The 55,684-nt window shown below is 63.4% G+C and carries 58 protein-coding genes, 1 tRNA gene and 1 pseudogene (1 of these 60 cut by a window edge); 7 read left to right on the top strand and 53 right to left on the bottom strand.

Annotated features, from left to right (window positions below):
* Together AC630_RS45145 and AC630_RS01380 are read right to left on the bottom strand one after the other, a co-directional pair.
* The coding region (locus AC630_RS45145; protein WP_502691496.1) for a TP0910 N-terminal domain-containing protein at positions 1-753 on the bottom strand (753 nt) is incomplete at its 3' end.
* A gap of 32 nt (positions 754-785) precedes the next feature.
* Complete coding sequence (locus AC630_RS01380) at positions 786-1,607, bottom strand: ATP12 family chaperone protein (RefSeq protein WP_074116719.1); 822 nt, start codon at positions 1,605-1,607, stop codon at positions 786-788.
* 76 nt (positions 1,608-1,683) lie between these two features.
* On the opposite strand from AC630_RS01380, the gene AC630_RS01385 reads away from it, so the two are divergent.
* Positions 1,684-2,130, top strand: a complete 447-nt coding sequence (locus AC630_RS01385; RefSeq protein ID WP_074116720.1) for a hypothetical protein — start codon at positions 1,684-1,686, stop codon at positions 2,128-2,130.
* 169 nt (positions 2,131-2,299) lie between these two features.
* Here AC630_RS01385 and AC630_RS01390 read toward each other — a convergent pair whose 3' ends face one another.
* From AC630_RS01390 to AC630_RS01400, 3 genes are read right to left on the bottom strand one after another with little or no spacing between them, the layout of a single operon-like run.
* Positions 2,300-3,514, bottom strand: a complete 1,215-nt coding sequence (locus tag AC630_RS01390) for an RluA family pseudouridine synthase (protein WP_074116721.1) — start codon at positions 3,512-3,514, stop codon at positions 2,300-2,302.
* A 52-nt stretch (positions 3,515-3,566) separates the two neighbouring features.
* Positions 3,567-4,898 (bottom strand): replication-associated recombination protein A, encoded by a 1,332-nt coding sequence (locus tag AC630_RS01395; protein ID WP_074116722.1) that lies wholly within the window; start codon positions 4,896-4,898, stop codon positions 3,567-3,569.
* Entirely contained in the window at positions 4,895-6,304 is a 1,410-nt protein-coding gene (locus tag AC630_RS01400) for a DegQ family serine endoprotease (RefSeq protein WP_074116723.1), read from the bottom strand. Before AC630_RS01400 ends, AC630_RS01395 begins: the two co-directional genes overlap by 4 nt.
* A gap of 313 nt (positions 6,305-6,617) precedes the next feature.
* On the opposite strand from AC630_RS01400, the gene AC630_RS01405 reads away from it, so the two are divergent.
* Positions 6,618-8,231 (top strand): OprO/OprP family phosphate-selective porin, encoded by a 1,614-nt coding sequence (locus AC630_RS01405; protein WP_074116724.1) that lies wholly within the window; start codon positions 6,618-6,620, stop codon positions 8,229-8,231.
* 244 nt (positions 8,232-8,475) lie between these two features.
* Positions 8,476-9,489, top strand: a complete 1,014-nt coding sequence (locus AC630_RS01410) for a zinc-binding alcohol dehydrogenase family protein (protein ID WP_074116725.1) — start codon at positions 8,476-8,478, stop codon at positions 9,487-9,489.
* Positions 9,490-9,597: 108 nt separating this feature from the next.
* On the opposite strand, the gene AC630_RS01415 is transcribed toward AC630_RS01410, so the two are convergent.
* The 34 genes from AC630_RS01415 to rpsL form a co-directional block, all read right to left on the bottom strand.
* On the bottom strand, positions 9,598-9,894 hold the full coding sequence (locus AC630_RS01415) for a DUF1330 domain-containing protein (protein ID WP_074116726.1): 297 nt from the start codon (positions 9,892-9,894) through the stop codon (positions 9,598-9,600).
* Positions 9,895-9,903: 9 nt separating this feature from the next.
* Positions 9,904-10,692, bottom strand: coding sequence for an SDR family NAD(P)-dependent oxidoreductase (locus AC630_RS01420; protein ID WP_074116727.1), 789 nt, complete (start codon positions 10,690-10,692; stop codon positions 9,904-9,906).
* Positions 10,693-10,853: 161 nt separating this feature from the next.
* A complete protein-coding gene (locus AC630_RS01425) occupies positions 10,854-11,360 on the bottom strand; it encodes a hypothetical protein (protein ID WP_245330220.1) in 507 nt (168 codons plus the stop codon).
* A 298-nt stretch (positions 11,361-11,658) separates the two neighbouring features.
* Complete coding sequence (gene rplQ, locus AC630_RS01430) at positions 11,659-12,075, bottom strand: 50S ribosomal protein L17 (RefSeq protein ID WP_074116728.1); 417 nt, start codon at positions 12,073-12,075, stop codon at positions 11,659-11,661.
* A 186-nt stretch (positions 12,076-12,261) separates the two neighbouring features.
* Positions 12,262-13,293, bottom strand: a complete 1,032-nt coding sequence (locus tag AC630_RS01435; protein ID WP_074116729.1) for a DNA-directed RNA polymerase subunit alpha — start codon at positions 13,291-13,293, stop codon at positions 12,262-12,264.
* A gap of 112 nt (positions 13,294-13,405) precedes the next feature.
* The gene (gene rpsK, locus AC630_RS01440) at positions 13,406-13,795 is read right to left on the bottom strand and encodes a 30S ribosomal protein S11 (RefSeq protein WP_012045029.1); all 390 of its coding nucleotides are present in this window, start codon (positions 13,793-13,795) and stop codon (positions 13,406-13,408) included.
* A gap of 122 nt (positions 13,796-13,917) precedes the next feature.
* The gene (gene rpsM / locus AC630_RS01445) at positions 13,918-14,286 is read right to left on the bottom strand and encodes a 30S ribosomal protein S13 (RefSeq protein ID WP_074116730.1); all 369 of its coding nucleotides are present in this window, start codon (positions 14,284-14,286) and stop codon (positions 13,918-13,920) included.
* Positions 14,287-14,474: 188 nt separating this feature from the next.
* On the bottom strand, positions 14,475-15,356 hold the full coding sequence (locus tag AC630_RS01450; protein ID WP_074116731.1) for an adenylate kinase: 882 nt from the start codon (positions 15,354-15,356) through the stop codon (positions 14,475-14,477).
* Positions 15,357-15,632: 276 nt separating this feature from the next.
* Positions 15,633-16,964, bottom strand: coding sequence for a preprotein translocase subunit SecY (gene secY / locus AC630_RS01455; protein ID WP_074116732.1), 1,332 nt, complete (start codon positions 16,962-16,964; stop codon positions 15,633-15,635).
* A 148-nt stretch (positions 16,965-17,112) separates the two neighbouring features.
* Entirely contained in the window at positions 17,113-17,598 is a 486-nt protein-coding gene (gene rplO / locus AC630_RS01460; RefSeq protein WP_074116733.1) for a 50S ribosomal protein L15, read from the bottom strand.
* Between the two features lie 75 nt (positions 17,599-17,673).
* On the bottom strand, positions 17,674-17,868 hold the full coding sequence (gene rpmD, locus AC630_RS01465) for a 50S ribosomal protein L30 (protein WP_074116734.1): 195 nt from the start codon (positions 17,866-17,868) through the stop codon (positions 17,674-17,676).
* Positions 17,869-17,891: 23 nt separating this feature from the next.
* Positions 17,892-18,488 (bottom strand): 30S ribosomal protein S5, encoded by a 597-nt coding sequence (gene rpsE / locus AC630_RS01470; RefSeq protein WP_014494507.1) that lies wholly within the window; start codon positions 18,486-18,488, stop codon positions 17,892-17,894.
* Between the two features lie 47 nt (positions 18,489-18,535).
* Positions 18,536-18,898, bottom strand: a complete 363-nt coding sequence (gene rplR, locus AC630_RS01475; RefSeq protein ID WP_008549238.1) for a 50S ribosomal protein L18 — start codon at positions 18,896-18,898, stop codon at positions 18,536-18,538.
* A gap of 11 nt (positions 18,899-18,909) precedes the next feature.
* Positions 18,910-19,443 (bottom strand): 50S ribosomal protein L6, encoded by a 534-nt coding sequence (gene rplF, locus AC630_RS01480; protein WP_074116735.1) that lies wholly within the window; start codon positions 19,441-19,443, stop codon positions 18,910-18,912.
* A 16-nt stretch (positions 19,444-19,459) separates the two neighbouring features.
* Positions 19,460-19,858: a 30S ribosomal protein S8 gene (rpsH, locus tag AC630_RS01485; RefSeq protein ID WP_027554158.1), complete on the bottom strand. Its 399-nt coding sequence runs from the start codon at positions 19,856-19,858 to the stop codon at positions 19,460-19,462.
* A 14-nt stretch (positions 19,859-19,872) separates the two neighbouring features.
* Entirely contained in the window at positions 19,873-20,178 is a 306-nt protein-coding gene (gene rpsN / locus AC630_RS01490) for a 30S ribosomal protein S14 (RefSeq protein ID WP_074116736.1), read from the bottom strand.
* 46 nt (positions 20,179-20,224) lie between these two features.
* Positions 20,225-20,782, bottom strand: coding sequence for a 50S ribosomal protein L5 (rplE, locus tag AC630_RS01495; RefSeq protein ID WP_011088141.1), 558 nt, complete (start codon positions 20,780-20,782; stop codon positions 20,225-20,227).
* Positions 20,775-21,089, bottom strand: a complete 315-nt coding sequence (gene rplX / locus AC630_RS01500; protein WP_007603031.1) for a 50S ribosomal protein L24 — start codon at positions 21,087-21,089, stop codon at positions 20,775-20,777. Before rplX ends, rplE begins: the two co-directional genes overlap by 8 nt.
* Entirely contained in the window at positions 21,089-21,457 is a 369-nt protein-coding gene (rplN, locus tag AC630_RS01505; RefSeq protein ID WP_074116737.1) for a 50S ribosomal protein L14, read from the bottom strand. Before rplN ends, rplX begins: the two co-directional genes overlap by 1 nt.
* A gap of 84 nt (positions 21,458-21,541) precedes the next feature.
* Complete coding sequence (gene rpsQ, locus AC630_RS01510) at positions 21,542-21,790, bottom strand: 30S ribosomal protein S17 (protein WP_007603028.1); 249 nt, start codon at positions 21,788-21,790, stop codon at positions 21,542-21,544.
* Between the two features lie 13 nt (positions 21,791-21,803).
* Complete coding sequence (gene rpmC / locus AC630_RS01515) at positions 21,804-22,010, bottom strand: 50S ribosomal protein L29 (protein ID WP_011088144.1); 207 nt, start codon at positions 22,008-22,010, stop codon at positions 21,804-21,806.
* A 5-nt stretch (positions 22,011-22,015) separates the two neighbouring features.
* The gene (rplP, locus tag AC630_RS01520) at positions 22,016-22,429 is read right to left on the bottom strand and encodes a 50S ribosomal protein L16 (protein ID WP_027535296.1); all 414 of its coding nucleotides are present in this window, start codon (positions 22,427-22,429) and stop codon (positions 22,016-22,018) included.
* A gap of 32 nt (positions 22,430-22,461) precedes the next feature.
* Positions 22,462-23,181: a 30S ribosomal protein S3 gene (gene rpsC / locus AC630_RS01525; RefSeq protein WP_074116738.1), complete on the bottom strand. Its 720-nt coding sequence runs from the start codon at positions 23,179-23,181 to the stop codon at positions 22,462-22,464.
* An 18-nt stretch (positions 23,182-23,199) separates the two neighbouring features.
* Positions 23,200-23,586 carry a 50S ribosomal protein L22 gene (gene rplV / locus AC630_RS01530; RefSeq protein WP_035972800.1) on the bottom strand — a complete coding sequence of 129 codons (387 nt, stop codon included), beginning with the start codon at positions 23,584-23,586 and terminating at the stop codon, positions 23,200-23,202.
* 3 nt (positions 23,587-23,589) lie between these two features.
* Positions 23,590-23,868: a 30S ribosomal protein S19 gene (rpsS, locus tag AC630_RS01535; protein ID WP_074116739.1), complete on the bottom strand. Its 279-nt coding sequence runs from the start codon at positions 23,866-23,868 to the stop codon at positions 23,590-23,592.
* A gap of 12 nt (positions 23,869-23,880) precedes the next feature.
* Positions 23,881-24,714 carry a 50S ribosomal protein L2 gene (rplB, locus tag AC630_RS01540; protein WP_074116740.1) on the bottom strand — a complete coding sequence of 278 codons (834 nt, stop codon included), beginning with the start codon at positions 24,712-24,714 and terminating at the stop codon, positions 23,881-23,883.
* Between the two features lie 12 nt (positions 24,715-24,726).
* Entirely contained in the window at positions 24,727-25,029 is a 303-nt protein-coding gene (locus AC630_RS01545) for a 50S ribosomal protein L23 (RefSeq protein WP_008136362.1), read from the bottom strand.
* Positions 25,026-25,646, bottom strand: coding sequence for a 50S ribosomal protein L4 (gene rplD / locus AC630_RS01550; protein ID WP_074116741.1), 621 nt, complete (start codon positions 25,644-25,646; stop codon positions 25,026-25,028). Before rplD ends, AC630_RS01545 begins: the two co-directional genes overlap by 4 nt.
* A gap of 1 nt (position 25,647) precedes the next feature.
* Positions 25,648-26,364: a 50S ribosomal protein L3 gene (gene rplC / locus AC630_RS01555; RefSeq protein WP_074116742.1), complete on the bottom strand. Its 717-nt coding sequence runs from the start codon at positions 26,362-26,364 to the stop codon at positions 25,648-25,650.
* 52 nt (positions 26,365-26,416) lie between these two features.
* Positions 26,417-26,725, bottom strand: coding sequence for a 30S ribosomal protein S10 (rpsJ, locus tag AC630_RS01560; protein ID WP_002712302.1), 309 nt, complete (start codon positions 26,723-26,725; stop codon positions 26,417-26,419).
* A gap of 82 nt (positions 26,726-26,807) precedes the next feature.
* On the bottom strand, positions 26,808-27,998 hold the full coding sequence (gene tuf, locus AC630_RS01565) for an elongation factor Tu (RefSeq protein WP_074116743.1): 1,191 nt from the start codon (positions 27,996-27,998) through the stop codon (positions 26,808-26,810).
* Between the two features lie 40 nt (positions 27,999-28,038).
* Positions 28,039-30,111, bottom strand: coding sequence for an elongation factor G (gene fusA, locus AC630_RS01570; RefSeq protein ID WP_074116744.1), 2,073 nt, complete (start codon positions 30,109-30,111; stop codon positions 28,039-28,041).
* Between the two features lie 33 nt (positions 30,112-30,144).
* Positions 30,145-30,615: a 30S ribosomal protein S7 gene (gene rpsG / locus AC630_RS01575; protein WP_008136420.1), complete on the bottom strand. Its 471-nt coding sequence runs from the start codon at positions 30,613-30,615 to the stop codon at positions 30,145-30,147.
* Positions 30,616-30,630: 15 nt separating this feature from the next.
* On the bottom strand, positions 30,631-31,002 hold the full coding sequence (gene rpsL, locus AC630_RS01580; protein WP_007603006.1) for a 30S ribosomal protein S12: 372 nt from the start codon (positions 31,000-31,002) through the stop codon (positions 30,631-30,633).
* A 381-nt stretch (positions 31,003-31,383) separates the two neighbouring features.
* Between rpsL and AC630_RS43290 the strand changes: the two genes are divergently transcribed.
* Complete coding sequence (locus AC630_RS43290) at positions 31,384-31,650, top strand: hypothetical protein (protein WP_143197733.1); 267 nt, start codon at positions 31,384-31,386, stop codon at positions 31,648-31,650.
* 23 nt (positions 31,651-31,673) lie between these two features.
* Positions 31,674-32,924, top strand: a complete 1,251-nt coding sequence (locus AC630_RS01585) for an FAD-dependent oxidoreductase (protein ID WP_074116745.1) — start codon at positions 31,674-31,676, stop codon at positions 32,922-32,924.
* On the opposite strand, the gene AC630_RS01590 is transcribed toward AC630_RS01585, so the two are convergent.
* The 7 genes and pseudogenes from AC630_RS01590 to AC630_RS01620 form a co-directional block, all read right to left on the bottom strand.
* A complete protein-coding gene (locus AC630_RS01590) occupies positions 32,840-34,873 on the bottom strand; it encodes an ABC transporter ATP-binding protein (RefSeq protein ID WP_074116746.1) in 2,034 nt (677 codons plus the stop codon). The genes AC630_RS01585 and AC630_RS01590 overlap by 85 nt on opposite strands.
* Positions 34,874-35,005: 132 nt before the next feature.
* Positions 35,006-37,070 (bottom strand): annotated as a pseudogene (locus AC630_RS01595) (FAD-dependent oxidoreductase).
* Between the two features lie 193 nt (positions 37,071-37,263).
* Positions 37,264-41,463 carry a DNA-directed RNA polymerase subunit beta' gene (gene rpoC, locus AC630_RS01600; RefSeq protein ID WP_074116747.1) on the bottom strand — a complete coding sequence of 1,400 codons (4,200 nt, stop codon included), beginning with the start codon at positions 41,461-41,463 and terminating at the stop codon, positions 37,264-37,266.
* Between the two features lie 129 nt (positions 41,464-41,592).
* Positions 41,593-45,711, bottom strand: a complete 4,119-nt coding sequence (rpoB, locus tag AC630_RS01605) for a DNA-directed RNA polymerase subunit beta (RefSeq protein ID WP_074116748.1) — start codon at positions 45,709-45,711, stop codon at positions 41,593-41,595.
* 478 nt (positions 45,712-46,189) lie between these two features.
* Positions 46,190-46,567, bottom strand: a complete 378-nt coding sequence (gene rplL / locus AC630_RS01610; protein ID WP_074116749.1) for a 50S ribosomal protein L7/L12 — start codon at positions 46,565-46,567, stop codon at positions 46,190-46,192.
* 54 nt (positions 46,568-46,621) lie between these two features.
* Entirely contained in the window at positions 46,622-47,143 is a 522-nt protein-coding gene (gene rplJ, locus AC630_RS01615) for a 50S ribosomal protein L10 (protein ID WP_074116758.1), read from the bottom strand.
* A gap of 611 nt (positions 47,144-47,754) precedes the next feature.
* The gene (locus tag AC630_RS01620) at positions 47,755-48,735 is read right to left on the bottom strand and encodes a helix-turn-helix domain-containing protein (RefSeq protein WP_074116750.1); all 981 of its coding nucleotides are present in this window, start codon (positions 48,733-48,735) and stop codon (positions 47,755-47,757) included.
* Positions 48,736-49,059: 324 nt separating this feature from the next.
* Here AC630_RS01620 and AC630_RS01625 point away from each other — a divergent pair, with 324 nt between their 5' ends.
* Complete coding sequence (locus AC630_RS01625) at positions 49,060-49,908, top strand: OmpA family protein (protein WP_167561110.1); 849 nt, start codon at positions 49,060-49,062, stop codon at positions 49,906-49,908.
* Between the two features lie 142 nt (positions 49,909-50,050).
* Here the strand turns inward: AC630_RS01625 and AC630_RS01630 are convergent, their stop codons facing one another.
* The 6 genes from AC630_RS01630 to AC630_RS01655 form a co-directional block, all read right to left on the bottom strand.
* On the bottom strand, positions 50,051-51,004 hold the full coding sequence (locus AC630_RS01630; RefSeq protein ID WP_074116752.1) for a 2-hydroxyacid dehydrogenase: 954 nt from the start codon (positions 51,002-51,004) through the stop codon (positions 50,051-50,053).
* Between the two features lie 90 nt (positions 51,005-51,094).
* Complete coding sequence (gene rplA / locus AC630_RS01635) at positions 51,095-51,787, bottom strand: 50S ribosomal protein L1 (RefSeq protein ID WP_014494487.1); 693 nt, start codon at positions 51,785-51,787, stop codon at positions 51,095-51,097.
* Between the two features lie 6 nt (positions 51,788-51,793).
* A complete protein-coding gene (gene rplK / locus AC630_RS01640; protein ID WP_057745528.1) occupies positions 51,794-52,222 on the bottom strand; it encodes a 50S ribosomal protein L11 in 429 nt (142 codons plus the stop codon).
* A gap of 133 nt (positions 52,223-52,355) precedes the next feature.
* Positions 52,356-52,910, bottom strand: a complete 555-nt coding sequence (gene nusG, locus AC630_RS01645; RefSeq protein ID WP_007602985.1) for a transcription termination/antitermination protein NusG — start codon at positions 52,908-52,910, stop codon at positions 52,356-52,358.
* Positions 52,910-53,101: a preprotein translocase subunit SecE gene (gene secE / locus AC630_RS01650; RefSeq protein ID WP_074116753.1), complete on the bottom strand. Its 192-nt coding sequence runs from the start codon at positions 53,099-53,101 to the stop codon at positions 52,910-52,912. The genes nusG and secE overlap by 1 nt, the downstream gene beginning before the upstream one ends.
* A 334-nt stretch (positions 53,102-53,435) precedes the next feature.
* Positions 53,436-53,511 (bottom strand) — tRNA-Trp (locus AC630_RS01655).
* A gap of 149 nt (positions 53,512-53,660) precedes the next feature.
* Between AC630_RS01655 and AC630_RS01660 the strand changes: the two genes are divergently transcribed.
* On the top strand, positions 53,661-54,896 hold the full coding sequence (locus AC630_RS01660; protein ID WP_074116754.1) for a serine hydrolase domain-containing protein: 1,236 nt from the start codon (positions 53,661-53,663) through the stop codon (positions 54,894-54,896).
* Between the two features lie 185 nt (positions 54,897-55,081).
* Here AC630_RS01660 and AC630_RS01665 read toward each other — a convergent pair whose 3' ends face one another.
* Positions 55,082-55,684: the 3' portion of an SDR family NAD(P)-dependent oxidoreductase gene (locus AC630_RS01665; protein WP_074116755.1), read on the bottom strand. The gene runs 165 nt beyond the window's last position; only the last 603 of its 768 coding nucleotides appear in the window; its start codon lies beyond the right edge, outside the window — the gene reads right to left on this strand; the stop codon is at positions 55,082-55,084.

The raw sequence follows: 55,684 nt of genomic DNA on the forward strand, positions 1-55,684 counted from the left end.
TGTCGCGTTGGCGCTCGCAGGAGGCGCAGCACCCTGCGCCGGCGCTTGCGAAGCCGCGGTGTCGAGCGTGGCCAGCGTCTGACGCAGCACCAGCAGCGCTGCCTTCAGGTCCGGCGTCGAGCCGGACGACTGAGCTGCGCCCGCGGCGAGCGAGGCCTCGAGGAACAGCCCGGATTTCTGGAAGGCGGATTCGATGTCGGGTCCATCGAGCCCGACATTGAGCGGCGTTTGCTGCGCCAGCACGTCCAGCACCGCCTGCTTCAGTCCCGCCGGTAGATCGCTGCCGGTCACGACGGAGGCCAGATTGGCGAACAGCGGCGCCTGGCTGCCCTGCTTGGCCGCGGCCTCGGCCGAGGCCACGGTTACGGCGACCTGCTCCGATGGGGTCAGCGTGTTGCGTGGCACATCGACCGATGGCGCAAGCGGCGGGCTCTCCACCAGCGAGGCTGCACGCGGCGTCAGCGTGACCTGATCGGCCGCCGCCTCGCCTGCCCCGTTGACGACGGCGAGCCGGATCGTGCCGTCATTCTGCGACACCGCGAGCTGGAGGTTCTGGCCCGGCGACAGCGCCACTTCCGACATCACGTCGAGGGAGAGGTTTGCGATCGCGATCCGCACCAGATTGTCGGCGAGCACGCTGACGACCTTGGCGTCGACGACGCCGCCGGCCTGAAGCACAAGATCAGGCGTCGCCGCATCAGCCACAGGGCTGGCGGCACTGACCGGAACGATCGAGCTTATCGGCGTCGGCATCTCAGGAGGGCCCGCGGAATGCTGGCCCTACCCTAAGGCCGCCGTCGTAAACCTCTCGTTAAGGACCCTTTGGCCGCGGGCGGCTTCACGGCGGCCAACACCGCCACGGCGGCCTCGAAATCCCTCAGGCGAGTGGCCCGGCGCACTGCCGCTTCCTCGTCCACGCCCCATTGGTCGGCGTTCCAGTCCTCATCGACATGGGCGGCGGCCCAGACCTGGCCGGCATCGCGCACGCCGTGGGCCAGCGCCAGCGCCAGCAGCGCCGAGCCGGTCAAGGTCGTGACCATGTGGAGCGCCGCAACCGACCAGGCATCCCCGGGCAGCGCGGCGCGCGCGGTCTGGATCGCCTCGTCCGGCTGCTTCACATGCATGATGCCCTCGGACAGGATGAAATGCGCCCCCAGCGTCTCCGCCGCCCAGAACAGCACGGGATCCCAATGCGCGGCCTCGCGCGCGACCAGAGCCTGGGGATGGCCGGCGCGGTAGAACAAAAGATCGGTCTGGAAGTATTTTGCGAGATCGTCGCTGACGAGCTCGACGCGATCGACCACGCCCTCGACCACGCTGTTGGCGATCCGTGTCAGCGGCATGGTCACGGGATCGATCGTCTCGCCCTGGGTGGCCCATTCGGAGGCTACCGCATCAGCGAGCGCGCGCGAGGGGATCACCACCTGGCGGCCGGAGGGCGTGCGGATCGGCTTGCCATCGAGCGTGATGGCGAAGCCGCCCTCGGCCTCGGCGAGGCCGGCCTCCTTGTAGAAGCGCTTGCGCTGCGGCGTGCGCGCAGACTGGCGGGCCGCCTCACGCGGATCGAGCGGAGACTGCCCCGCGGCTTCATCGAACAATTCGCGCATCTTGAGTTTCCGGTCTCCGCCGCTGAATGCTAGGCTTTTAAGATAAGACCGGCGGCCGATAAAGCGAGCGGCGGGCATGAGGGAACTTGCGGGCATCGTGGCCCTGTTCACCGGGTTTGGGCTGGCCGCGGCGGAGGCCGGCTTCCGCACCCCGGAATCGCTCGTGCGCAACGTCTATGCCTATTACGGCGAGGGCGCGCCGGAGCTGTCGAAAGGCCTTCCGAGGGATGATGCCACCGCCCGGCAATTCTTCGATCCCAGCCTGCGCAAGGCCTGGAGCGCGCCGAAGGTCGAGCCCTATGATTTCCTGGTGCAGAGCCCGAGCTGGAAGCTCGGCCCAATCGCGATCACCGTTATCAGCAGGCAATACGACAAGACCTATGTCGCGGCGAATTTCGACAATGACGGCCGCCGGGTGACGCTGAACTTCATCCTGGTCAACGGGCCGGAAGGCTGGCTGATCACTGACGTCGAGACCCCGCACGACTCCCTGCGGATGTTTCTCGAGCAGTTCCGGAATTGAGGGGGCCTCTCCTCCGTCATAGCGAGCGTAGCGAAGCAATCCAGAATGCATCCACGGCGGCATTCTGGATTGCTTCGTCGCTCAGTGCAAAATTGCTTTGCAATTTTGTCACGAGCTCCTCGCAATGACGGGGACTAATTTGCGCAACTACGCGGAGAACTGCCCAGTCCTACTCTTCAGGCGCGTTCTCGATCGGATCAAATCTGGATGCGTCGAGCCCGAGCAGATTCCATGACTGCAGCATGTGCGGCGGCAGCGGCGCGGTGGCGTCGATCACGCCGCCGCGCGGGTGCGGAATGACGATGCGGCGCGCGAGCAGATGCAGCCGGTTTTGCAGGCCGCCCGGCAATTGCCAATTCTCGATGTTGAAATATTTGGGATCGCCGACGATGGGATGGCCGATATGTTCCATGTGGGCACGGAGCTGGTGGGTGCGGCCCGTCACCGGCTTCAGCGACACCCAGGTCAGCTTGTTGCCGGCGGTCTCGACCACCGCATAATAGGTCACCGCGTGGCTCGCGCCCTCGTCGCCGTGCTGCGCGACGCGCATGATGGTGTCGTCCTCGCTCTCCTCCTTCGCGAGGAAGGTCGAGATGCGGCCCTGTTTGGGCTTCGGCAGACCCGGCACCAGCGCCCAATAGACCTTTCGCGCCGACCGCGAGCGGAACGCGCCGGTGAGGTGCGAGGCGGCAAAGCGCGTCTTTGCGATCAGCAGACAGCCCGACGTTTCCCTGTCGATGCGGTGCACGAGGCGCGGCTTCTGGCCCTTGGAATCGCGCATCACCTCCAGCATCTGGTCGATGTGCCGCGTCATGCCCGACCCGCCCTGCACGGCGAGGCCGGCGGGCTTGTTGAGGACGAGAACGTCGTCGTCCTCGTAGATCGTCATCTCCTTCAGCGCGGCGAGCGTCTTTTGCGCGGCCTCCGACAGCGGGCCGGCTGCCTTCGGCGTGTCGAGCTTGAGCGGCGGAATGCGGACGCTCTGGCCCTCCTCCAGGCGGTCCTTGCTGTCGACGCGCTTGCCATCCACGCGCAGCTCGCCTTTGCGGACGACGCGCTGGATGTGGGAAAACGACAGGCCCGGAAAGCGCGCTTCGAGGAAGCGGTCGACGCGCATGTTGTTCTCGTCGGCCGTCACGGTCACGGTCTGAACCTTGGTCGGCAGCAACGCTTCGACCGGCTTTGCCGGCGCAGACTTTTCCAGCGCAGCCTTGGGCGCACGCCGCTCGGCGCGCTCGCCCGCAAAGCGCGGTGGTTTCGCACCCAGCTTGGCCCCCGGACGCGGCCCGGGTGTCTTCGCGCTGCGCGCCTTGAACGGGCGCGCTTCCTTGCGCTCATCGCGCGAACGGGGCTTTGGATCGGTTCTTTTGATGCGGCGGCTCATGGATGCCTGCGTACCCTAAAAGCCGGCTGCCGTCACGGCGAAATGGCCGTTTCTAGCGCGAACCGCCCCGCTCCTTTCGCAGCTTGGCCCAATAATCCAGCCGCTTCCTGATCTCGCGCTCGAAGCCGCGCTCGGGCGGGTCGTAGAAGGTCTGGCGGCCCAGGGCTTCCGGGAAATAGTCCTGGCCGGAGAAGGCGTCGGGGGCGTCGTGGTCGTATTCGTAAGCTGCGCCGTAGCCCTCCGACTTCATCAGCTTGGTCGGGGAATTCAGGATGTGCTTCGGCGGCAGCAGCGAGCCGGCCTGCTTGGCGACCTGCATCGCCGTGCCGAAGGCGGTGTAGACCGCGTTCGATTTCGGCGCGGTGGCGAGATAGACCACGGCCTGCGCGATCGCGAGTTCGCCCTCGGGATGGCCGAGGAAATCGAAGGCGTCCTTGGCGGCATTGGCGATGACGAGCGCCTGCGGGTCGGCGAGCCCGATGTCCTCCACCGCCATACGCACGACGCGACGAGCCAGGAACAGCGGATCCTCGCCGGCATCGAGCATGCGCGCGAGGTAATAGAGCGCGGCATCAGGATCGGAGCCGCGCACCGATTTGTGCAGAGCCGAGATCAGGTTGTAATGGCCATCGGCCGATTTGTCGTAGATCGGCGCGCGGCGTTGCAGGATCTCCTGCAATTGCGCGGCGTCGAATATCTCGTCCTTGCGCGCGGCGCGCCAGACCTCCTCGGCGAGCGTCAGCGAGGCCCGGCCGTCACCGTCGGCCATGCGAACCAGCACGGCACGCGCCTCCGAATCGAGCGGCAGCTTGCGGCCCTCGACCTCCTCGGCATGCGCGAACAGTTTTTCGATCGCGGCCGCATCGAGCGAGCGAAACACCAGCACGCGCGCGCGAGAGAGCAACGCCGCGTTGAGCTCGAAGGACGGGTTTTCGGTGGTAGCGCCGACCATGACCACGGTGCCGTCTTCCATGACCGGCAGAAAGGAATCCTGCTGGGCGCGGTTGAAGCGATGCACCTCGTCGACGAACAAGAGCGTGCCCTTGCCCATCTCGCGGCGGGCCCGCGCGGCGTCGAACGCCTTCTTCAGGTCGGCGACGCCGGAGAACACTGCTGAGATCTGCTCGAAATGCAGGTCCGTCGCATCCGCCAGCAACCGCGCCACCGTGGTCTTGCCAGTGCCGGGCGGGCCCCAAAACACCAGCGAGCCGAGCGTGCGCGTCTCCAGCATGCGCGTCAGCGCGCCGTCGGGGCCGAGGATGTGATCCTGGCCGACAACCTCCGAGAGCGCGCGCGGGCGCAGCCGGTCCGGCAGCGGATGCGGAGCCTCTTGATCGAGTCCCGCCGCGGCAAAGAGAGTTGGCGTCTCCTGTGGTCGCTTCATCCGCCGAGCGTGACGTTGATCTGCTGGCCGCTGCGCACCAGCGTGATGCGCCAAATCCGCGGGCGCTCACCGGCGGCCTTCTCGAGGTCGCCGGTCTTGCCGATCTTCTGGTTGTTGACCGCCAGAATGATGTCGCCCTTCTGGAAGCCGACACTCGCGGCCGCACTGTCGCTGCCGAGATCGGTGATCACGACGCCCTCGGTGTCGGCGTCCAGATGCAGCTCATCGGCGACCGCCGGCGTGATCGTCGAGACCTTCGCGCCCTGGAACGGCGAGCGCGCGGTGACGACGAGCTCGTTGCGGCCGCTGTCGGGCGCGGTTTCCAGCGCCACCGTCAGCTTGACCGGCTTGCCGCCGCGCTGCACGTCGATCTGCGCGGTGCCGCCGAGCGGACGCGTCGCGAAGCGGTAGTCGAAGGCGTTGGGATCGTCCACGATCTGGCCGTCGATCCCGGTGATGAGATCGGAGGATTTCAGGCCAGCCTTCGCTGCGGGCCCGTTCTGCACCACGCTCGCAACCAGTGCACCGGTCGGCGAACGCAGGCCCAGGCTTTCAGCGATCTCGGGCGTCACCGCCTGCAGCTTCGCACCAAGCCATGGCCGCTTCACCGCCTTGCCGCCGCTCTTGGCGGAGGCAACGACGACACGGACCATGTTTGCCGGGATCGCAAAGCCGATGCCTTGCGAGCCGCCGGAACGCGAATAGATCGCGGTGTTGATGCCGGCGAGCCGGCCGTTCATGTCGACCAGCGCGCCGCCGGAATTGCCGGGATTGATCGCCGCATCGGTCTGGATGAAGAACTGGTAGTCGGTGATGCCGACCTGCGTGCGTGCCAGTGCCGAGATGATGCCGTGGGTCACCGTCTGGCCGACACCGAAGGGGTTGCCGATCGCCATCACGACATCGCCCACCATGAGCTCGTCCGAATTCGTGAACTCGAGAGCGGGAAACTTCTCGTGGCTGTCCTTGAGGCGCAGCACCGCGAGATCACTGCGGGAGTCCTTCAGCACGATCTCGGCCTCGAACTCGCGCTTGTCCGACAGCGACACCTTGACCTGATCGGCGCCTTCGATGACGTGGACGTTGGTGACGACGAGCCCGGACGAATCGACGATCACGCCCGAACCGAGCGACCGCTGCACCTGCTCCTGCTGCTGGCCCGGCACGCCGAAGAAGCGGCGGAAGATCGGGTCGTCGAGCAGCGGATTGCGGTTCTGCACCACCTTGGCGGCATAGACGTTGACGACCGCCGGCTGCACCCGCTGCACGATCGGCGCATAGGACAGCCGCAGCTCGGCCGGCGACGACGGGACGCGGCGGTCCTGTGCGGCGGCCGGATTGAAGTGGGTCGTAAAGGCTAGGCACAATGCCGTGAGGACGGCGGCGGTCCAGGTCGATCGAAACATTCCTACCTCTCGGAAAAGACGACGGAATATAGGCCCGTTCCCCCGCCAATAGAAGGGCGCCGGGCGGCAATATTCGGCCCCCTTCCAGTGTCTCCCAAATGCAAGCCCGGCGTGCGAAATGGCAATCTGCCTGGGCCGGTGGATTGGCATGATACGCGCCATCTTGCATTCTGGTGCACGGCGGATTCGGTTGCGGCGAATTTGCATCAGCGGGAACCCACGCAACCGGGCGCAGCGTCGCGGGGTAGTCGTCGATCATTCTTAGGCTCTCCGTTGCGACTTGGGGAAGTTCGTCAAACGATGGAGTCATGATGTGAGCAGGACAAGAATTGCAGCCACGGTGATTGGTCTCGCCGGCGCGCTGGCGGCCTCACAGGCCCAAGCCCAATCGGCAAGCAACAGCGAGCAGGAGATCGCGCTCCTGAAGCAGCAGCTGAAGATGCTGGAGCAGAAGCTGGACAAGCTCCAAAGTCAGACCGCGGCGAACACGGCGGCAACGGCGAAAGCCAAGGCTGAAGCAAAGGCCGAAGCAAAGGCCGAAGCAAGATCGGAGGCGAAGGCCGCGATCGCCAGCGCCAATGCGGCGATCCCGGTCAAAGCCCCGGCACCGCCGTCCGGGGTCGTGGTGACGATGCCGAACAACCGGCCGACCATCTGCACCGCGGACGAGCAGAACTGCGTCGCCATTACGAGCCGCGTGCACTGGGATGTCGGCGGTTACAATTATCGTCCCAACACCGCATCGACGTCGCCGCAACAGCTCGACAGCGGCGAGAACCTCCGCCGGGCGCGTATCGGCATCGTCGGCAAGTTCTTTGGCGACTGGAACTACGCCCTGATCTATGACTTCGGCGGCTCGGCCGACGGTTTCGGCGGCGCGGCGCCCGGCTCGCTGCCGGGCGGCGGGACATCAGGCGTCGAAAATGCCTATCTGAGCTACACCGGCCTCAAGCCATTCGGCGGCAAGATGGCGATCGAAGCCGGCATCATGGACCTTGCCTGGACGCTCGACGAATCCACAAGCTCCAACGACATCCTGTTCATGGAGCGTGCTTCGGTTGGCCTCATCGCACAAAATATCGCAGCCGGTGACCTCCGTTCGGCCGTCGGCACCCGGTGGTGGAATGACCAGCTCTGGATGGGGGCCTATGTCACCGGACCGACCACGGGCCAGATCCACTCTGCGTCCAGCGTCTCTCCGCCCGGGACCAGCGAGCAGTATGGCGCGGCCGTCCGTGTCGCCGGCAATCCGATCAACGGTAACGGCTACTCGCTGCATTTCGGTGCCGATGCGGAGTGGCTGATCCAGCCGCCGCGCAATCTGGTGACGCAGGCGCAGACGCTCACGCTCAGTGACCGCCCTGAGCTGCGGATCGATCCGACGACGCTGATATCGACCGGTGCGATCGCCAACGTTTCCGGGGCCCAGGTCTACGGCGTCGAAGCGGCGGGGACCTATGGCCCGCTCATCGCGCAGGGCGAATATTACTGGTTCAATGTCGACCGCACTGCGAATACCGGCCTGCCGCCGTTCGGCGCGCCGAGCCTGAAATTCGATGGCGGCTACGCGCAGGTCGGCTACGCGCTGACCGGCGAAACACGTGCCTACAATCCGGCGGTGGCCGCTTATGGCGGCATCAAGCCGGCGAATCCGTTCTCACTCACCGGCGGCGGCTGGGGTGCATGGGAAATCGCCGGACGCGTGAGCATGATGAACCTGAACGATCAGCTCGCGACGGCGGCCGGCATCGCGGGTGGACGGCAAACCATCTACACCGCCGCGCTGAACTGGTACGTCAACAACAACGTCCGTTTCATGCTGAACTACCTGCATGGCGACATCTCCAAGCAGGCGAGCTCTACCTCCGCGGTGAATGCGGGCTCGAAGTTCGACGCGATAGCTATGCGGACCCAGGTCGCTTTCTGATCTGAAAGTCGCTTTCTGATCTGGCCGCGTTTTGACCTGACATCGCGTTCCGTCGCCGAGACGCAAAAGCCGGGAGCGGCACGACCGCTCCCGGCTTCCTTCTTTCAGGCCGCGCGCTTCGGCAATAGTATCCAAACAGGGACTATATCCCCGAATTTACAGTACTTGCCAAACCGGAGCCAGCGGGACAGTTAGCAGGCCAGGCGCGCATCTGAGCTAACGCGCCATCTGATGGAGACAAGCCATGAAGGCCGTCGGCTACAAGAAGTCGCTTCCGATCGAGGATCAGGATGCGCTGATCGATTTCGAGACCGCGAAGCCCGAGCCCAAGGGGCGCGACATCCGCGTCGCCGTAAAGGCGATCTCGGCCAATCCGGTCGATTACAAGGTGCGCAAGCGCGCCGCCCCGCCCGAGGGCGAGGTGAAGATTCTGGGCTATGACGCAGCCGGCGTGGTCGATGCGGTCGGCCCCGAGGTCACGCTGTTCAAGCCAGGCGATGAGGTATTTTACGCGGGGTCCATCCTGCGCCAGGGCACCAACTCCGAATTCCATTTGGTCGACGAGCGCATCGTCGGCAACAAGCCGAAGTCGCTCTCGTTCGTGCAGGCTGCTGCCCTTCCCCTCACCTCCATCACCGCCTGGGAGTTGCTGTTCGATCGTCTCGGCGCGGTGCCCGGAAAGAGCGTCGATCCGCGCACGCTGCTGATCACGGGCGGCGCCGGCGGCGTCGGCTCGATCCTGATCCAGCTCGCGCGCCGCCTCACCGGGCTCACGGTACTCGCGACCGCGACGCGGCCGGAGTCGCAAAAATGGTGCCTCGATCTTGGCGCGCATGCGGTCATCGACCACGGCAAGCCGATGAAGGAGCAGATCGAGAAACTGAAGCTGCCGCCGGTTGCGCTGGTCGCGAGCCTCACCTTCACCGACCAGCACTACAAGTCGATCGCCGAGCTCATGGCACCGCAGGGCCGGTTCGGCCTGATCGACGATCCGCCGGAATTCGCGATTGCCGCATTCAAGGGCAAGGCGATCTCGGTGCACTGGGAATCGATGTTCACCCGCTCCTCGTTCCAGACGCCAGACATGATCGCGCAGCATCATCTGCTCAATGACGTCGCCGACCTCATCGACAAGGGCGTCTTGCGCACCACGCTCGGCCAGACCTTCGGCACGATCAACGCCGCCAACCTCAAGCGCGCGCATGCGCTGCTCGAGAGCGGCAAGTCGCGCGGCAAGATCGTGCTGGAGGGGTGGTAGGCTAAGACCTCGTAGGGTGGGCAAAGGCGCACTTGCGCCGTGCCCACCATCCTCACGAGGCGCCAGTCGAAATGGTGGGCACGCTCCGCTTAGCCCACCCTACGGCAGTTACGGTTCCACCACGCCCTCGACGAACATCAGCCGCCGCTCCAGCGCCGTCTGCCGCAGCTTGAGCGCTTCGGCATATTCGACCGATGCGTACCATTCGCGGGCGCGGGCCATCGATGGAAATTCCACGATGATGATGGTCTTTGGCGACGGGCCGCCCTCCACCACCTCCGTGGCGCCGCCGCGGGCGAGGTAGCGCCCGCCATATTGAGCAATGGTTTGGGCGGCCAACGCGCGATAGGCCTCCATCGCGGCTGTATCGCGGGTCTCGACCTCGGAGATCACATAGGCCGGCATGCGCGGACCTTAGGCAATTGTGTTGACGATGCCGCCCTCGACCCGCAGCGCCGCGCCGTTGGTCGCGGATGCCTCCTTCGACGCGACATAGACCACCATGTTGGCGATCTCGTCGACGCTGGCGAAGCGCTGGATCAGCGAGCTCGGGCGATGCTGCTTGACGAAATTGGCCGCGGCCTCGTCCACCGATTGCCCATTCTGCCTGGCGAGGTCCTTCACGAAGGTCTCGACGCCTTCCGACATGGTCGGACCCGGCAGTACGGAATTGACGGTAACGCCGGTGCCGCGGGTGAGCTGCGCGAGGCCACGCGCGACCGAGAGCTGGGCCGTCTTGCTCATGCCGTAGTGAATCATCTCGACAGGAATGTTGAGGCCGGATTCAGATGAGATGAAGACGATGCGACCCCAATTGCGATTAAGCATGCCCTTCAAGTAAGCGCGCGACAGCCGCACGCCGCTCATGACGTTGACCTCGAAGAAGCGGCTCCAGTCCTCGTCCGGGATCTCGAAAAAGTCTTTTGGCTCAAAGATGCCGGCATTGTTGACGAGAATGTCGACGTCAGGGAGCGCCGCCACAAGCGCCTTGCAGCCTGCCGCGGTCGAGACGTCGGCGGCGATGCCGCGCACCTTAGCCCCCACGCCCTCCAGCTTGCGCACGGCCGCGTCGACCTTGTCCTGGCCGCGGCCGTTGATCACGACGCTCGCACCCGAGCCGGCAAGGCCCTTTGCGATGGCGTGGCCGATGCCGGCGGTCGAGCCGGTCACGAGTGCGGTCTTTCCGGAAAGGTCGATCTTCATGCGTCATCTCCATTGATGCTGACGGAGATATCGTGCGCAGCTCAGGCTGTCGCAATCGCCGCTCACCAATCAGTGAGGCAAACAGAAAGCGGCGCCCGAAGGCGCCGCTTTCAAGATTCTAGGAAAGGCTCTCGCCACTTCCGTTTAGCGCACCTGCGCCGCTACTTGATCTGAGCGGCGACCTGCAGCGCCTTCCAGTCGAATTTTTCGGCGAGCGCCAGCGCTTCGTCCTCGGTGATGCCTTCAAAGGTAACGCTGAACAAGGCGTCCTTGCTCAACGACACGATGAGCGAGCCGGACTTCTCCGGGATATTGTAATTCTTGAGCACCGGCATGCCGTGCATCGTCGCTGAAATCACGTGACCTTCTGATGTCTGAAGGTTCATCCCGCCCTGGATCGGCGGAATGGCTCCGGTAGCGCCCTGCCCGATCAGGACAGAGGCATGCACCTGCGCCGAACCGCGCTCGTAGTCGCGCGTTGCCGTGGTCATGTTCGTGTCGGACATCTGCATCGACATGCCTTCCGGCTTCTTGCCCTGCCATCCGTTCAGATCAATCAAGAGCGGCAGGAAGCGTTGAAACGGCTGGTCGGCGCGTGCGGTCGAAAGTGGCCACAAGGCCGACAGCGCCACAAAAAAAACAAAGAGCCCAGTATTGCGGCTTAACAAATTTTCTCAATTCTCACCTCCATTGGTCTAAAGCGCGATGACTTTGAAATGAATCATCGTCGCGCTTTAGCTTGTGTTTGAGCATGATCTCCGCGCAACCGCTTCGCGTTTGTCGCGACGGGAAGCACTGCACGCTTTGCGCTAATGCGGCCCTTCGGGTCTGGATCATGCTCCAGGCCTCCATAGCAAGCTGTCATGATGCTAGGAAGCCCGGCTTGAACGTGCGAATGCATCGGCCCGAGACCAAAAAAAAAGCGGCGCACCGGGCGCCGCTTTCTCTAACTCTATACCGGTCGGCTTATGCCGCTTCGGCTTCCTTCTCGTGGGTCGGACCGGAGTCCTGGCCCTTGGCATCGACGTCGCGATCGACGAACTCGATTACGGCCATCGCGGCGTTGTCGCCGTAACGGAAGCCGGCCTTGATGATGCGGGTGTAGCCGCCCTGGCGGTCCTTGTAGCGGGTCGCCAGCGTGTCGAAGAGCTTCTTGACCATGTCGACATCGCGCAGCTCCGAGATCGCCTGGCGGCGCAGCGACAGACCGCCCTTCTTGCCGAGGGTGACGAGCTTCTCGACGATCGGGCGCAGCTCCTTGGCCTTCGGCAGCGTGGTGACGATCTGCTCGTGCTTGATCAGCGCAGCCGCCATGTTGGCGAACATCGCCTTGCGGTGCTCGGCGGTGCGGTTGAGCTTCCGATGAACCTTGCCGTGACGCATGTGAGTAGTCCTTACGTTAAAACTGCCGCGACGGTTCGTCGGACATGTTGCTCAGGTGGGCTGCCTGCGTTCGCCCGCGAAAGCGCGAATGCGCTTTCGCCTCTTTGTTAGAGCATGATCCTCATCGGAAAACCGCTTCGCACTTTGCGCTAGCGCGGCCCTTCGGGTCCGGGATCATGCTTGCGCTCAGTAGTGATCCTCGAAGCGCTTGGCGAGTTCGTCGATGTTCTCCGGCGGCCAGCCCGGCACTTCCATGCCGAGGTGCAGACCCATCTGGGCCAGCACTTCCTTGATCTCGTTCAGTGACTTGCGGCCGAAGTTCGGGGTGCGAAGCATTTCGGCTTCCGACTTCTGCACGAGGTCGCCGATATAGACGATGTTGTCGTTCTTCAAGCAGTTGGCCGAACGCACCGACAGCTCGAGCTCGTCCACCTTCTTGAGGAAGGCCGGGTTGAAGGCGAGGTCCGGGATGATCTCCTGGGCGACTTCCTTGCGCGGCTCTTCGAAGTTGACGAACACGTTGAGCTGATCCTGCAGGATGCGCGCGGCGTAGGCCACGGAATCATCCGGTGTCAGCGCGCCGTTGGTCTCGATCGTCATGGTCAGCTTGTCGTAGTCGAGGATCTGGCCCTCGCGGGTGTTCTCGACCTTGTAGGAAACCTTGCGGACCGGCGAGTACAGGCTGTCGACCGGGATCAGGCCGATCGGCGCGTCCTCGGGACGGTTGCGCTCGGCGGGCACGTAACCCTTGCCGGTTGCGACCGTGAACTCCATCCGGATCTCCGCGCCCTCGTCGAGGGTGCAGATCTGAAGGTCCGGGTTGAGCACGGTGACGTCGCCGACGGTCTGGATGTCGCCGGCGGTGACGACGCCCGGGCCCTGCTTCTTCACGACCATGCGCTTGGGGCCTTCGCCCTGCATCTTGATCGAGATGTCCTTGATGTTGAGCACGATGTCGGTGACGTCCTCCCGGACGCCCGCGATCGAGGAGAACTCGTGCAGCACGCCGTCGATGTGCACCGACTGCACCGCCGCGCCCTGGAGCGAGGAGAGCAGGATGCGGCGCAGCGCGTTGCCGAGCGTCTGGCCGAAGCCACGCTCGAGCGGCTCAGCGACGATGGTCGCAAAACGGGCCGGATCGCTGCCGGGCTGTACCTGGAGCTTGTTCGGCCGAATCAGTTCTTGCCAATTTTTCTGGATCGTCACTGTTTCACCCATACAGGCCAGTCAATTTGACAGTTCAAAATACTGGCGTTGGAGAAAGGCCGCAGATCATTCCCGCGGCTTCGCAAAAAGTCATTGCGGGCGCCGATGCGCCCGCAACTTGGTATCAAACGCGCCGACGCTTGCGGGGACGGCAACCGTTGTGCGGGATCGTGGTCACGTCGCGGATCGAGGTGACGGTGAAGCCCGCGGCCTGGAGCGCGCGGAGCGCCGACTCGCGGCCCGAACCGGGACCGGCGACTTCGACTTCCAGCGTGCGCATGCCGTGTTCCTGCGCCTTCTTCGACACGTCCTCGGCGGCAACCTGCGCGGCGTACGGGGTAGACTTGCGCGAGCCCTTGAAGCCCATCGTGCCGGCGGAGGACCAGGCAATCGTGTTGCCCTGCGCGTCGGTGATGGTGATGGTCGTGTTGTTGAACGACGAGTTCACGTGCGCGACGCCGGAGGCGATGTTCTTGCGCTCACGACGACGAACGCGGGTGGCTTCCTTGGCCATTGACTACCTTTCCTGGAGATCTCAAACGCCGCCGTAACGCCAGCGGCTACACCTGTGGAACGAAAGGCGCGTGGCGAACGGGTCATCCCCTTTCGCCACACGCCGCGATTGGATTCGAAAACTTACTTCTTCTTGCCGGCGATGGCCTTGGCCGGGCCCTTGCGCGTACGCGCATTGGTGTGGGTACGCTGACCGCGCACCGGCAGACCGCGACGATGACGCAGGCCGCGATAGCAGCCGAGGTCCATCAGACGCTTGATGTTCATGCCGACCTCACGCCGCAGGTCGCCCTCGACGAGATAGTCGCGGTCGATCACTTCGCGGATCTGCAGCACTTCGGCGTCGCTGAGCTGATTGACGCGACGATCCTCGGGAATCTTCACCTTCTCCAGGATCTCACCGGCGTTCTTCGCGCCGATGCCATGGATGTACTGGAGCGCGATCAGCACGCGCTTGTTGGTGGGAATGTTCACGCCGGCAATACGGGCCACGGCCTTCTCTCCTGTTGCCAATCCCTCGTCAGGAATCGGGCTTTAAGTGCTTGCTTTCTCGGGCAGGTGTTCACAAACGCGAACACGACGCCCACCCCCCGGTCTTCCTGGGGCCCGGCATCGTCTGAAACTATCCGACTTGGATGCGGGGCTTATTAAGGGATTCCGGGGGCTTCCGTCAACCGCTGCTAGCGCCTGGCTCGCTTTTTCGTGACCTTTTTTGCGGCCTTTTTGGCACCTTTTTTGACAGCCTTCTTGGCGGTCTTTTTGGCCGCCTTCTTTGCTGTTTTCTTGGCGGTTTTCTTGACGGTTTTCTTGGCTGCCTTCTTGCTACCCTTGGCGGCCTTCTTGGCGGCCTTTTTCGCGGATTTGGTGGCCATTTTGGTCGTTTTCGCCAGCTTTTGGGCCGTTTTCTTCGCGGCCTTGGTCTTTTTGGCAGGCGCAGCCTTGGCTGCGCTCCGGGCATGCGTTTTGGGCTCGACCGCCCCGAGCGCCAGGAGCTGGCGATGGATGGCGCGGGTGACCTCGTCGATGGCCATCATGCCGTCGATAGTCGAGAGCTTCCGCCGCTCGGAATAGTAGTGAATCAGCGGTTCCGTCTGGTTGCGGTAGCTGGCAAGCCGCTTGGTCAGGACCTCCGGGGTGTCGTCGACCCGAACCTCCTCCCCGCGCTCCCGCATCTGGGCGACGCGGGTCTCGACGCGACTCAGAAGCGCGCTTTCGTTGACGCGCAGCTCGATCACCGCATCGAGCTTGAGGTGCTTGTGCCTGAGCAGTTCGTCGAGCGCCTCGGCCTGCGGCACGGTGCGCGGGAAACCGTCCAGGATGAAGCCGTTCCTGGCGTCTGGCTGGTCGATCCGGTCGGAGATGATTCCGACCACGACCTCGTCGGGCACGAGGCCGCCGCCGGCCATGATCTCCTTGGCCTTGAGTCCGACCGGCGTTCCCGCCGCAACGGCTGCGCGCAACATCTCGCCGGTCGAGAGCTGGACGATGCCATAGCGCTGCACCAGAAGTTGCGCCTGGGTCCCCTTGCCCGACCCCGGCGGCCCCAGAAGTATAATTCTCATTGGCGTACGCCCCCCCCGAATTGGTGAGCGATACGTCGCGCACCTGTGTTTGAAGTTCGAAACAGTGCAAACCATAATCGGCGCCGCACCGCTACCCATATCATAGGGGAGCGAATGGGCGGACGCCAAGAAGGCCTTTGAAATCAGTGACTCGCTGCAGTGAGAGCAGCTCTGCCGATGCGATCGAATGCCTGGATGGTGGCCTCGGCGGGCGCCGCGCGTTGCTCGCGCGGCGAATCGACGGCGCAGTCGCGCCGACATCAGAGGACGCCGCGCTTAGCGGCGGCGGCCCCGCAGCTTCGACTTCCGGATCAGGCCTTCGTACTGATGGGCCAGCAGATAGCCCTGCACCTGCGCCACCGTGTCCATGGTGACGCTGACGACGATCAGCAGCGAGGTGCCGCCGAAATAGAACGGCACCGAGGCGTAGGAGATCAGGATCTCCGGGATCAAGCAGACGATCGCCAGATAGATCGCGCCGAGCACGGTGATGCGCGATAGCACGTAGTCGATATATTCCGCGGTGCGCTCGCCGGGACGGATGCCCGGAATGAAGCCGCCGTGCTTCTTCAGATTGTCCGCAGTCTCGGTCGGGTTGAACACGATCGCGGTGTAGAAGAACGCGAAGAACACGATCAGCGCGAGATAGAGGATTAGGAACAGCGGACGGCCGTGACCGAGCTGCGTGGTGATCCACTGGAACCATTCGGGCCCACTGCCCGCGTTGAAGTTCGCAACCGTCGTCGGCAGCAGGAGCAGCGATGACGCGAAGATCGGCGGGATCACGCCCGAGGTGTTGAGCTTGAGCGGCAGATGCGACGACTGGCCCTCGAACATCTTGTTGCCGACCTGGCGCTTCGGATACTGGATCAGCAGCCGGCGCTGAGCGCGCTCCACGAACACGATGAAGGCGATCACCGCGACCGCCATGATGATGACGACAAGGATCAGGCCGGTCGACATCGCGCCCTGACGGCCGAGCTCGAGCATGTTGGCGAGCGCCGCGGGCAGCTCGGCGACGATGCCGGAGAGAATGATCAGCGAGATGCCGTTGCCGATGCCGCGCGAGGTGATCTGCTCGCCCAGCCACATCAGGAACATGGTGCCGCCGGTCAGCGTGATCGCCGTGGACAGGCGGAAGAACATGCCGGGGTCGCTGACGACGTTGCCGGCGCCTTCCAGGCCCACCGCAATGCCGTAGGACTGGAACGCGGCCAGGATGACGGTAAGGTAGCGCGTGTACTGGTTCAGCGTCTTGCGGCCGGCCTCGCCTTCCTTCTTCAGTGCCTCGAGCTGCGGCGAGACGGTGGTCAGGAGCTGGATGATGATAGAGGCCGAGATGTACGGCATGATGTTCAGCGCGAAGATCGCCATGCGGTGGATGCCGCCGCCGGCGAACATGTTGAACATGCCGAGGATGCCGCCCGCCTGCGAGCGGAACACCTGTTCCCAGATGTTGGGATCGATACCGGGCAGCGGGATGTAGGTTCCGAGCCGGTAAACGAGTAGCGCACCCAGCGTGAACCAGATGCGCTTCTTCAGTTCGTCGGCCTTGGCAAACGCGCCGAAATTGAGGTTGGCTGCCAGTTGTTCCGCTGCTGAGGCCATATTGGACTTTCTCCCGCCGCCTTTTGCGCCGTCGTACCCGCGGCCGGGCTACTTTAGCGGACGCCGGACCTTATCTGGGGCTCGGCTTCGATAAGTCCACGTCCCGCCTGCGTAAAGGCCCGCGAGCCGCGGGCCAATGACGCAGATGTTACGCCGCCTCGCCTTCTTCCTTGGCAGGCGCGAGGATCTTTACCGAGCCGCCGGCCTTCTCGACCGCCGCGATCGCGGTCTTCGAGGCGCCATGGACTTCGATGTTGAGCTTGGACTTGAGCTCGCCGCGGCCGAGCAGCCGCAGGCCACCCTTGGCGCGGCGCAGCACGCCGCCCTTCACCAGCGCTTCGACGTTCACGACGCTGCCGGCGTCGATCTTCTTGGCATCGACCGCTTCCTGGAGCCGGTCGAGATTGATCTCGGCGAACTCCACGCGGAAGATGTTGTTGAAGCCGCGCTTGGGCAGACGGCGATGCATCGGCATCTGGCCGCCTTCGAAACCCTTGATGCGCACGCCCGAACGCGCGGTCTGGCCCTTGCCGCCGCGGCCGGACTGCTTGCCCTTGCCCGAACCAATGCCGCGGCCGACGCGCATACGCTTTTTGCGCGAGCCGGCGTTGTCGGCGATATCGCTGAGCTTCATCGCCCTTCTCCTTGTGTCTTGCGCATGATTATCACCGAAAACCGGTGCCCGCTTTTCGGGATCATGCGCCTTTGCTTACTTCTCGTCGACGATGCGGACGAGATGGTGAACCTTCTCAATCATACCGCGGACCGCCGGGGTATCCGGCAGTTCGCTGGTGCGACCGATCTTGTTGAGTTTGAGCCCGATCAGCGTCGAGCGCTGCGAGTGATGGCGGCGGATCGCGCTGCCGGTCTGCTCGAGCTTGATCGTCTTGCTGGCCTTGGCCATGGGAGTCTACTCCAAAGCTTCCGTTAGTCGGCAGCCGCCTCGGCATCGCCGCCGATACGGCGGGACTGCAGAGTGGACACCTTGATGTTGCGGCGGGCTGCGACCGAACGCGGCGAATCCTGATGCTTCAGCGCGTCGAAAGTCGCGCGCACCATGTTGTACGGGTTCGACGAGCCGATCGACTTCGCCACCACGTCCTGAACGCCGAGCGTCTCGAACACGGCGCGCATCGGGCCGCCAGCGATGATGCCGGTACCGGCCGGTGCGGCACGCAGATAGACACGGCCCGCGCCATGACGGCCGGCGATATCGTGATGAAGCGTGCGGCCCTCGCGCAGCGACACGCGGGTCAGGTTGCGCTTGGCGGACTCGGTTGCCTTGCGGATCGCCTCAGGCACCTCGCGCGCCTTGCCGTGACCGAAGCCGGCGCGGCCCTTCTGGTCGCCGATCACGACCAGCGCTGCGAAACCGAAGCGCTTGCCGCCCTTGACGACCTTGGCCACGCGATTGATGTGGACGAGCTTGTCGACGAACTCGCTGTCGCGCTCCTCGCGCTCCCTGCGTTCACGTCCGCCGCCGCGTTGATCGCGTCCACCACGTTGTTCGCGTTCAGCTGCCATGGTTTTTCCAATCCTTCAGAGGCTTACGCCTCAATCCTCAAATTCTGTTAGAAGCTCAGCCCGCTCTCACGCGCAGCGTCGGCAAGAGCCTTGACGCGCCCGTGATAGAGATAGCTGCCGCGATCGAACACGACTTCCTTGACGCCCTTCTCGGCGGCGCGCTCGGCCAGCAGCTTGCCGACCGCCTTCGCCGCATCGATGTCGGCGCCGGTCTTGCCGCCGTCGCGCATCGCTTTCTCGAGCGACGAGGCAGAGGCCAGCGTCTCGCCCTTCAGGTCGTCGATGACCTGGGCGTAGATGTGCTTGGACGAGCGGAACACCGACAGGCGCGGACGGCCGCCACCGGAGCGGCGCAGCTTCAGCCGCACACTCCGCTTGCGCCGGGCATTCGTAACCTTGGCTTTCGACATGACCGGCTCCGTTACTTCTTCTTGCCTTCCTTGCGGAAGATGAATTCGCCAACATACTTCACGCCCTTACCCTTATAGGGCTCCGGCGGACGATAGGCGCGGATCTCAGCGGCGACCTGACCGACGCGCTGGATGTCGCTGCCGGTCACCGTGATCTCGGTCGGCTTCGGCACGGTGATCGTGATCCCCTCCGGGATCGGATAGACCACGTCGTGGCTATAGCCGAGCGCGAGCTGCAGGTTCTTGCCCTGCATCGCGGCGCGGTAACCGACGCCGGTGATTTCGAGCTTCTTCTCGAAGCCCTTGGTGACGCCTTCGACCAGATTCGCGACCTGGGCGCGAGCGGTACCGTACAGCGCCCGCGCGCGATTGGTCTCGACCCGCGGGTTCACCTTGACCTGGCCGTTCTCGAGCTTCACCTCGACGTCGTCATGGACGACGAACTGAAGCTGGCCCTTCGGCCCCTTCATCTTGACGGTCTGCCCATCGACGGTCGCGGTAACACCCGACGGCACCGCCACAGGCCTTTTGCCAACACGTGACATGGATCAAAAATCCTTCTCAGAACACCGTGAAGAGGACTTCACCGCCCACATTCGCGTCGCGCGCGCTGTGGTCGGCCATGATCCCCTTCGGCGTCGACAACACCGAAATGCCGAGCCCGTTATTGACCCGCGGCAGGTTCTTCACCGAGGCGTAAACACGACGCCCGGGCTTGGAGACACGTTCGATCTCGCGGATGACGGGCTCGCCGTCGAAATACTTCAGCTCGATCTCGATCTCGCTGCGGCCCGAGGAATGCTCGAGCGTGGCGTAGCCGCGGATGTAGCCCTCGGTCTTGAGGACCTCGAGCACGTTCTCGCGCATCTTCGAGCCAGGCGTGGACACCTTGGTCTTGGAGCGCATCTGCGCGTTGCGGATACGGGTGATCAGATCGCTGATTGGATCGTGCGTAGACATCTAAACGACCCTCCTTACCAGCTGGACTTCACGAGGCCCGGGACCATGCCCTTGGAGCCAAGTTCGCGCAGCGCGATACGGGACAGCTTGTTCTTGCGGTAGTTCGAGCGCGGGCGGCCCGACAGCTCGCAACGCAGGCGGATGCGGGTCGCCGACGAGTTGCGCGGCATTTCCGCCAGCTTCAACGTCGCTGCGAAACGCTCTTCCATCGGCAGCTTCTTGTCGGCGATGATCGCCTTCAACCGCTCGCGCTTCGGGGCGGCGTTCTTCACCATCCGCTTGCGCCGGTTGTTCTTCTCGACTGAACTCTTCTTTGCCATGCTTGGCTCCTGGGTATCCGCGTTTGAGAGGCTTTAGCTCAGCGTCTCACTGCCGGAACGGGAAATTGAAAGCGGTCAACAAGGCCCTCGCCTCTTCGTCGGTCTTGGCCGTGGTGCAGACGGTGATGTCCATACCGCGGGCTTCCGTGACCTTGTCGAAGTCGATCTCGGGGAAAATGATGTGTTCCTTGATGCCGAGCGAGTAGTTGCCGCGGCCGTCAAAGCTCTTCGGGTTCAGGCCACGGAAGTCGCGGACGCGCGGCAGCGCAACCGTCACCAGGCGGTCGATGAACTCGTACATGCGGGCCTTGCGCAGCGTGACCTTGCAGCCGATCGGCTGGTTCTCACGCAGCTTGAAGGTCGCGATCGCGATACGCGAATAGGTCACGATCGCCTTCTGGCCGGCGATCTGCGTCAGCTCGGCGGCGGCGGTCTCGGCCTTCTTGCGGTCGTTGACGGAATCGCCAACGCCCATGTTCAGCACGACCTTGTCCAGGCGCGGAACCTGCATGACGTTCTCATAACCGAACTTCTCGGTCATCGCCGTGCGGATCTTCGCGTCATATTCCGCGCGCAGGCGCGGGGTGTAAGCGGCCTCAGCCATCGATCTCAGCTCCCGAGCTCTTGGCGATGCGGACCTTCTTGCCGTCCGCCAGAATCTTGAATCCGACGCGGGTCGGCTTTCCGTCCTTGCCGACATACGCGATGTTGGACAGTTGGATCGGCGACTCCTTCGAGATGATGCCGCCCTCCTGGGCCTGCGTCTGCTTCTGGTGACGCTTGACCATGTTGATGCCGCGCACGAGCGCCGTGCCGGCGTCGGGGCGCACTTCGAAAACTTCGCCGGTGCGGCCCTTGTCGCGGCCGGTCAGCACGACGACCTTGTCGCCCTTGCGTATCTTCGCAGCCATCACAGCACCTCCGGCGCGAGCGAGATGATCTTCATGTGGTTCTTGCCACGCAGTTCGCGCGGCACGGGCCCGAAGATACGGGTACCGATCGGCTCGGACTGGTTGTTGATCAGAACGGCGGCGTTGCGGTCGAAGCGGATGACCGAACCGTCGGCGCGGCGGATGTCCTTGCGGACGCGCACCACGACGGCCTTCATCACGTCGCCCTTCTTCACCTTACCACGCGGAATCGCTTCCTTGATCGAGACGACAATGACGTCGCCGATCGTGGCGTAGCGGCGCTTGGAGCCTCCGAGCACCTTGATACACATGACACGGCGTGCGCCAGAATTGTCGGCCACGTCGAGGTTGGTCTGCATCTGAATCATTGATGCACCTCGTCCTCTTTCTAATTGCGCCAGCCCAGCCGGCGCTCAACATTTCCCTGAAGTCAGTCGGCTAAAGCCAACAGATCAGGCGCTTTTCTTATGTTCGCCTCGGATCACGACCCAGCGCTTCAACTTCGAAATCGGCTTCGATTCCTCGATCCACACCATGTCGCCCGGCTTGAACTCGTTGCTCTCGTCGTGCGCATGATAGTTCTTCGAACGGCGGATCGTCTTCTTGTAGATCGGGTGCGTGAAGCGGCGATCGACGCGCACCACGATGGTCTTGGCTTGCTTGTCGCTGACGACCACGCCCTGCAAAGTACGTTTCGGCATCTTCGTAAGCCTCTTACTTCTTCTTCGCGCGCGTCTGCGCGGCGACGGTCTTGATCCGGGCGATGTCACGGCGGGCCTCGCGCAGGCGCGAGGTGTTCTCGAGCTGCCCGGTAGCGCGCTGGAAGCGCAGGTTGAAGCGCTCCTTCTTCAGGTTCAGGATGGCGTCATCCTGCTGGTCGGGGCTCATCGCGCGGATGTCTTCGATCTTCATCTGTGCCATGGCCATTACTCCGCAATGCGCTCGACGAAGCGCGTCTTGATCGGCAGCTTGGCTGCCGCAAGGGTCAGCGCCTCGCGTGCGGTCTGGGTGTTAACGCCGTCGATCTCGAACAGCACCCGGCCCGGCTTGACGCGCGCGACCCACAATTCCGGCGACCCCTTGCCGGAGCCCATGCGGACTTCGGCCGGCTTCTTCGACACCGGAACGTCGGGGAACACGCGGATCCAGACGCGGCCGGCGCGCTTCATGTGACGGGTCAGCGCGCGGCGAGCGGCTTCGATCTGGCGCGCGGTGACGCGCTCAGGCTCGGTCGCCTTCAGGCCGAACTGGCCGAACGCCAACGTCGCGCCCGAAGTCGCAACGCCGTGGATGCGGCCCTTATGCGCCTTCCGGAACTTCGTTTTCTTAGGTTGCATCATGGCTTCAAGCCCTCAAATTCTTTGTGCTGGCGTCAGGCCGCAGCGTCACGGCGCGATCGGCCGCGATCACCACCGCCACCAGTCTCGCCTTCGGCCATTCTCTTGTCCTGGGCCATCGGATCATGCTCGAGGATCTCGCCCTTGAAGATCCAGACCTTGACGCCGCAGGTGCCGAAGGTCGTGAACGCGGTCGCAACGCCGTAGTCGATGTCGGCGCGCAGCGTGTGCAGCGGCACGCGACCTTCGCGGTACCACTCCATGCGCGCGATTTCCGCACCGCCCAGACGACCCGAGCAGTTGATGCGGATACCTTCCGCGCCGAGACGCATTGCCGACTGCACGGCACGCTTCATGGCGCGGCGGAACGCCACGCGGCGCTCGAGCTGCTGCGCGATCGATTCAGCCACCAGCGTCGCATCGAGCTCCGGCTTGCGGATTTCGACGATGTTGATGACGACATCGGACGACGTGATGTCCGCGACCTTCTTGCGCAGCTTGTCGATGTCGGCGCCTTTCTTGCCGATCACAACGCCCGGACGAGCCGAGTGGATGGTGACGCGGCACTTCTTGTGCGGACGCTCGATCACGATGCGGGCGACGGCCGCCTGCTTGAGCTCCTTGTGCAGGATCTCGCGGATTTTGACGTCCTCATGCAGCAGCTTGCCGTATTCCTGCTTGCCGGCGAACCAGCGGGAATCCCAGGTTCGGTTGATGCCAAGACGCAGACCGATCGGATTGATCTTTTGACCCATCGTTTTCTCCTGCGTCCCTTAAGCCGCTGCTTCGGCTTCGACCTGACGAACGATGATCGTCAGCTGCGAAAATGGTTTGTAGACCCGGCCCGAGCGGCCACGGCCGCGAGCGGCGAAGCGCTTCATCACGAGGCCGTTGCCCACGAAGGCCTGCGCCACGACGAGATCGTCGACGTCGAGGTCGTGGTTGTTCTCGGCATTGGCGATAGCCGATTCCAGGCACTTCTTCACGTCAACCGCGATCCGCTTGCGCGAAAACTGCAGGTCGGCGAGCGCAGAAGACGCCTTCCGGCCGCGAATGAGCTGGGCCACCAGGTTGAGCTTCTGCGGGCTCACCCGCAGCATCCGGGCGACCGCCTTGGCCTCGTTCTCGGCGAGGCTCCGTTCGCGCTTAGGTTTGCTCATCGTTTAAGCCCTCTTGGCTTTCTTGTCGCCGGAGTGGCCATGGAAGGTCCGGGTCGGCGAGAACTCGCCGAACTTGTGACCGACCATTTCCTCGTTGACCGCTACCGGCACGTGCTTCTGACCGTTGTAGACACCAAAGGTCAGGCCGACGAACTGCGGCAGGATGGTCGAGCGACGGCTCCAGATCTTGATGACGTCGTGACGGCCGGACGCGCGCGCGGCATCTGCCTTCTTAAGCAGAGAACCCTCGACGAACGGGCCTTTCCAGACTGAACGAACCATGTCCGGCGTTCCTTACTTCTTCCGCTTGTGGCGGCTTAGGAGAATGAATTTGTTGGTCGACTTGTTGGTGCGGGTCTTCTTGCCCTTGGTCGGCTTGCCCCACGGAGTAACCGGGTGGCGACCGCCCGAGGTACGACCCTCACCACCGCCGTGCGGATGGTCGATCGGGTTCATCGAAACGCCGCGGTTATGCGGCTTGCGGCCCAGCCAACGGTTGCGGCCGGCCTTGCCGATCGAGGTATTCATGTGATCCGGATTCGACACCGCGCCAATCGTGCCGCGGCAACGGCCGTGCACGAGACGCTGCTCGCCCGAGTTCAGGCGGATAATCACGTAGTCCTGGTCGCGGCCGACGAGCTGGGCATAGGTGCCCGCGGAACGGGCGAGCTGGCCACCCTTCCCGATCTTGACCTCGATGTTGTGGATGATCGTGCCGACCGGCATGTTGCCGAGCGGCATGACATTGCCCGGCTTCACGTCGACGTAGTTGCCGGCGACGATGGTGTCACCCACGGCCAGGCGCTGCGGCGCCAGGATGTAGGCCTGCTCACCGTCCTGATACTTGATCAGCGCGATGAAGCCGGTGCGGTTCGGATCGTACTCGAGACGCTCGACGGTCGCGGGGACGTCGATCTTCTCGCGCTTGAAATCCACGGTGCGTAGCGTCTTCTTGTGACCGCCGCCACGGAAACGCACGGTGATGCGACCGGTGTTGTTGCGACCGCCCGAGGAGTGCTTGCCCTCGGTGAGCGCCTTGACCGGCTTGCCCTTGTAGAGGGCCGAACGATCGACCATGACCAGCTGGCGCTGGCCCGGCGTCGTGGGATTGAATTTCTTCAGTGCCATCGTCGTACGACCTTACAGACCGGTGGTGACGTCGATCCGGTGGCCCTCTTCGAGGGTCACGATCGCGCGCTTGCTGTTCGACTGCGAGCCGAGATTGCCGCGGAAGACCTTGGTTTTGCCCTTGCGGACCAGCGTGTTGACGCTCTTGACCTTGACGTCGAACAGCTTCTCGATCGCTTCCTTGATCTGCGGCTTGGTCGCTTTCGCGGCCACCTTGAACAGGACCTTGTTGTGCTCCGAGGCGATCGTGGCCTTTTCGGTCACGACCGGCGACAGGATCACGTCGTAGTGGCGAGGCTCGATGTTCTTCGTCATTTGAAGCGCGCCTCCAGCGCATCGATGGCGGCCTTGGTCAGAACGAGCTTCTGACGGCGCAGGATGTCATAGACGTTGATGCCCTGGATCGGCAGCACGTCCATGTTCGGGATGTTGCGGGCCGCGGCGGCAAAGCCGTTGTTGAGCTCGGCGCCGTCGATGATCAGCGCGTTGGTCAAACCCAGACCCGAGAAGTGGCCGAGCAGCGCCTTGGTCTTGGCGGCTTCCAGCGCGGCCTTGTCGATCACGACGAGATCGCCGTCCTTGGCCTTGGCCGAGAGCGCATGCTTGAGAGCGAGCGCGCGGACCTTCTTCGGCAGGTCGGTGGCGTGCGAACGCACCACCGGACCGAAGGCACGGCCACCGCCACGGAACTGCGGCACGCGAGCCGAGCCGTGACGAGCACCGCCGGTGCCCTTCTGCTTGTACATCTTCTTGCCGGTGCGCCAGATCTCGGCGCGGCCCTTGGCCTTGTGCGTACCGGCCTGGCGCTTGTTGAGCTGCCACTGCACGCAACGAGCAATGATGTCCTGGCGCGGCTCGAGGCCGAAAATGGTGTCGGAAAGCTGGACCGAGCCGGCTTCCTTACCTTCGAGGGTGGTGACCTTCAATTCCATCTCACGCACCCTCTTGCTGGGCCGCAGCCTCGGCTTCGCCGCCCGCAACCTTGAACTTGCCGGGCTTCGGAGCTTCCTTCGGCAGTGGCTTCTTGACGGCGTCGCGCACGCGAATCCAGCCGCCCTTGGAGCCGGGAACGGCGCCTTCGACGAGGATCAGGCCGCGCTCGACATCGGTCTGAACGACGCGGAGGTTGAGCGTGGTGATGCGGTCGACACCCATGTGGCCGGGCATCTTCTTGTTCTTCCAGGTCTTGCCGGGGTCCTGACGGCCACCGGTCGAACCGATCGAGCGGTGCGAGACCGACACGCCGTGGGTGGCGCGCAGACCGCCGAAGTTCCAGCGCTTCATACCACCAGCGAAGCCCTTACCGACCGAGGTGCCGGTGACGTCGACGAACTGGCCGACGACGAAATGATCGGCGAGAATCTCGGCGCCGACGGGGATCATGGCGTCCTGGGACACGCGGAATTCCTCGACCCGACGCTTCGGCTCGACTTTGGCGACCGCGAACTGGCCGCGCTCAGCCTTGGGCATGTAAACGGTCTTGCGGCTGCCAGAACCAAGCTGGAGCGCGACGTAACCGTTCTTCTCTTCAGTGCGGTGGCCTACGACCTGGCAATTGCCGAGCTTCAGCACGGTCACGGGGATATGCTCGCCGGCCTCCGTAAAGACCCGCGTCATCCCGACCTTTTGTGCGATCACTCCGGAGCGCATCGGCTTGCTTCCTGTTCTTTCTGTCCGCTTGCGCGGACGGGATCCAAAAATCTTAGAGCTTGATCTCGACGTCGACACCGGCGGCCAGATCGAGCTTCATCAAAGCGTCGACGGTCTGCGGGGTCGGATCGACGATGTCGAGCAGACGCTTGTGGGTGCGCATCTCGAACTGTTCGCGGCTCTTCTTGTCGACGTGGGGCGAACGGTTGACGGTGAACTTCTCGATGCGGGTGGGCAGCGGAATGGGTCCGCGGACCTGCGCGCCGGTGCGCTTCGCCGTGTTCACGATCTCACGCGTCGACGTATCGAGAATACGATGGTCGAACGCCTTGAGACGGATACGAATGTTTTGGCCGTTCATTGCCGTGGTCTCTCTTCAGTGGGTGGCGAATAGCGAATAGCGAATGTCACCACTCGCTACTCGCCAATCCCTATTCGCGTAATTACTCGATGATCGAGGCGACGACGCCGGCGCCGACGGTACGGCCGCCTTCGCGGATCGCGAAGCGGAGCTTCTCTTCCATCGCGATCGGCACGATCAGGTGCACTTCCATCGCGATGTTGTCGCCCGGCATCACCATCTCGGTGCCTTCCGGCAGGTGCACGACACCGGTCACGTCGGTGGTGCGGAAGTAGAACTGCGGACGGTAGTTGGTGAAGAACGGGGTGTGGCGACCGCCCTCTTCCTTGGTGAGGATGTAGGCCTCAGCCTTGAACTTGGTGTGCGGCTTGACCGAACCCGGCTTGGCCAGAACCTGGCCGCGCTCGACGTCCTCGCGCTTGGTGCCGCGGAGCAGCGCGCCGATGTTGTCACCGGCCTGGCCCTGATCGAGCAGCTTGCGGAACATTTCGACGCCGGTGACCGTGGTCTTCTGGGTCGCACGCAGACCGACGATCTCGATTTCCTCGCCGACCTTGACGACGCCGCGCTCGACACGGCCGGTCACGACGGTGCCGCGGCCCGAGATCGAGAACACGTCTTCAACCGGCATCAGGAACGGCTGGTCGATCGGACGCTCCGGCTGCGGGATGTACTCGTCGACGTTCTTCATCAGCTCGAGGATGGCGTCGTGGCCGAGCTTCTTGTCCGAATCTTCGAGAGCGGCGAGCGCCGAACCCTTGATGATCGGAATCTTGTCGCCGGGGAATTCGTACTTCGAGAGCAGCTCGCGGACTTCGAGCTCGACGAGCTCGAGCAGCTCCGGATCGTCGACCATGTCGCACTTGTTGAGGAACACGACAAGCGCGGGCACGCCGACCTGGCGGGCGAGCAGGATGTGCTCGCGGGTCTGCGGCATCGGGCCGTCAGCAGCCGACACGACCAGGATCGCACCGTCCATCTGGGCAGCGCCGGTGATCATGTTCTTCACGTAGTCGGCGTGGCCGGGGCAGTCGACGTGGGCGTAGTGGCGGTTCGGCGTCTCGTACTCGACGTGCGCGGTCGAGATCGTGATGCCGCGCGCCTTCTCTTCCGGTGCCTTGTCGATCTGGTCGTACGCGGTGAACGTCGCACCGCCGGCTTCGGCGAGAACCTTGGTAATCGCCGCGGTCAGCGACGTCTTGCCATGGTCGACGTGACCGATGGTGCCGATGTTGCAGTGCGGTTTGTTACGTTCAAACTTTGCTTTGGCCATTTGACTCTCCGTTCAATCGTCAGCTTGAGACCGACGACAATCAGGCAAACTTCTTCTGGACTTCTGCCGACACGTTAGCCGGCGCTTCTGCGTAGTGGTCGAACTGCATGGTGAAGGTTGCGCGACCCTGGCTCATCGAGCGCAGGTTATTCACGTAACCGAACATGTTCATGAGCGGCACCATCGCGTTGATGACGTTGGCGTTGCCACGCATGTCTTGACCCTGGATCTGACCGCGCCGGGAATTCAGGTCGCCGATGACCGAGCCGGTGTAGTCTTCCGGGGTCACCACCTCGACCTTCATGATCGGCTCGAGCAGCACGGACTTGCCCTTCTGCAAGGCTTCGCGGAATGCCGCGCGCGATGCGATTTCGAAGGCGAGCGCCGACGAGTCGACGTCGTGATACTTACCGTCGACGAGCTGAACCTTGACGTCGACCACGGGGAAGCCCGCGACGACACCAGAGCTCATCACGCTGTTGAGACCCTTTTCGACGCCGGGGATGTATTCCTTCGGAACCGCACCGCCGACGATCTTGGACTCGAACTCGTAGCCCTTGCCGGGCTCGTTCGGCTCGACCACGATCGACACTTCCGCGAACTGCCCGGTGCCGCCGGTCTGCTTCTTGTGGGTGTACTTGACCTCGGCCTTCTTGGTGACGCGCTCACGGAACGCAACCTGCGGCGCGCCGATGTTGGCGTCGACCTTGTAGGTGCGCCTGAGGATGTCGACCTTGATGTCGAGATGGAGTTCGCCCATGCCCTTGAGAATGGTCTGACCAGACTCCTGATCGGTCGACACGCGGAAGGACGGATCCTCCGCGGCGAGCTTGGCCAGCGCCACGCCCAGCTTCTCCTGGTCGGCCTTGGACTTCGGCTCGATCGCGATCTCGATGACCGGCTCGGGGAATTCCATCTTCTCCAGGATCACCTGCTTGTCGGGATCACACAGCGTGTCACCGGTGCGCGCTTCCTTCAGGCCGGCCAGCGCGACGATGTCGCCAGCATAGGCTTCCTTGATGTCTTCGCGGTTGTTCGCATGCATCAGCAACATGCGCCCGATGCGCTCCTTCTTCTCACGGGTCGAGTTCACGACGCCCGTGCCGCTCTGCAGGATGCCCGAGTAGATGCGGCAGAAGGTGATGGTGCCGACGAACGGGTCGTCCATGATCTTGAACGCGAGCAGCGCGAGCGGCTCCTTGTCGTCCGCCTTGCGCACGACTTCGTTGCCCTTGTCGTCGGTGCCCTTGATGGCGGGCACATCGAGCGGCGACGGCAGGTAAGCGACAACCGCGTCGAGCAGCGGCTGCACGCCCTTGTTCTTGAACGCGGTGCCGCAAAGAACCGGATAGAAAGCACCGGTGAGAACGGCCTTGCGGATGAGCTTCTTCAGCGTCGCCTCGTCCGGCTCGTTGCCGTCGAGGTAAGCAGCCATGGCGTCATCGTCGAGCTCGACGGCGGCTTCCACCAGCTTCTCGCGATACTCCTTCGCCTTGTCGGCGAGGTCAGCAGGAATCGCCTCGACATCGTACATCGAGCCAAGCGAGTCCTGATTGTAGACCAGCGCCTGCATGCGAACGAGGTCGATCATGCCCTTGAAGTTATTCTCGGAGCCGATCGGAAGCTGAATCGCCACGGGCCTGGCGCCCAGACGGTCGACGATATCGGACAGGCACTTGTAGAAATCCGCGCCGGTCTTATCCATCTTGTTGCAGAAGACGATGCGCGGAACCTTGTACTTGTCGCCCTGGCGCCAGACGGTCTCGGTCTGGGGCTCGACGCCCTGGTTGGAGTCGAGCACGCATACGGCGCCGTCGAGCACGCGCAGCGAACGCTCGACCTCGATGGTGAAGTCGACGTGGCCGGGGGTGTCGATGATGTTCAGGCGCTTGCCAGCCCAGAAGGCGGTGGTCGCAGCCGAGGTGATCGTGATGCCCCGCTCCTGCTCCTGCTCCATCCAGTCCATCGTCGCGGCACCTTCGTGCACTTCGCCGATCTTGTGGCTCTTGCCGGTGTAATAGAGGATGCGCTCGGTCGTCGTGGTCTTGCCGGCGTCGATATGCGCCATGATACCGAAGTTACGGTAGTCCTCGATGGCATGTTGGCGGGGCATAGGTCGTTCCTTGCGAGTCCGAGTGTGTCGCCGTTACCAGCGATAATGCGAGAAGGCGCGGTTGGCTTCGGCCATCCGGTGCACGTCTTCACGCTTCTTGACGGCGTTCCCGCGGTTGTTCGATGCGTCCAGAAGCTCAGCCGAGAGCCGCTCCGTCATCGTCTTTTCATTGCGCTCGCGCGCAGCCGAGATCAGCCAACGAATGCCAAGGGCCTGCCGGCGGGTCGAGCGAACCTCGACCGGAACCTGGTAGGTCGCGCCGCCGACGCGGCGGGAGCGCACTTCGATCGTCGGCATGACGTTCTCGAGTGCCTGCTCGAACACGCCGAGCGGGTTCTGCTTGGTCTTGCTTTCGATGATACCGAACGCACCGTAGACGATGCCTTCGGCGACCGACTTCTTGCCGGCATACATCACCGAGTTCATGAACTTCGTGACGATGATGTTCCCGAACTTCGGATCGGGAAGGACTTCGCGCTTTTCCGCTGAGTGGCGACGAGACATTGAGCTGGTTCCCGCTTACTTCGGACGCTTCGCGCCGTACTTCGAACGACGCTGCTTACGGTTCTTGACGCCCTGGGTATCCAGAACGCCGCGGAGGATGTGGTAGCGCACGCCGGGCAAGTCCTTGACGCGGCCGCCGCGGATCATGACCACCGAGTGCTCCTGGAGGTTATGGCCCTCACCCGGGATGTAGCCGATCACCTCGAAGCCGTTGGTCAGGCGCACCTTGGCAACCTTACGAAGCGCCGAGTTCGGCTTCTTCGGGGTCGTGGTGTAGACGCGCGTGCAAACGCCGCGCTTCTGCGGCGACTGCTGCAGCGCCGGCACCTTCTTGCGCGACTTCTGCACTTCACGCGGTTGTGCGATCAGCTGGTTGATCGTCGGCATCCTGGCCTTACCCTTTGTTCTGCCGCGGCCCCTTGCAGGTCCGCTGTCTTGGCGCGGCCCGTTGCCGGGACCGCAAATTCGTTTCGAGCTACCCGCCCGACGAGGCCACCTTTCGCGGAAGAACCCGCGCAAAGCGAAATTGCGCCAACCGCTCCATCACTGAGCGGAAAGCGCTTCGACGCCACAGAGGACCGCAGTATTTGGGCCGCTCAGCGTGAAGCTGCGGCCCGCGCACCGAGGTCATGCATCCGAAATCGATCTCAAGAGAACGAGCTCAAGAGAACTAAAATCGCACTGGCATTGCCTAGCTATGATCGACAGCGTTTGAGCGGCATTCGTCGAGGTTGGTGCCCGCCTTTAGCGATCCCTGGAGATCAACGGGTGGCCCGTTCCGACGTTGGCGATGCTCACCGCCTGTCGTTAAGTGAGGCGCTTTCTATAAGTGAGAATCGATCAAGTCAAGGCGAAACGACAGTCGGAAAGCGCTTCTGGCACCTGTCAAAATCGCCGTTTGCCCGCACTCACCGCGCCTCCAGGATATGGGAACGGGACAACGGTCCCGCCAGCCCAAAAGGTATTTATATCAGGGTAAAATATACTTTTATAACCCTCGCTAAGGCTTTTTTTCCGGTTGATGCGGCAATCTGACGCCTGCGGCAGAGATTTGCGTCATGCGGTACACCGACATTGCCATCATCGGCGGGGGATTGTCAGGCTCGACCGCCGCCGCGATGCTCGGCCGCGCCGGCATTTCGACAATGCTGATCGATCCGCATGACACCTATCCGGCGGATTTTCGCGTCGAAAAACTCAGCGGACACGTGCAGGTCGAGCGATTCTTGCGGACCGGAATCGCAGAATCGGTGCTGCGCCGCGCGACCTTTGCCGGCGAGAACTGGATCGCCCGATTCGGCCACCTGCTCGACAAGGCCCCGAGCCGGCAGTTCAACATCCTCTACGGTTCCCTGGTCAACGCGGTCCGCGATGAAATCCCTGTTGCCGTCGAGCGCATCTGCGCCAAGGCCGTCTCGGTCGAAACGAGCCCGGAACGGCAAAAGGTCGTGCTCTCCAACGCGGAGACGATCTCAGCCCGCCTGCTCGTGCTTGCCAACGGCCTGAACGTTGGTCTCCGCCACCAGCTCGGAATCGCGCGAACAGTCGTCAGCGCCTGCCACTCGATCTCGATCGGGTTCGACGTGGCGCCGGCTGGGCGGAATTCGTTCGACTTCCCGGCGCTAACCTATTTCTCGGAGCAGCCGAGCGACCGCATCCCCTACATCACGCTGTTTCCGATCGGCACGCGGATGCGCGCCAATCTGTTCGTCTACCGCGGCTTCGACGATCCCTGGCTGCGCGAGCTGCGCCGTGCGCCCGCCGAGACGCTGCACGCCACGCTGCCGCGGCTCAAGCGCATCACCGGCGCCTTCGATATCCCAGGTGAGCTGAAGATCCGCCCGGTCGATCTCTATGTGAACGACGCCCGCGGCCAGCCCGGCGTCGTGCTGGTTGGCGATGCCTTCTCGACCTCCTGCCCCGTTGCCGGCACCGGCTGCGACAAGGTCTTCACCGACGTCGAGCGGCTCTGCAACGTCTACATCCCGCAGTGGCTCGCTTCAGACGGAATGGCCGCGGCCAAGATCGCCGCATTCTACGCTGACCCGGTCAAACAGGCCTGCGATCGATGGTCGGCCGCCAAGGCGTTCGACTTCCGCTCGGTTTCGATTGGCACGAGCCCCTACTGGACCGCGCAGCGCTGGGCGCGCTTCATCGCGTGGTCGGTTCAGGGGATGCTGCGGCCGGCTGGACGAGCCTTCCACCTGGAGCCGAACTTCCTCGGTCACTCCTCCTCGTCGTCCTCGTCCTCATCATCCTCGTCGAGGTCGTCTTCATCATCCTCATCGTCGCTGTCGTCGTCGGCGTGAGCCGCAGCGCCGTGGGGCTGATGGATCTGGTCGTTCCAGAGCTTGCGATAGGTGCCGTTCTTGGCGAGCAGCTCGGCATGCGAGCCGCGCTCGATCGCCCTGCCCCCTGAAATCACGATGATCTCGTCCATCTCGACCACCGAGGTCAGGCGATGGGTCGACCAGATCATGGTGCGTCCCTTGGCAACTTTCAGCAGCGTGCGATTGATCGCGGCTTCCGTGGTCTGGTCGAGCGCGGAGGTGGCCTCGTCCAGCAGCAGCAACGACGGATTGCGGATGATCGCGCGCGCGATCGCGATGCGCTGGCGCTGGCCGCCCGACAGGGTATCGCCGCGCTCGCCGACCTGCGTGTCGTATCGTTGCGGCAGGCTCATGATGTAGCGGTGGATCTCCGCCTTCTTGGCCGCCTCCTCCACCTCCTCGTCGGTCGCGCCCTCCTTGCCGAGCCGGATGTTCTCGCGGATCGACATGTTGAACAGCATGTTCTCCTGGAACACCACCGCCATGCTCCGGCGCAGCGAATCCAGCGTCACCTTGCGGACGTCAACGCCATCGATGGTGACGCGGCCTTCGTCGGGCACGTAGAGCCGCAGGATCAGATTGAGCAGCGTACTCTTGCCGGAGCCGCTGGGGCCGACGATGGCGATGCGCTTGCCGACCTTGAGCCTGAGGCTGAGATTGTCCAGCACCGGCGTCTGGCTGCCTTCATACTGGAAGGTGACATGGTCGAAGGTGATGTCGTTGGTGATCCGCGGCAGATCGGGCGCGCCGGGGCGATCGGCGCCGCGCGTCGGCTCGTCGAGGAGTTCCTGCATGTGGCGGATCGCGGCGGCCGAGGAGATCGACACCGGGATGAAATGCATCACATGAGCGATGTTGTAGGAGACCTCCCAGAACGCGCTCTCGAAGGTGACGAAGGTGCCGATGGTGATCTGGCCCTTGGTCGCCAGATAGGCGCCGATCGCGAGCACGACGAGGTGCAGCAACAGAACCGAGATGGTGACGGTCCGCTCCACCATGGTCGACAGGAACCCGGCCGAGGCGATCCTGTTGCGCGTCTCGTCATTGCGGAAGGTGAAGAAGCCGAACATCTTGCGCTGAAGGCTGAACGCCTTGATCACGGCCTGCGCCGCCACGTTCTCCTGCACCATGCCGAGTAGCGCGCTCTCGTTGAGCTTCTGCTCGTAATTGGCCTGCACCGCCTTCGGGGTGAGGATGCGCGGGCCGACCAGCGTGATCGGGAACACCAGGAGCGCGACGACGGCGAGCTGCCAGTTCAGGAACACCATCAGGATGATGCCGGCGATCAATTCCAGGAACGGCAGCGCGGCACTATTGGCGAATGTTTTGACCGAACCTTCGAAGGCCGAGAGGTCCACCGAGAAGCGCGACAGGATCTCGCCCCGCTTGGTGCGGCCGAAATAGGCCGCCGGCAGGTCCTGGACGTGCTCGAACAGGCGCTTGCGGACGTCGGAGATGATGCGGGCCGCGAGCCGCGCGTCCCAGCGCTCGTACCAGACTGCGATGATCGAGGTGAAGATGCCGGCAACCGCCAGCACGCCGAGGATCTTGTAGAGCGCCTGGAAATCCTCCTCGCCGAGCGCGTCGTCGATCAGGAACTTCAGGCTAAGCGGCATGATGACGTTGAACAGCGTCTCGACGACGACGCCGAACGCCACGAATGACAGTATCCGCTTGTAGTTGGCCAGGAAGGGTTTGACGAACCCGAGAATGGTCGCGAGCGCGCCGGCGGCCTCGCGCGCGGTAAAGACGACGAGGTCCTCGTCCTCATCGTCGTCATCGAGCTCCAGCTCGTCATCCTCCTCGTCTTCGTCGTCCTCGTCGTCTTCGAGGTCCGGCTTGGCGGCGGCGGCGAGCTTGTCGTCGAGCTCAGCCGCCTCTTCCACGGCGAGCTTCTGTTTGTCGGGCGAGAGAGGCTTGGACGCCATGATACCAACCGATGCTGACGGCCGGCATGACCGCAGAGAAAGCAGGAAATAGCGGCTACCGCTATTGCACCGATTCTATGCGATCATGATGAATTCGGCAAAGCAATTGGCGAATCCGCTGTGATCCTACTGCTAACCGTCGTCCTCGTCCTCGACCTTGTCGAAGAACGAATAGCGCAAGCTGTCGGCGTCGGCGTACCACTGGCCCGGGCCCTTGTTGGCGGCGAGCGTCGCCTCCCAGAGCGCATCGGTGCAGTCCTTGCGGTGCATCGACAGGTCGAAGCCGTTGCCGAAGAACAGTTCGGACCATTCCCACCAGGTGCCGAGCTTCTTGACCCCCCCGCAGGAGATCGTAGCGGTCGATCATCACCGAGGCCATGTCCGAGGTGATCGAGCCGAACACGACACCGGTCTTGACCACGCGGTTGAGCTCACGGATGGCACGGACCACCTGCTTCGGGGAAACATGGCAGAGGCTGGTCTCGAACACGAAGTCGAACGCGCCGTCCTTGAACGGCATGTCGGTGATCGAGCCGAGCTTGTTGTACTTCTTCAGCGCCTTCGGCGTCCTGGCGTGGATCGCACGGTTGTTCTCGATACCCCAGGCGTCGATGCCGCGCTCGCGCAGCGCACCAACCAGCTCGCCGCTGGCCGAGCCCGCGACCAACAGCTTGGCGTCCTTCGCCTTGCCCCAGACGATGCCGATCAGCTTGCTGAGATAATCGGGATCGCTGAAATGACGCCACGCCTCGCTATAGGGACCAAGTCCGCGATAGTTCTCGAAATAGTCCCGATCGATCTTGTCGGAGACCGGCTTGCCGTCCTCCTGCGCGCGCTCGCGGCGCAGTCGCATCATCTCGGTCAGGATGATATCGGTCGCGGCGTCCGAGGAGTCGAGCAGGCCATTCAGTGTCGAATCGAACAGATAATCGCCGACCACGACAATGCCGGGATGTTCCTTCGGCTCCGGCCGGTGATTGGTCATGACGTCGCGCACGGGCAAACCGCCCGGCAGCGCATTCACCGACGACAGCCAGCGGTGGATCTTGCCTTCCATGAAATGCAAACGCGCATCGCCGAGCGAGGCCGGCAGCGATTTCAGCGCGGCATCAATCAGCTCCTGATCCGACATATTGGCGAAGGCCAGCGCGTCCGAACCGGGAATGAGCCAGTTCAGCACGCCGTGCTTGCCGACGTCGTGGCGCGCGCCCTCGTTGTAGACGCAGCAGCCGCCGAAGGCTTCCGACATGAACCAGGCGCCGGGAATCTTGTCGCCCCAGAACGGGGTGTCGAACAGGATCGAGACGCGCAGGTAATGCGCGGGACGGTCGAAGTAAGAGACGTGCTTGACCATCGACTTGCGGAGCTGCTCGCCTTCCCAGCCGACGGTGGCGAGCCAGGAATGCGGCAGGCAGACCAGCACGAGATCGAAGTCGCGCGTCTCCGGCCCCTTCCCGTTCATCATCTTGAGCTGATAGCGGCCGGTCGGCGCCTTGCCGACGGTCAGCACGCGATGATTGAGCTGGATGTCGGCATTGACTTCCGACTGCAGGCATTCGATCAGCTGCTCATTGCCGTTCTGGATGGAATAGAGACCGATATAGCCGTCAACATCCATCAGATAGTTCTTCAGCGCGTTGAGCCCGTTGGTGTTGTGGCTCTCGGTCGCGATGTCGGAGCGCGCCATCACCTTGAAGAAACGCTTTGCCGTTTCGTCCTCGACCTCCTCGTCGAGCACTTGCTCGGCGGTCTTGTAGGCCCAGGGGTTCTCGTTGTCGTGCGCACCGACGCCTTCGTAATACTCGATCGGCGACATCGCCTCGGTGCAGCGCTTGCGGAACGCCTCGATCGCAGCCGCGGTCTTGGCGCCGTATTTGCGGCGCATGCCAGGCACGTCGTTGACGAGCTCGCCGCCGAACTGCACCTGCTCGGCATCCATCGGAATGGTTTGCAGACCGAAATGCTGGATCAGCTCGCGCAGCGGATCGGGGCCGGTCATCGAGTAGTCGTAGATCTCGGCAACGCCGGCCTCGTACATCGCCGGCGCGGAATCGAATTTGCGGGTGGCGATCTTGCCGCCGAGCCGGTCGGACGCCTCGTAGATGGTGACGCGGCAGAGATCGCCGAGCTTACGCTTCAGATACCAGGCGCTCATCAGCCCGCCAGGGCCGCCGCCTACGATTGCGAGATCAAGCATCAGAGTTCCGTGGTCTCCGGCCCTGCCCCCGTCACGGGATCCACCGGTCTAAGCTCCCCTAGCAGAAGCGCTTTTGCGCCTGAAGGAAAGATGAACAAAGGTTGATCCCGCACCGCAACAGGCAAACAAAGCAGCAAAAAGGCCGGCTTTCGCCGGCCTTTTCGTTATCCTCGGTATTCCTACGGATGAACCATCATTCCGCAGGCGGCAGCGCCATCGGCTCCGCTTCTGGCGGCGCGGGCGACACGACGGCCGCCTGCTTCTCGCGCTCGTCCAGGATCAGCTTGTCGCGCTTCATCGCGACTTCGCGGATCTTGGCCATGGAGGCGCCGGTGCCCGCCGGGATCAGCCGGCCGACGATGACGTTCTCCTTGAGGCCCTCGAGCGGATCGACCTTGCCGTTGACCGCCGCTTCCGTGAGGACGCGGGTGGTCTCCTGGAACGAGGCCGCCGAGAAGAAGGAGCGGGTCTGGAGGCTCGCCTTGGTGATGCCGAGCAGAACCGGCGTACCCGTGGCGATCTTCTTGCCCTCTTCCTTGGCCTTCTCGTTCAGCGCGTCGAACTCGATCTTGTCGACCTGCTCGCCGGAGATCATATCCGTGTCGCCCTGGTCGGTGACTTCCACCTTCTGGAGCATCTGACGGACAATCACCTCGATGTGCTTGTCGTTGATGAGCACGCCCTGGAGCCGGTAGACCTCCTGGATCTCGTTGACCAGATAGGCCGCGAGTTCCTCGATGCCCTTGACCGCGAGAATGTCGTGCGGTGCCGGGTTGCCTTCAACGATGAAGTCGCCCTTTTCGACGACGTCGCCGTCCTGAAGGTGGATGTGCTTGCCCTTCGGGATCAGGTACTCGCGCGGCTCGTCGGTCTTGTCCATCGGCTCGATCGAGATGCGACGCTTGTTCTTGTAGTCGCGCCCGAACCGGATGGTGCCCGCGATTTCGGCGATGATCGCCGCATCCTTCGGACGCCGTGCCTCGAACAGTTCCGCCACCCGCGGCAGACCGCCGGTGATGTCACGCGTCTTGGCGCTTTCGGTCGAGACACGGGCGAGGATGTCGCCCGGCGCGACCTTGGCGCCGATGTCGACCGAGAGAATGGCGTCGACCGACAGCATGTAGCGGGCATCACCGCCACGGGCGAGCTTGAGCACCTTGCCATCCTTGCCCTTGACCACGATGGCCGGACGCAGGTCCGAACCGCCGCGGGTCGAGCGCCAGTCGATGACCACGCGCTTGGCGATACCGGTGGCCTCGTCCAGCGTTTCCGAGATCGACTGCCCTTCGACCAGATCCTCAAAGCCGATGGTGCCTTCCACCTCGGTGAGAAGCGGACGGGTGTAGGGATCCCACTCGACGATACGCTGGCCGCGCTTGACGTTGTCGCCCTCGTCGACGTGCAGGCGCGAGCCGTACTGAATACGGTGCGTCGCACGCTCGGTGCCGTCGGCATCGACGATCGCCACCACCATGTTGCGGACCATCGCGATCAGGTGACCTTCGCTGTTGCGGGCGATAGCCTTGTTCCTGATCACGATCTTGCCGTCGAAGTTGGATTCGACGAACGACTGCTCGTTGAGCTGCGCCGCACCACCGATGTGGAAGGTGCGCATGGTGAGCTGGGTACCAGGCTCGCCGATCGACTGCGCCGCGATGACGCCGACGGCTTCACCGTGGTTGACCGGCGTGCCGCGGGCGAGGTCGCGGCCGTAGCACTTGCCGCAGATGCCGTTGACGAGCTCGCAAGTCAGCGCCGAGCGGATCTTCACCTCCTGGACACCACCCTGCTGGATGGCATCAAGATGGCTCTCTTCCATCAGCGTACCGCGCTTGATGATCACCGTACCCGAGCTGTCACGCACGTCATCGCAGGCCGTGCGTCCGAGGATGCGCGAGCCGAGCGAAGCGACCACGGTGCCGGCATCGACGATGGCGCGCATCTTGATGCCGAGCTTGGTGCCGCAGTCGTCCTGCGTGATGATACAGTCCTGCGCGACGTCGACGAGACGACGGGTCAGGTAGCCGGAGTTCGCGGTCTTCAACGCGGTGTCCGCGAGGCCCTTGCGGGCGCCGTGGGTCGAGTTGAAGTACTCGAGCACCGAGAGGCCTTCCTTGAAGTTCGAGATGATCGGCGTCTCGATGATCTCGCCCGAGGGCTTGGCCATCAGGCCGCGCATGCCGGCGAGCTGGCGCATCTGGGCCGGCGAACCGCGGGCACCGGAGTGAGCCATCATGTAGATCGAGTTGATGTCGGCATCGGCTCCGCTCGCCGTCTTCTTGGTGGCGGAGATCTCCTTCATCATCGCCTTGGCGATTTCTTCCGTGGCCTTCGACCAGGCGTCGACGACCTTGTTGTACTTCTCGCCATGGGTGATCAGACCGTCGTTGTACTGCTGCTCGAAATCCTTCGCCAACGTACGGGTGGTGTCGACGATCTTCCACTTGCCGTGCGGCACGACCATGTCGTCCTTGCCGAACGAGATGCCGGCCTTGAACGCGTTGTAGAAGCCGAGCGCCATGATGCGGTCGCAGAAGATCACAGTCTCCTTCTGACCGCAGTGGCGGTAGACTTGGTCGATCACGCCGGAGATCTCGCGCTTGGTCATCAGCTTGTTGATGATCTCGTACGCAACCCGCGGATTCTTCGGCAGGAGGTTGCCGAGCATGACGCGGCCGGCGGTGGTCTCGATCCAGCGCTTGGAGACCTTGCCGCTCTCGTCCATGCCTTCCCACCGGTACTTGATCTTGGTGTGAAGGTGGATGACCTTCGAGTGCAGCGCGTGCTCGAGCTCCGCCATGTCGCCGAACAGCTTGCCCTCGCCGGGCAGGCCTTCGCGCATGATGGAGACGTAGTAGAGACCAAGCACGATGTCCTGCGACGGCACGATGATCGGCTGGCCGTTCGCCGGATGCAGGATGTTGTTGGTCGACATCATCAGGACGCGCGCTTCCAGCTGCGCTTCAAGCGACAGCGGAACGTGCACGGCCATCTGGTCGCCGTCGAAGTCGGCGTTGAAGGCGGCGCAGACCAGCGGGTGGAGCTGGATCGCCTTGCCTTCGATCAGCACGGGCTCGAACGCCTGGATGCCGAGACGATGCAGCGTCGGTGCGCGGTTGAGCAGCACCGGATGCTCGCGGATCACCTCGTCGAGGATGTCCCAGACCTCGGGCCGCTCCTTCTCGACCAGCTTCTTCGCCTGCTTCACGGTGGTGGACAGGCCCTTGGCGTCAAGCCGCGAATAGATGAACGGCTTGAACAGCTCGAGCGCCATCTTCTTCGGCAGGCCGCACTGATGCAGGCGCAGCTCGGGACCGACCACGATCACCGAACGGCCCGAATAGTCGACGCGCTTGCCGAGCAGGTTCTGGCGGAAGCGGCCCTGCTTGCCCTTGAGCATGTCGGCGAGCGACTTCAGCGGGCGCTTGTTGGCGCCGGTGATGACGCGGCCACGGCGGCCGTTGTCGAACAGCGCGTCGACGGCCTCCTGAAGCATGCGCTTCTCGTTGCGGATGATGATGTCCGGCGCGCGCAGCTCCATCAGCCGCTTCAAGCGGTTGTTGCGGTTGATGACGCGGCGGTAGAGGTCGTTGAGGTCCGACGTCGCGAAGCGGCCGCCGTCCAGCGGCACCAGCGGACGCAGGTCCGGCGGGATCACCGGAACCACGGTCATGATCATCCATTCCGGCTTGTTGCCGGAGTGGCGGAACGCTTCCACGATCTTCAGGCGCTTGGCGAGCTTCTTGTGCTTGATGTCGGAGTCGGTCTCCTGCATCTCCGCGCGCAAGGACAATTCGAGCTTCTCGAGGTCCATGCCCTTGAGCAGCTCGCGGATCGCTTCAGCGCCGATCATGGCGGTGAAGGAATCCTGGCCGTACTCGTCCTGCGCCTTCAGATACTCGTCTTCCGACAGCAACTGACGGTCCTTCAGCGCGGTGAGGCCCGGCTCCAGCACGACGTAGTATTCGAAGTAGAGGATCCGCTCGAGATCCTTCAGCGTCATGTCGAGCAGAAGGCCGATGCGCGAGGGCAGCGACTTCAGGAACCAGATATGGGCGACGGGAGCCGCGAGCTCGATATGGCCCATGCGCTCGCGCCGGACGCGCGACAGCGTGACCTCGACCGAGCACTTCTCGCAGATGATGCCCTTGTACTTCATGCGCTTGTACTTGCCGCACAAGCACTCATAGTCCTTGATCGGCCCGAAGATACGCGCGCAGAACAGGCCGTCGCGCTCGGGCTTGAAGGTACGGTAGTTGATGGTCTCCGGCTTCTTGATCTCGCCGTAGGACCAGGACAGAATCTTCTCCGGGGACGCGATCGAGATCCGGATCTGGTCGAAGACCTGAGCCGGCGTCGTCGGGTTAAAGAGATTCATAATTTCTTGGTTCATCGTCTTCTCCTCGCGTACCGGTCGCCTCCGGCAGCAAATTCGAAAATCACTCGAGCGGGGCGCCCTGCCCTCAAGGCCTCGGGAAAGGCGCCGATGCCCGGCCGTGACGGCCGGGCATGAAAGGTCGTATTACTCGGCCGCTTCCGACGTCGGCGCCGGTCCCACCTTGGAATTGTGCAGGTCGACGTTGAGGCCGAGCGAGCGCATTTCCTTGACGAGCACGTTGAACGATTCCGGAATACCGGCCTCGAACGTGTCGTCGCCGCGCACGATCGCCTCGTACACCTTGGTACGGCCGGCGACGTCGTCCGACTTCACGGTCAGCATCTCCTGGAGCGTGTACGCCGCGCCGTAAGCCTCGAGCGCCCACACCTCCATTTCGCCGAAACGCTGGCCGCCGAACTGCGCCTTGCCGCCCAGCGGCTGCTGGGTGACGAGCGAGTACGGACCGATTGAACGCGCGTGGATCTTGTCGTCGACGAGATGGTGCAGCTTGAGCATGTAGATGTAGCCCACCGTCACCTTGCGATCGAAGGCATCGCCGGTGCGGCCGTCATAGACGGTCGACTGACCCGAAGCGTCGAGACCGGCAAGCTTCAGCATCTCCTCGATGTCGGCTTCCTTGGCGCCGTCGAACACCGGCGTCGCGATCGGCACGCCGTGGCTCAGATTGCGGCCGAGCTCGATCAGTTCGCCGTCGTTGAGCGACTTGATCGTCTCGTCCTCGCCGTAGACCTTCTTCAAGGTCTCCTTCAGCGGCTTGATGTCCTGCTTCGACAGGTAGGCATCGACCGTCTGGCCGATACGCCTGCCGAGGCCGGCGCAGGCCCAGCCGAGATGGGTCTCGAGGATCTGTCCGACGTTCATGCGCGAGGGCACGCCCAGCGGGTTGAGCACGATGTCGGCATGCGTACCGTCCTCGAGGAACGGCATGTCCTCGATCGGCACGATCTTCGACACCACACCCTTGTTGCCGTGGCGGCCGGCCATCTTGTCGCCGGGCTGGATCTTGCGCTTCACCGCGACGAAGACCTTGACCATCTTCATCACGCCGGGCGGCAGCTCGTCACCGCGCTGGAGCTTTTCGACCTTGTCGAGGAAGCGCTGCTCGAGCCCCTTCTTCGACTCGTCGTACTGCTTCCGCATGGCCTCGATCTCGGCCATCAGCTTGTCGTTCGGCGAGGCGAACAGCCACCACTGCGACTTCGGATACTCCTCGAGCACCGCACGGGTGATCTTGGTGTCCTTCTTGAAGCCCTTCGGACCGGAGATGCCCTGCCGGCCCTCGAGGAGCTCGGCAAGACGGTTGTAGACGTTGCGGTCCAGGATCGCCTGCTCGTCGTCGCGGTCCTTGGCCAGACGCTCGATCTCTTCCCGCTCGATCGCCAGCGCACGCTCGTCCTTGTCGACGCCGTGACGGTTGAAGACGCGCACCTCGACGATGGTGCCCTGCACGCCCGGAGGAACGCGCAGCGAGGTGTCGCGGACGTCGGAGGCCTTCTCGCCGAAGATGGCGCGCAGAAGCTTCTCTTCCGGCGTCATCGGGCTTTCGCCCTTCGGCGTGATCTTGCCGACCAGGATGTCGCCGGCGCGCACTTCCGCACCGATGTAGACGATGCCGGCTTCGTCGAGGTTCTTCAGCGCTTCTTCCGAAACGTTCGGAATGTCGCGGGTGATTTCCTCAGGTCCGAGCTTGGTGTCGCGGGCCATCACCTCGAACTCCTCGATGTGGATCGAGGTGAAGACGTCTTCCTTCACGATCCGCTCGGAGAGCAGGATCGAGTCTTCGAAGTTGTAGCCGTTCCACGGCATGAACGCGACCAGCACGTTCCGACCGAGCGCGAGCTCGCCGAGATCGGTCGACGGACCGTCGGCGATGATGTCGCCCTTCTTGACGATGTCGCCGACCTTCACCAGCGGACGCTGGTTGATGCAGGTCGACTGATTGGAGCGCTGGTACTTCATCAGGCGGTAGATATCGACGCCCGACTTGGTCGGATCGAGATCTTCCGTGGCGCGGATGACGACGCGGGTGGCGTCGATCTGGTCGATCACGCCCGAACGGCGCGCCGCGATCGCAGCACCCGAGTCACGCGCAACCACGCCTTCCATGCCGGTGCCGACGAACGGCGCCTCGGCGCGAACCAGCGGCACCGCCTGGCGCTGCATGTTCGAGCCCATCAGCGCGCGGTTGGCGTCGTCGTTCTCGAGGAACGGGATCAGCGCCGCGGCGACCGAAACGAGCTGCTTCGGCGACACGTCCATGTAGTCGACCTTGTCCGGCGTCACCGGCAAGACTTCGCCGGCGTGACGGCAGACGACGAGATCTTCGGTGAAGCGGCCCTTCGGATCGAGCGGCACGTTGGCCTGCGCGACCGTGTAGCGGCCCTCCTCCATCGCCGAGAGGTACACGACCTCGTCGGTGACGCGGCCGTCCTTCACCTTGCGATAAGGCGTCTCGACAAAGCCGTACTTGTTCACGCGCGCGAATGTCGCGAGCGAGTTGATCAGGCCGATGTTCGGACCTTCCGGCGTCTCGATCGGGCAGATACGGCCGTAATGCGTCGGATGCACGTCGCGCACCTCGAAGCCGGCGCGCTCGCGGGTCAGACCGCCCGGTCCAAGCGCCGACAGGCGCCGCTTGTGGGTGATCTCCGACAGCGGGTTGGTCTGGTCCATGAACTGCGAGAGCTGCGAGGAGCCGAAAAACTCGCGCACGGCGGCAGCGGCCGGCTTCGCGTTGATCAGGTCCTGCGGCATGACCGTGTCGATGTCGACCGAGGACATGCGCTCCTTGATTGCGCGCTCCATGCGCAGGAGGCCGATGCGGTACTGGTTCTCCATGAGCTCGCCGACCGAACGCACACGGCGGTTGCCGAGATGGTCGATGTCGTCGATCTCGCCCTTGCCGTCGCGCAGATCCACCAGCGTCTTGATGACGGAGAGGATGTCTTCCTTGCGCAGCGTACGCTGGGTATCGGGCGCATCGAGGTCGAGGCGCATGTTCATCTTGACGCGGCCGACCGCGGACAGGTCGTAGCGCTCGGCGTCGAAGAACAGCGACTGGAACATGGCCTGCGCCGAATCCAGCGTCGGCGGCTCGCCCGGACGCATCACGCGATAGATGTCGAACAGCGCGTCCTCGCGCGTCATGTTCTTGTCGGCCGAGAGCGTGTTGCGGATGTAGGCACCGACATTGACGTGGTCGATGTCGAGCAGCGGCAGCTCCTTGTAGCCCTGCTCGTTGAGGGCCTTCATGAGCTTGTCGGTGATCTCTTCACCGGCCTCCGCGTGGATCTCGCCGGTCTTGGGATTGACGAGGTCCTCGGCGAGGTAGTTGCCGACGAGCTCCTCGTCCGACAGGCGCAGGGCCTTCAGCCCCTTCTCCTGGAGCTGGCGGGCGGCACGCACGGTGAGCTTCTTGCCGGCCTCGAGCACGACCTTGCCGGTGTCGGCGTCGATCAGGTCGTTGATGGTCGAGTAGCCGCGGAAGCGGTTGGCGTCGAACGGAACGCGCCAGCCTTCCTTGGTCCGCTTGTAGAGAATCCTCTTGTAGAACGTGCTGAGGATCGCCTCGCCGTCGAGGCCGAGCGCGAACATCAGCGACGTCACCGGAATCTTGCGGCGACGGTCGATACGCGCATAGACGATGTCCTTGGCGTCGAACTCGATGTCGAGCCAGGAGCCGCGATACGGGATCACGCGGGCGGCGAACAGCAGCTTGCCCGAGGAATGGGTCTTGCCCTTGTCGTGGTCGAAGAACACGCCGGGCGAACGGTGCATCTGCGAGACGATGACGCGCTCGGTGCCGTTGACGATGAAGGTGCCATTCATCGTCATGAGCGGGATGTCGCCCATGTAGACGTCCTGCTCCTTGATGTCCTTCACCGACTTCGCGCCGGTTTCCTCGTCGATATCGAACACGATGAGGCGCAGCGTCACCTTGAGGGGCGCCGCGAAGGTCATGCCGCGCTGGCGGCACTCGTCGACGTCGTACTTCGGCAGCTCGAACTCGTAGCGGACGAATTCCAGCATCGAGGTGCCCGAGAAATCGGAGATCGGGAACACCGAGCGGAACACCGCCTGCAAGCCTTCATCGGCCCGGCCGCCCTGGGGTTCGTCGACCATCAGGAACTGGTCATAGGACGCCTTCTGAACCTCGATGAGGTTCGGCATCTCGGCGACTTCCTTGATGTGTCCGAAAAACTTGCGAACGCGTTTGCGACCGGTGAATGTCTGCTGCGCCATCGTGGCCTCTCATTTTCGTCGCCCGCTCTGGGCGCGCCGTCCGGAACGCGGCTGCCACCGCTCCCCGGGTTGAATTTTTCGAACCCGTTTTGGGGGCCGGAGACTCAGCTTCAGGCGAAAATGTCCTGAATCTGTTCTTCAGACCTTCAAAACGCAAAACGACGCGCGGGGCGCATATGCGCGCCCGCCCGTCACAACGATCGTCTTCACGGACTGCAAAAGCCCGAAATAGCCTGCTCTCCCAACGGCTTACAGGGAAATCCGGCATCCCCGCCCACCGCGCTTTCGTGCTGTTGACCCGATATGGGGCGACAATAGTGGAGATTCGAGGGGTAACCCCTCAAATCCCCACACTTTTTCGTGTTCGGCCTGCGGCGGAACGTTCCGTCGCACGCCTTTTGCATGAGGCCCACCCTTCGACGGGGGACCAAGATCCCAAGTCTCGACCGACCCGAGATCCCGCGCAAGCAAGGCCTGCTTACTTGAGCTCGATCTTCGCGCCAGCCTTCTCGAGCTGGGCCTTGATCTTGTCGGCTTCTTCCTTGTTCACGCCTTCCTTCAGCGGCTTCGGAGCACCCTCGACGAGGTCCTTTGCTTCCTTCAGGCCGAGACCGGTGATGGCGCGGACTTCCTTGATGACCTCGATCTTCTTGTCGCCGGCGCCGGCGAGAACAACCGTGAACTCGGTCTTCTCTTCCGCCGGAGCGGCGGCAGCGCCACCACCGGCCGGGCCGGCCACGGCGACAGCCGCGGCAGCCGAAACGCCCCACTTCTCTTCGAGGAGCTTCGCGAGTTCGGCAGCTTCGAGCACGGTGAGGCTCGAGAGGTCGTCAACGATCTTCTGCAAGTCAGCCATTGTTCAGTTTCCTTACGTGTAAGTCTGGTTCGGGTTTGAGTTTTGCGAAGGGCGTCAGGCCGCTTCGCCCTTTGAGGCATGAGCCTGGATGACGCGCGCGAGCTTGCCCGCGGGCGCATTGGCGAGCTGGGCCAGCTTGGTCGCCGGGGCCACGATGAGGCCGACGATCTTGCCACGCAGCTCGTCAAGCGACGGCAGCGAGGCAAGCGCCTTCACGCCGTCGACATTCAGGACGGTCTTTCCCATCGAGCCGCCGACGATGACGAACTTTTCGTTCGCCTTGGCGAATTCGACGGCGACCTTTGGCGCCGCTACCGGATCGTTCGAAGTGGCGATCACGGTCGGTCCCTTCAGCATGGGGCCGATGTTAACGACGTCAGTGCCTTCAAGAGCAATTTTGGCGAGACGGTTCTTCGAGACCTTCACCGAGGCGCCAGCCTGCTTCATCTGCATACGCAGCTTCTGCATCTGGGCAACGGTCAGGCCGGAATATTGAGCAACGATCGCGACGCCCGTGGTCTTGAAGACCCCATTGAGCTGTTCGACCGCCTCTTTTTTTTGCCGCTCGTTCCACAGCAAGCTCTCTCCGGTTGGCGGTCATCGCAAAAAGCGGGACCGCCGGGTTGCACCCATCGTCCCGCCCAAACCTGAACCTCCGGGCCAAAACCCATCGGACACGCCGGGCAAGACGACAATTCAAAGCCTGCCCTCCGGGAGCCCTTAAAGCCCACGGCGTGTCGAGGTCCGAACCAGACCCGTTTCGCGACCACCCCTTAAGGTTGGGCGCGAAGTGAAATCCGGTCTTCACCCGTCTATGCAGGCCGTGCGATTAAGCCCTTGAGAAATCGAAACTTCCCGCAGGCGCCTGCAGTCTTGGACAGGACAAGGTCAGCCGGCGAACCGCCCGACCCCTGCCCGCACCCACCAACCGACGGTTTTTCCTTCCTTTTCGGGCAAATCCTCGCGGACGTCCTGAAAAGGAATGATCTCCTGCCGTGTCGGGTTTTCGGGATGCGTGCACGAACGCGCCAGCCAAGGCCGGTACGTCCGGAGGCGGTTCTTTAACCGCTTCGGGCCGGCTTGCCAAGAGCAAAATTCACACCAGTTTGCCGGACGCCGCTACTGCCCTATTTGCGCTCAAAACGGTCCTTTGGGTCCGCAGCACCTCCCTGGTCCCGCCCTCCCGATCAGCGCTGGCCGAATTGGGTCCCCTGCTCGCGCCGAGGCATACGGGCTCGGGTTTCACGGGGCGTCTCGCCGTAGCGCGCCTTGTAATGGCGATTGAACCGGGAAATGTCGCTGAACCCGAGATCGAGTGCCAGGTCCGCAATCGTCCGCCGGGCATGTGCGGGGTCGATGAGCGCCGCACGGCATGCTTCCAGGCGCCGGGACAGGATGGTCTCGGCAAGGCTGAGGCCCGAGCGCGCGAATAGGTCATAGACGGATCGCGGGGAGATACCAAGATGGCACGCGACGCGCTTCGCATCCAACCCGACATCGGTATTGTTGCGAGCAATGAAGGTTAGCGCCGCCGCAAGTCGCGCATCGTGGACGCTCTCAGCTCCAAGGTCCGCGGTTGCCTGTTGGGAGAAAGCGAGCGTGAAAAGGTCGCAGGCGATCGAAACGGCCCTTCCGGCCGATGCTGCGGGTAACGTGGCAGCGCATTGTGCAAGCCCCCCTATGTAGCTCGCGAGCAGGGCTGCCGCTCCGCTGCTTGTGGAAACCGTAACAGGAACGAGCTCCGGCTCGGCCAGTCGCTGGGCGAACTGCCGCTTGTCGATCTGGATGACGGAAAGCTTGGTGCCCTCGCCCGAAACGGAAAGGTCGAAAGGTTTACTCACGTCAATAATCACCAGATCTCCTGGCCTTGCCGTGAACGAAACATCTCCATGCGTGCCTTGGCTCAGGCCGCTCTCGACCACCGCCACGCAATAAGCGTCATGCACGATATGGGCGATCTCTGCCTTGCTGCGGTACAGGCGCTGACCAGGAAATCGAGCGGTCGCAACATCGGTGCCGCTGGCGTTCGAGAGCTCCACCCGTGCTACGAATGGGTCCACGCCGGTCGGCTCGGCCTTCATGCCGAGGAAGGCGGAGGCGACGAACTCCTGCCAAAGAGGAAAATTATCGCGAGCGGCAATCGCCTTGGAGTCGAACAGCACAGGCATGGGGCATCATCGGCCAAAGCCGGCCATGTCTCGCATCCAGGCTCAGCAGTCAAGCGAAGCCTGCACCAATTGCCCATCGGCCTGCAGCCAGTGCCGAGACAGCGCGGCCGCGAGCGCCTACGAACCGCCCTTTGCAAGGTCATCGTACCGGACGCAGAGGGCTGACACTTTGAAGCATTATGGCCCTCCCAGGTATCCCGCAGGATCTATTGCCGCACGCCTGTTCGTTACGATGCCTCCCCCACACGAAGTAGATGATCAGAGATACTAATGAGGCATTCGATGCGCATGATACTCACCGGACTGTTCCTGCTTGCTTTGAGCATGCCGTCGTCGGCCGCCTGGAATGAGAAAAATGTGAAGGGGACAAAGGAGCACTCGATCATCAAGTTCTACCCGCAGGCACGAGTGACGGAATATGACGAGAAAGCTTTTGACAGCGTCGAACTCGTCACCGGAACGCAGCCTGGCAGTGATGGGGAGCCCGAGGCGAAGACCGAGGTGATCGAAGGCCGCATCGTGCGATATGTCTATGAGCACAAGCCCGGCACCTCCGCCTTCGAGATCCTACGCCAGTACGAGGCCGCGCTCGGCAAAGCTGGATTCGTGAAGCTCATCGCGGGACGGGTCGACAAGCTGCCCGCGCATGGCAAGATCGGAGGAGAGGTCTTCGGCGCATTCCGGCTCGATCGCGACGGGAAGCCTGCCGTCTACACGAACCTCAGCGCCAGTGACCAGGGAGATTGGATAGAATCGACGCTGACGATCGCCGAGCCCGATCAGATGGAGCAGAAACTCGACGCGGACGCTGACGGCTTCTACAAGGCACTCAAGGACAAGGGGCGTGTCGCCGTGTACGGGATCAACTTCGACACGGGCAAGGCGACGATCCGTCCTGACTCGGAAGCAGTCCTGAGCGAAATCCGAAAGCTGCTGGCCGACCACCCCGATCTGCGGCTGAAGGTCGAGGGCCACACGGACAATGTGGGAGCGCCTGCGGCAAATCAGAAGCTCTCTGAGGCGAGAGCGGCGGCAGTGGTAGCTTGGCTTGGCCGGCAAGGCATCAAGCCGGACCGCCTGACCTCGGCGGGCTTCGGCGATGCAAAGCCCATCGTCGACAACACCACCGAAGAGGGACGGGCCAAGAATCGCCGGGTAGAGTTGGCGCGCTAGACGTTTGGTCCGAGGGGTTGGATGGTGCGTTCTCAGCGGGCGCGCGACCTTGAGCACTAATCCTGGCAAAGCCAGCAAGGTCGCGTACATATCATTCCCGCAAGAGACAAATGCCGCCTGAATTCTTGCGGCCGTCGGCCGGTCAAGACTCCCTGACTGAATACGGCAGCGGTTTGTCCGCGAAATAGGCATCGAGGTTGGCGATCACGCAGTTCTGCATCGCGACGTGCGATTCGAGGGTGTGGCCGCCGATATGCGGGGCGAACACCACGTTGGGGAGCGCGGTCAGCGCATCGGGCGCGTGCGGTTCCGTCTCGTAGACGTCGAGGCCGGCGCCGGCGATGGTCTTGTCCGAGAGCGCCGTGACCAGGGCGTTCTCGTCGATCACCGAGCCGCGGGAGATATTGACGACGTAGCCGTCCGCACCGAGGCGCTTGAGGATATCTGCGTTGACGACGTGCTGGGTCTCGGCGCCGGCGCGAACCGCGATCATCAACACGCTGCACCAGTCGGCGAGCGCCTCCAGCGTCGGGAAATATTGATAGGGCAGATCGTGCTTGGTGCGGCTGAAATAGCCAACCTCGCTCTCGAACGCCGCGCAGCGCGCCGCGATCTTGCGGCCGATCTCGCCCATGCCGTAGACACCGATGCTACGGCCGGGCATGCCGGCCTGAGGCCGCATCATCGGTGACTGCTTTGACGATGCCCAATCGCCGCTGCGGACATACTGGTCGGCAACCAGGATCCGCCGCGTCGTCGCGAGCATCAGGGTCATCGCGATGTCGGCGACCGAGGCTGCATTAGCCCCGGGGCTGTGGCCGACCGCGATGTTGCGGGCAGCGGCCGCCTTCAGGTCGACGCCGTCATAGCCGGTGCCGTAGCAGACGATAGCGCCGAGCTTCGGAAACAGATCCATCGTATCCGCACCGAGCGGCGTGCCGCCCGCGGTGAGCATCGCACGGATGCCGCCGAGCTCTTCGGCCGAAAACACCTCCCGCGCCGGCCTGCCGCCGGTATCCAGCAGGTCGAACCGCTCGGCGAAAGGCGCCATCATCGTCCTGGGAAAGCGCGAGTAGATCAGGACCTTGTCAGCCATTGTTCTTGTTTCCGGTAAGCGCCGTCACAAACGACGAGGGGCGGAATCGGTTGCCCAATTCCGCCCCTCACCTCATGCAATTTCCAAACCTTAGCCGAGAATGGTGCCCGGCTCGACCTTCACGCCGGGGCCCATCGTCGAGGACACCGCAACGCGCTGGATGTAGGTGCCCTTGGAGCCGGCGGGCTTCGCCTTGGAGACAGCGTCAGCCAGGGCCTTGATGTTCTCGACCAGCTTCTCCTCGGAGAACGAGGCCTTGCCGACGCCGGCCTGCAGGATGCCGGCCTTCTCGACACGGAACTCGACCGAGCCGCCCTTGGCACCCTTCACCGCGCCGGTGACGTCCATGGTCACGGTGCCGATCTTCGGGTTCGGCATCAGGCCGCGCGGGCCGAGCACCTTACCGAGACGGCCGACCAGCGGCATCATGTCGGGGGTGGCGATGCAGCGGTCGAAATCGATCGAGCCGTTCTGCACCTTCTCGACCAGGTCCTCGGCGCCGACGACGTCAGCACCGGCAGCCTTGGCCTCATCGGCCTTGGCACCGCGGGCGAACACGCCGACGCGGAGCGTACGGCCGGTGCCGTTCGGCAGGGTCACGACGCCGCGGACCATCTGGTCGGCGTGGCGCGGATCGACGCCGAGATTGATCGCTACCTCGATGGTCTCGTCGAACTTCGCTTTCGCGCGTTCCTTGACCATCTTGATGGCGTCCGCGAGCGGATAAAGCTTTTCGCGGTCAACACCTTCGCGGGCTTTGTTCAAACGCTTTCCGATTGCCATGACCGCTTACCCCGCAACTTCCAGACCCATCGAGCGGGCGGAGCCCTCGACCATCTTCATGGCCGATTCGATGGTGTCGCAATTGAGATCCTTCATCTTCTTCTCGGCGATCTCGCGCACCTGCGCGCGTGTCACCTTGCCGGCCTTGTCACGACCCGGCGCCTTCGAGCCGGACTGGATCTTGGCGGCCTGCTTGAGGAAGTAGGACATCGGCGGCGTCTTCATCTCGAAGGTGAAGGAACGGTCCGCATAGATGGTGATGATCACCGGGATCGGGGTGTTCTTCTCTTCCTTCTGGGTCTGTGCGTTGAACGCCTTGCAGAACTCCATGATGTTGAGACCGCGCTGACCGAGCGCGGGACCGATCGGGGGCGAAGGATTCGCCGCACCGGCCGGGACCTGAAGCTTCAGGTATCCGGTCACTTTCTTTGCCATGTATCACTCCTGTTGTGCCGGCAGTTGCCGGCGGTTTCAGGTTCGTGGTCTGGGTCGGATGCGGCTGGCAACCGCCCTCTCCCTCCCACGGCCTCTCTTTGCGCGAAGCTTTTCGGCTTCACGCGCTGCCCGGTCAGACCTTCTCGACCTGACCGAATTCCAGTTCCACCGGCGTGGCACGGCCGAAGATCGACACCGCGACCTTCACGCGCGAACGCGCCTCGTCGATTTCCTCGACGACGCCCGAGAACGACGCGAACGGGCCGTCGGCCACGCGCACGTTCTCGCCGATCTCGAACGACACCGACGCCTTCGGCCGTTCCACGCCCTCCTGCACCTGATGCAGGATGCGCATGGCCTCGGCTTCCGAGATCGGCATCGGCTTGTTTTCAGCGCCGAGGAAACCTGTCACCTTCGGCGTGTTCTTGATCAGATGGAACGCCTCGTCGGTCAGCTTCATCTTGACCAGCACGTAGCCGGGGAAAAACTTGCGCTCGGCGTCGATCTTGCGGCCGCGGCGCACTTCCGTGACCTTCTCGGTCGGAACCAGCACCAGCTCGAACAGCTCCTCGAGCCCGCGCTGCTTGGCCTGCTCGCGGATCGACTCGGCGACCTTCTTCTCGAAGTTCGAATAGGCGTGGACGATGTACCAGCGCTTGTCAGACAATTGAGCGGTTGCTGTTGCCATCAGTGAATGCCCAGAAGGAAGGTGATGAGGTAACGGATGATCTGGTCGGAGGCGAAGAAGAAGATCGAGGCCAGGGCGACCATGACGAACACCATGATGGTGGTGATCGTGGTCTCGCGGCGGGTCGGCCAGGTAACCTTGGCGGTCTCCGAGCGCACTTCCTGCAAGAACTTGAACGGGCTGACTGCCATCGCTTGATGTCCAACGTCCGTCGACAGACGCGAATGAATTTCAGGGATCCGAACAGCCGCCGTTGGCCCAGCCCTCTGTCTCGAAGGATGAGCCGGAAACCGGGCTCGATTGTTCGGGGATTTCAAGGCCGCGCCGGAAATCCGCGTCTAACGGGCCGGCTGCGAGTGCCGGGTAGATACTGCGGATGGGGCCAAAGGTCAAGGTGTGGACAGGCCGGCCGGCTCGCGGTTGTGGCTTACGGACCTGATCTGGATCAATGGCTTATCCGGTGCCCCGGTCCGAGCTTTGCGGCCCGTCGCTGTCCTGCCGTCAATCCTGATTGTCGGGATTCGCTGGCAGGAGTGGCAGGGCTCGAACCTGCGACCCCCGGTTTTGGAGACCGGTGCTCTACCAATTGAGCTACACTCCTACGGACCCCGCGTTGCCGCGCGGATCAGGGCCGCTTTCAAGCACAGGGGGCGGCTGGATTGCAAGGGAGAAGCGCGCTGGCTTCGCTTGTTTGTGCAGCGTCTTCTGGGCCACAGTCCGTTTCCGATAATAAAGAACAACGGGAGTGCCATGACTGCCCAAGCGTCTGTGACAGCCGCCCTCGATACCGCAACCGCGCCGAAAACCCCGCTTCTGCCCGAGGCCAAGCCGGAAACCCTGGGCCTGTCGCGCCCCCGCCTCCAGGCCATGTCGGATGCGTTCAAGCGCGAGATCGACAAGGGAACCGTCCCCGGCGTCACCGTGCTGGTGGCCCGCCGCGGCCAAATCGGCTGGTTCGAAGCGCTCGGCAAGCAGAGCCCGGCAGGCTCAGCGCCGATGGCGCGTGATTCGATCTTCCGCATCTTCTCGATGACCAAGCCGATCGTCTCCGTCGCCATCATGGCGCTGGTCGAGGACGGCCACCTCCTGCTCAGCGATCCCGTCGCCAAGTTCATCCCGGAGTTCGCCGATCAAAAGGTCGGCGTGGTCAGCGGCGGCAAGCTGGAACTGGTTCCGGCGCGGCGAGCGATGACGGTGCAGGACCTGCTTCGCCACACCTCGGGCCTGACCTATGAGCACCAGGGCGACGGGCCCGTGCACAAGATCTACCAGGACTCGCGGGTGCGCAGCCGCAAGATCACCAATGCCGAGCATGCCGCGCTGGTCGCGAGCTTCCCGCTGGTCTGCCACCCCGGCGACGAGTTCAACTACAGCCGCTCCACCGACATCCTCGGCCGCATCATCGAGGTCGTCAGCGGCAAATCGCTCGACACTTTCCTGACGGAGCGCATCCTCGCGCCCTTGCAGATGACCGAGACCGGCTTCTCGACCAGCGAGGCCAATGCCGGCCGGCTCGCCGAGCCGTTCGCAGCCGATCCCTGGACCGGCGACAAGGTCGCTCTCTTCAACATGCTGGAACGGCCGGTGATGGAGTCCGGCGGCGGCGGGCTCGTCTCGACCACAATGGACTATGCCCGCTTCTGCCTGATGCTGCGCAACGGCGGCACGCTCGATGGCAACAGGATCATCGGCCGCAAGACGCTTGAGTTGATGGCCTCCGATCACCTCGGACCTGATGTCGTGACCAACGGCACCCTGCTCTCCCCCGGCCACGGTTTCGGCCTCGGCCTCGCCGTGCGCACCGAGCCCGGCATCGCCCCCTTCCCCGGCAGCGTCGGCCAGTATTTCTGGAGCGGCATTGCGGGGACGTTCTTCTGGATCGACCCGAAGGAAGACCTGTTCACGGTGTTCATGACCCAGGGCCCGGGCCAGCGCGACTATACGCGGACGCTGGTGCGGGATCTGGTTTACGCGGCGGTGGATTGAGGTCCTTCGCCAAATCGTGACCCTGCGTCCCCACATTCACTGTCATGCCCCGCGAAGGCGGGGCATCCAGTACTCCGCGGCCCCAATGGGCTCACATCACTGCTGCCGCGGAGTACTGGATCGTCCGCCTTCGCGGACGATGACACCGAGTATGGAGAGGCAAGCTCCCTTCTCGCAATAACGCCTCAACTGATCGTCGCGCCGCCGTCGATCACCATGGTCTGGCCGGTCATGAAGTCGCCGGCCTTCGATCCCAGGAACACCGCGGCGCCCGCGATCTCGTCGGGGATGCCGATGCGGAGCAGCGGCGAGCGTGCGGTCGACGCCTTCAGGTTCTCCGGGTTGTCCCACAGCGCCTTGGCGAAGTCCGTCTTGATCAGGCCGGGCGCGATGCAGTTCACGCGGATGTTGTCCTTGCCGTACTCGCAGGCGAGGTTGCGCGCGAGCTGCATGTCGGCCGCCTTGGAGATCGCGTAGGCGCCGAGGATGGTCGAGCCCTTCAGGCCGCCGATCGAGGAGACGATGATGATCGAGCCGTCCTTGCGTTCGATCATCTGCGGCACCACCATCGAGATCAGCCAGTTGTTGGCGACGATGTTGTTGTCGAGGATCTTTCTGAACTGATCGTCGGAGATGCCAGCAAGCGGGCCGTAATACGGGTTCGACGCGGCGTTGCAGACCAGCACGTCGATCTTGCCGAAGGCGCGGTTGCTCTCGTCGACGAGGTTTTGCAGGTTCTCCTTCGAGGAGATGTTCGCGGCAATCGCGACCGCGGTGCCCTTGCCGAA

The organism is Bradyrhizobium sp. AS23.2, assembly GCF_001908185.1.
In the GTDB taxonomy this organism is placed as follows: domain Bacteria; phylum Pseudomonadota; class Alphaproteobacteria; order Rhizobiales; family Xanthobacteraceae; genus Bradyrhizobium.

What these genes read in the sequence shown, in the direction of transcription:
- AC630_RS01380 (WP_074116719.1), bottom strand. Translation starts at nt 1,607, where the DNA reads ATGCGCGAATTGTTCGATGAAGCCGCGGGGCAGTCTCCGCTCGATCCG.
- AC630_RS01385 (WP_074116720.1), top strand. Translation starts at nt 1,684, where the DNA reads ATGAGGGAACTTGCGGGCATCGTGGCCCTGTTCACCGGGTTTGGGCTG.
- AC630_RS01390 (WP_074116721.1), bottom strand. Translation starts at nt 3,514, where the DNA reads ATGAGCCGCCGCATCAAAAGAACCGATCCAAAGCCCCGTTCGCGCGAT.
- AC630_RS01395 (WP_074116722.1), bottom strand. Translation starts at nt 4,898, where the DNA reads ATGAAGCGACCACAGGAGACGCCAACTCTCTTTGCCGCGGCGGGACTC.
- AC630_RS01400 (WP_074116723.1), bottom strand. Translation starts at nt 6,304, where the DNA reads ATGTTTCGATCGACCTGGACCGCCGCCGTCCTCACGGCATTGTGCCTA.
- AC630_RS01410 (WP_074116725.1), top strand. Translation starts at nt 8,476, where the DNA reads ATGAAGGCCGTCGGCTACAAGAAGTCGCTTCCGATCGAGGATCAGGAT.
- AC630_RS01415 (WP_074116726.1), bottom strand. Translation starts at nt 9,894, where the DNA reads ATGCCGGCCTATGTGATCTCCGAGGTCGAGACCCGCGATACAGCCGCG.
- AC630_RS01420 (WP_074116727.1), bottom strand. Translation starts at nt 10,692, where the DNA reads ATGAAGATCGACCTTTCCGGAAAGACCGCACTCGTGACCGGCTCGACC.
- rplQ (WP_074116728.1), bottom strand. Translation starts at nt 12,075, where the DNA reads ATGCGTCACGGCAAGGTTCATCGGAAGCTCAACCGCACCGCCGAGCAC.
- AC630_RS01435 (WP_074116729.1), bottom strand. Translation starts at nt 13,293, where the DNA reads ATGGGTGAAACAGTGACGATCCAGAAAAATTGGCAAGAACTGATTCGG.
- rpsK (WP_012045029.1), bottom strand. Translation starts at nt 13,795, where the DNA reads ATGGCCAAGGAAGCCACCCGCGTTCGTCGTCGTGAGCGCAAGAACATC.
- AC630_RS01450 (WP_074116731.1), bottom strand. Translation starts at nt 15,356, where the DNA reads ATGAGAATTATACTTCTGGGGCCGCCGGGGTCGGGCAAGGGGACCCAG.
- secY (WP_074116732.1), bottom strand. Translation starts at nt 16,964, where the DNA reads ATGGCCTCAGCAGCGGAACAACTGGCAGCCAACCTCAATTTCGGCGCG.
- rplO (WP_074116733.1), bottom strand. Translation starts at nt 17,598, where the DNA reads ATGAAGCTCAGCGATATCGCCGACAACGCCGGCTCGCGCAAAAAGCGT.
- rpmD (WP_074116734.1), bottom strand. Translation starts at nt 17,868, where the DNA reads ATGGCCAAGGCCAGCAAGACGATCAAGCTCGAGCAGACCGGCAGCGCG.
- rpsE (WP_014494507.1), bottom strand. Translation starts at nt 18,488, where the DNA reads ATGGCAGCTGAACGCGAACAACGTGGTGGACGCGATCAACGCGGCGGC.
- rplR (WP_008549238.1), bottom strand. Translation starts at nt 18,898, where the DNA reads ATGTCGAAAGCCAAGGTTACGAATGCCCGGCGCAAGCGGAGTGTGCGG.
- rplF (WP_074116735.1), bottom strand. Translation starts at nt 19,443, where the DNA reads ATGTCACGTGTTGGCAAAAGGCCTGTGGCGGTGCCGTCGGGTGTTACC.
- rpsH (WP_027554158.1), bottom strand. Translation starts at nt 19,858, where the DNA reads ATGTCTACGCACGATCCAATCAGCGATCTGATCACCCGTATCCGCAAC.
- rpsN (WP_074116736.1), bottom strand. Translation starts at nt 20,178, where the DNA reads ATGGCAAAGAAGAGTTCAGTCGAGAAGAACAACCGGCGCAAGCGGATG.
- rplE (WP_011088141.1), bottom strand. Translation starts at nt 20,782, where the DNA reads ATGGCTGAGGCCGCTTACACCCCGCGCCTGCGCGCGGAATATGACGCG.
- rplX (WP_007603031.1), bottom strand. Translation starts at nt 21,089, where the DNA reads ATGGCTGCGAAGATACGCAAGGGCGACAAGGTCGTCGTGCTGACCGGC.
- rplN (WP_074116737.1), bottom strand. Translation starts at nt 21,457, where the DNA reads ATGATTCAGATGCAGACCAACCTCGACGTGGCCGACAATTCTGGCGCA.
- rpsQ (WP_007603028.1), bottom strand. Translation starts at nt 21,790, where the DNA reads ATGCCGAAACGTACTTTGCAGGGCGTGGTCGTCAGCGACAAGCAAGCC.
- rpmC (WP_011088144.1), bottom strand. Translation starts at nt 22,010, where the DNA reads ATGGCACAGATGAAGATCGAAGACATCCGCGCGATGAGCCCCGACCAG.
- rplP (WP_027535296.1), bottom strand. Translation starts at nt 22,429, where the DNA reads ATGATGCAACCTAAGAAAACGAAGTTCCGGAAGGCGCATAAGGGCCGC.
- rpsC (WP_074116738.1), bottom strand. Translation starts at nt 23,181, where the DNA reads ATGGGTCAAAAGATCAATCCGATCGGTCTGCGTCTTGGCATCAACCGA.
- rplV (WP_035972800.1), bottom strand. Translation starts at nt 23,586, where the DNA reads ATGAGCAAACCTAAGCGCGAACGGAGCCTCGCCGAGAACGAGGCCAAG.
- rpsS (WP_074116739.1), bottom strand. Translation starts at nt 23,868, where the DNA reads ATGGTTCGTTCAGTCTGGAAAGGCCCGTTCGTCGAGGGTTCTCTGCTT.
- rplB (WP_074116740.1), bottom strand. Translation starts at nt 24,714, where the DNA reads ATGGCACTGAAGAAATTCAATCCCACGACGCCGGGCCAGCGCCAGCTG.
- AC630_RS01545 (WP_008136362.1), bottom strand. Translation starts at nt 25,029, where the DNA reads ATGACGAAGAACATCGAGCCTCGCCACTACGACGTGATCCTGTCGCCG.
- rplD (WP_074116741.1), bottom strand. Translation starts at nt 25,646, where the DNA reads ATGGAATTGAAGGTCACCACCCTCGAAGGTAAGGAAGCCGGCTCGGTC.
- rplC (WP_074116742.1), bottom strand. Translation starts at nt 26,364, where the DNA reads ATGCGCTCCGGAGTGATCGCACAAAAGGTCGGGATGACGCGGGTCTTT.
- rpsJ (WP_002712302.1), bottom strand. Translation starts at nt 26,725, where the DNA reads ATGAACGGCCAAAACATTCGTATCCGTCTCAAGGCGTTCGACCATCGT.
- tuf (WP_074116743.1), bottom strand. Translation starts at nt 27,998, where the DNA reads ATGGCCAAAGCAAAGTTTGAACGTAACAAACCGCACTGCAACATCGGC.
- fusA (WP_074116744.1), bottom strand. Translation starts at nt 30,111, where the DNA reads ATGCCCCGCCAACATGCCATCGAGGACTACCGTAACTTCGGTATCATG.
- rpsG (WP_008136420.1), bottom strand. Translation starts at nt 30,615, where the DNA reads ATGTCTCGTCGCCACTCAGCGGAAAAGCGCGAAGTCCTTCCCGATCCG.
- rpsL (WP_007603006.1), bottom strand. Translation starts at nt 31,002, where the DNA reads ATGCCGACGATCAACCAGCTGATCGCACAACCGCGTGAAGTGCAGAAG.
- AC630_RS01585 (WP_074116745.1), top strand. Translation starts at nt 31,674, where the DNA reads ATGCGGTACACCGACATTGCCATCATCGGCGGGGGATTGTCAGGCTCG.
- AC630_RS01590 (WP_074116746.1), bottom strand. Translation starts at nt 34,873, where the DNA reads ATGGCGTCCAAGCCTCTCTCGCCCGACAAACAGAAGCTCGCCGTGGAA.
- rpoC (WP_074116747.1), bottom strand. Translation starts at nt 41,463, where the DNA reads ATGAACCAAGAAATTATGAATCTCTTTAACCCGACGACGCCGGCTCAG.
- rpoB (WP_074116748.1), bottom strand. Translation starts at nt 45,711, where the DNA reads ATGGCGCAGCAGACATTCACCGGTCGCAAACGCGTTCGCAAGTTTTTC.
- rplL (WP_074116749.1), bottom strand. Translation starts at nt 46,567, where the DNA reads ATGGCTGACTTGCAGAAGATCGTTGACGACCTCTCGAGCCTCACCGTG.
- AC630_RS01620 (WP_074116750.1), bottom strand. Translation starts at nt 48,735, where the DNA reads ATGCCTGTGCTGTTCGACTCCAAGGCGATTGCCGCTCGCGATAATTTT.
- AC630_RS01625 (WP_167561110.1), top strand. Translation starts at nt 49,060, where the DNA reads ATGCCGTCGTCGGCCGCCTGGAATGAGAAAAATGTGAAGGGGACAAAG.
- AC630_RS01630 (WP_074116752.1), bottom strand. Translation starts at nt 51,004, where the DNA reads ATGGCTGACAAGGTCCTGATCTACTCGCGCTTTCCCAGGACGATGATG.
- rplA (WP_014494487.1), bottom strand. Translation starts at nt 51,787, where the DNA reads ATGGCAATCGGAAAGCGTTTGAACAAAGCCCGCGAAGGTGTTGACCGC.
- rplK (WP_057745528.1), bottom strand. Translation starts at nt 52,222, where the DNA reads ATGGCAAAGAAAGTGACCGGATACCTGAAGCTTCAGGTCCCGGCCGGT.
- nusG (WP_007602985.1), bottom strand. Translation starts at nt 52,910, where the DNA reads ATGGCAACAGCAACCGCTCAATTGTCTGACAAGCGCTGGTACATCGTC.
- secE (WP_074116753.1), bottom strand. Translation starts at nt 53,101, where the DNA reads ATGGCAGTCAGCCCGTTCAAGTTCTTGCAGGAAGTGCGCTCGGAGACC.
- AC630_RS01660 (WP_074116754.1), top strand. Translation starts at nt 53,661, where the DNA reads ATGACTGCCCAAGCGTCTGTGACAGCCGCCCTCGATACCGCAACCGCG.